This is a genomic window from Methylophaga sp. (assembly GCF_030651745.1).
In genome coordinates, this window is sequence record NZ_JAUSCC010000062.1 from 1 (window position 1) to 57,671 (window position 57,671).

The 57,671-nt window shown below is 46.1% G+C and carries 55 protein-coding genes and 1 pseudogene (1 of these 56 running past the window's edge); 24 read left to right on the forward strand and 32 right to left on the reverse strand.

The annotated features are described in order from the left end of the window. The 6 genes from argB to Q7V21_RS07410 form a co-directional block, all read right to left on the reverse strand. Nucleotides 1–903 (reverse strand): acetylglutamate kinase (gene argB, locus Q7V21_RS07385; RefSeq protein ID WP_304916666.1); only part of this gene is annotated, 903 nt, incomplete at its 3' end. A gap of 93 nt (nt 904–996) precedes the next feature. Then, nucleotides 997–3,306, reverse strand: a complete 2,310-nt coding sequence (locus Q7V21_RS07390; RefSeq protein WP_304916667.1) for a phosphomannomutase/phosphoglucomutase — start codon at nt 3,304–3,306, stop codon at nt 997–999. An 8-nt stretch (nt 3,307–3,314) separates the two neighbouring features. After that, a complete protein-coding gene (gene dut / locus Q7V21_RS07395; protein ID WP_370654049.1) occupies nt 3,315–3,770 on the reverse strand; it encodes a dUTP diphosphatase in 456 nt (151 codons plus the stop codon). Further along, nucleotides 3,751–4,971 carry a bifunctional phosphopantothenoylcysteine decarboxylase/phosphopantothenate--cysteine ligase CoaBC gene (coaBC, locus tag Q7V21_RS07400; RefSeq protein ID WP_304916668.1) on the reverse strand — a complete coding sequence of 407 codons (1,221 nt, stop codon included), beginning with the start codon at nt 4,969–4,971 and terminating at the stop codon, nt 3,751–3,753. Before coaBC ends, dut begins: the two co-directional genes overlap by 20 nt. Further along, on the reverse strand, nt 4,968–6,302 hold the full coding sequence (locus Q7V21_RS07405) for a YhjD/YihY/BrkB family envelope integrity protein (RefSeq protein WP_304916669.1): 1,335 nt from the start codon (nt 6,300–6,302) through the stop codon (nt 4,968–4,970). The genes coaBC and Q7V21_RS07405 overlap by 4 nt, the downstream gene beginning before the upstream one ends. A gap of 35 nt (nt 6,303–6,337) precedes the next feature. Further along, nucleotides 6,338–7,096: a Nif3-like dinuclear metal center hexameric protein gene (locus Q7V21_RS07410; RefSeq protein ID WP_304916670.1), complete on the reverse strand. Its 759-nt coding sequence runs from the start codon at nt 7,094–7,096 to the stop codon at nt 6,338–6,340. 52 nt (nt 7,097–7,148) lie between these two features. On the opposite strand from Q7V21_RS07410, the gene Q7V21_RS07415 reads away from it, so the two are divergent. Further along, nucleotides 7,149–7,832: a DUF4126 domain-containing protein gene (locus Q7V21_RS07415; protein ID WP_304916671.1), complete on the forward strand. Its 684-nt coding sequence runs from the start codon at nt 7,149–7,151 to the stop codon at nt 7,830–7,832. On the opposite strand, the gene Q7V21_RS07420 is transcribed toward Q7V21_RS07415, so the two are convergent. Then, a complete protein-coding gene (locus tag Q7V21_RS07420; RefSeq protein ID WP_304916672.1) occupies nt 7,829–8,662 on the reverse strand; it encodes a protein-glutamate O-methyltransferase CheR in 834 nt (277 codons plus the stop codon). The two genes, Q7V21_RS07415 and Q7V21_RS07420, sit on opposite strands and share 4 nt — an antisense overlap. A 103-nt stretch (nt 8,663–8,765) precedes the next feature. Between Q7V21_RS07420 and Q7V21_RS07425 the strand changes: the two genes are divergently transcribed. The 4 genes and pseudogenes from Q7V21_RS07425 (at nt 8,766) to cynS (ending at nt 13,366) form a co-directional block, all read left to right on the forward strand. After that, entirely contained in the window at nt 8,766–9,632 is an 867-nt protein-coding gene (locus Q7V21_RS07425; protein WP_304916673.1) for an SDR family NAD(P)-dependent oxidoreductase, read from the forward strand. Between the two features lie 258 nt (nt 9,633–9,890). Next, nucleotides 9,891–11,834: pseudogene (locus tag Q7V21_RS07430) on the forward strand (putative bifunctional diguanylate cyclase/phosphodiesterase). Between the two features lie 189 nt (nt 11,835–12,023). After that, nucleotides 12,024–12,851: a formate/nitrite transporter family protein gene (locus tag Q7V21_RS07435; protein ID WP_304916674.1), complete on the forward strand. Its 828-nt coding sequence runs from the start codon at nt 12,024–12,026 to the stop codon at nt 12,849–12,851. A 74-nt stretch (nt 12,852–12,925) separates the two neighbouring features. Next, nucleotides 12,926–13,366 (forward strand): cyanase, encoded by a 441-nt coding sequence (gene cynS, locus Q7V21_RS07440; RefSeq protein ID WP_304916675.1) that lies wholly within the window; start codon nt 12,926–12,928, stop codon nt 13,364–13,366. 43 nt (nt 13,367–13,409) lie between these two features. Here cynS and Q7V21_RS07445 read toward each other — a convergent pair whose 3' ends face one another. The 5 genes from Q7V21_RS07445 to Q7V21_RS07465 form a co-directional block, all read right to left on the reverse strand. After that, on the reverse strand, nt 13,410–14,258 hold the full coding sequence (locus Q7V21_RS07445) for a formate/nitrite transporter family protein (protein WP_304916676.1): 849 nt from the start codon (nt 14,256–14,258) through the stop codon (nt 13,410–13,412). Nucleotides 14,259–14,481: 223 nt separating this feature from the next. Beyond that, nucleotides 14,482–17,067: an ATP-dependent chaperone ClpB gene (gene clpB, locus Q7V21_RS07450; protein WP_304916677.1), complete on the reverse strand. Its 2,586-nt coding sequence runs from the start codon at nt 17,065–17,067 to the stop codon at nt 14,482–14,484. 151 nt (nt 17,068–17,218) lie between these two features. Continuing rightward, nucleotides 17,219–17,899: a lysophospholipid acyltransferase family protein gene (locus Q7V21_RS07455; protein ID WP_304916678.1), complete on the reverse strand. Its 681-nt coding sequence runs from the start codon at nt 17,897–17,899 to the stop codon at nt 17,219–17,221. Next, complete coding sequence (locus Q7V21_RS07460; RefSeq protein ID WP_304916679.1) at nt 17,896–18,522, reverse strand: L-threonylcarbamoyladenylate synthase; 627 nt, start codon at nt 18,520–18,522, stop codon at nt 17,896–17,898. The genes Q7V21_RS07455 and Q7V21_RS07460 overlap by 4 nt, the downstream gene beginning before the upstream one ends. A gap of 65 nt (nt 18,523–18,587) precedes the next feature. After that, complete coding sequence (locus Q7V21_RS07465) at nt 18,588–19,418, reverse strand: PHP domain-containing protein (RefSeq protein WP_304916680.1); 831 nt, start codon at nt 19,416–19,418, stop codon at nt 18,588–18,590. A gap of 53 nt (nt 19,419–19,471) precedes the next feature. Here Q7V21_RS07465 and Q7V21_RS07470 point away from each other — a divergent pair, with 53 nt between their 5' ends. From Q7V21_RS07470 to Q7V21_RS07485, 4 genes are read left to right on the forward strand one after another with little or no spacing between them, the layout of a single operon-like run. Then, complete coding sequence (locus tag Q7V21_RS07470; protein WP_304916681.1) at nt 19,472–20,065, forward strand: septation protein A; 594 nt, start codon at nt 19,472–19,474, stop codon at nt 20,063–20,065. After that, nucleotides 20,065–20,364, forward strand: coding sequence for a YciI family protein (locus Q7V21_RS07475; RefSeq protein ID WP_304916682.1), 300 nt, complete (start codon nt 20,065–20,067; stop codon nt 20,362–20,364). Before Q7V21_RS07470 ends, Q7V21_RS07475 begins: the two co-directional genes overlap by 1 nt. Continuing rightward, entirely contained in the window at nt 20,361–20,630 is a 270-nt protein-coding gene (locus Q7V21_RS07480) for a BolA family transcriptional regulator (protein ID WP_304916683.1), read from the forward strand. Before Q7V21_RS07475 ends, Q7V21_RS07480 begins: the two co-directional genes overlap by 4 nt. Before the next feature lie 8 nt (nt 20,631–20,638). Continuing rightward, entirely contained in the window at nt 20,639–22,825 is a 2,187-nt protein-coding gene (locus Q7V21_RS07485) for a PilZ domain-containing protein (RefSeq protein WP_304916684.1), read from the forward strand. 49 nt (nt 22,826–22,874) lie between these two features. On the opposite strand, the gene pmbA is transcribed toward Q7V21_RS07485, so the two are convergent. From pmbA to Q7V21_RS07520, 7 genes are read right to left on the reverse strand one after another with little or no spacing between them, the layout of a single operon-like run. After that, the gene (pmbA, locus tag Q7V21_RS07490; RefSeq protein WP_304916685.1) at nt 22,875–24,200 is read right to left on the reverse strand and encodes a metalloprotease PmbA; all 1,326 of its coding nucleotides are present in this window, start codon (nt 24,198–24,200) and stop codon (nt 22,875–22,877) included. After that, nucleotides 24,197–24,607 carry a M67 family metallopeptidase gene (locus Q7V21_RS07495; RefSeq protein ID WP_304916686.1) on the reverse strand — a complete coding sequence of 137 codons (411 nt, stop codon included), beginning with the start codon at nt 24,605–24,607 and terminating at the stop codon, nt 24,197–24,199. The genes pmbA and Q7V21_RS07495 overlap by 4 nt, the downstream gene beginning before the upstream one ends. After that, nucleotides 24,608–25,366 carry a molybdopterin-synthase adenylyltransferase MoeB gene (locus Q7V21_RS07500; RefSeq protein WP_304916742.1) on the reverse strand — a complete coding sequence of 253 codons (759 nt, stop codon included), beginning with the start codon at nt 25,364–25,366 and terminating at the stop codon, nt 24,608–24,610. Between the two features lie 35 nt (nt 25,367–25,401). Further along, entirely contained in the window at nt 25,402–26,226 is an 825-nt protein-coding gene (prmC, locus tag Q7V21_RS07505; RefSeq protein WP_304916743.1) for a peptide chain release factor N(5)-glutamine methyltransferase, read from the reverse strand. Between the two features lie 32 nt (nt 26,227–26,258). Continuing rightward, nucleotides 26,259–27,305: a response regulator gene (locus Q7V21_RS07510; RefSeq protein ID WP_304916687.1), complete on the reverse strand. Its 1,047-nt coding sequence runs from the start codon at nt 27,303–27,305 to the stop codon at nt 26,259–26,261. Nucleotides 27,306–27,324: 19 nt separating this feature from the next. After that, entirely contained in the window at nt 27,325–27,636 is a 312-nt protein-coding gene (locus Q7V21_RS07515) for a DUF3301 domain-containing protein (RefSeq protein WP_304916688.1), read from the reverse strand. Next, nucleotides 27,633–28,361: a 16S rRNA (uracil(1498)-N(3))-methyltransferase gene (locus Q7V21_RS07520; protein WP_304916689.1), complete on the reverse strand. Its 729-nt coding sequence runs from the start codon at nt 28,359–28,361 to the stop codon at nt 27,633–27,635. Before Q7V21_RS07520 ends, Q7V21_RS07515 begins: the two co-directional genes overlap by 4 nt. 73 nt (nt 28,362–28,434) lie before the next feature. On the opposite strand from Q7V21_RS07520, the gene Q7V21_RS07525 reads away from it, so the two are divergent. The 6 genes from Q7V21_RS07525 to Q7V21_RS07550 are packed head-to-tail and all read left to right on the forward strand — an operon-like array spanning nt 28,435 to nt 33,779. Further along, a complete protein-coding gene (locus Q7V21_RS07525) occupies nt 28,435–29,256 on the forward strand; it encodes an inositol monophosphatase (protein ID WP_304916690.1) in 822 nt (273 codons plus the stop codon). Further along, the gene (gene pgeF / locus Q7V21_RS07530; RefSeq protein WP_370654050.1) at nt 29,198–29,989 is read left to right on the forward strand and encodes a peptidoglycan editing factor PgeF; all 792 of its coding nucleotides are present in this window, start codon (nt 29,198–29,200) and stop codon (nt 29,987–29,989) included. The genes Q7V21_RS07525 and pgeF overlap by 59 nt, the downstream gene beginning before the upstream one ends. A 38-nt stretch (nt 29,990–30,027) precedes the next feature. Next, nucleotides 30,028–30,834: a ZIP family metal transporter gene (locus Q7V21_RS07535; protein WP_304916691.1), complete on the forward strand. Its 807-nt coding sequence runs from the start codon at nt 30,028–30,030 to the stop codon at nt 30,832–30,834. Between the two features lie 6 nt (nt 30,835–30,840). Beyond that, nucleotides 30,841–31,860 (forward strand): lipopolysaccharide heptosyltransferase II, encoded by a 1,020-nt coding sequence (gene waaF, locus Q7V21_RS07540; protein ID WP_304916692.1) that lies wholly within the window; start codon nt 30,841–30,843, stop codon nt 31,858–31,860. Nucleotides 31,861–31,863: 3 nt separating this feature from the next. Beyond that, nucleotides 31,864–32,625 carry a lipopolysaccharide kinase InaA family protein gene (locus Q7V21_RS07545; protein WP_304916693.1) on the forward strand — a complete coding sequence of 254 codons (762 nt, stop codon included), beginning with the start codon at nt 31,864–31,866 and terminating at the stop codon, nt 32,623–32,625. A 14-nt stretch (nt 32,626–32,639) separates the two neighbouring features. Further along, nucleotides 32,640–33,779: a glycosyltransferase gene (locus Q7V21_RS07550; RefSeq protein ID WP_304916694.1), complete on the forward strand. Its 1,140-nt coding sequence runs from the start codon at nt 32,640–32,642 to the stop codon at nt 33,777–33,779. Here Q7V21_RS07550 and Q7V21_RS07555 read toward each other — a convergent pair. After that, entirely contained in the window at nt 33,776–35,023 is a 1,248-nt protein-coding gene (locus Q7V21_RS07555) for an O-antigen ligase family protein (RefSeq protein ID WP_304916695.1), read from the reverse strand. The two genes, Q7V21_RS07550 and Q7V21_RS07555, sit on opposite strands and share 4 nt — an antisense overlap. Nucleotides 35,024–35,296: 273 nt before the next feature. Between Q7V21_RS07555 and Q7V21_RS07560 the strand changes: the two genes are divergently transcribed. Next, nucleotides 35,297–37,018 carry a carbamoyltransferase gene (locus Q7V21_RS07560; protein WP_304916696.1) on the forward strand — a complete coding sequence of 574 codons (1,722 nt, stop codon included), beginning with the start codon at nt 35,297–35,299 and terminating at the stop codon, nt 37,016–37,018. Nucleotides 37,019–37,072: 54 nt separating this feature from the next. Here the strand turns inward: Q7V21_RS07560 and Q7V21_RS07565 are convergent, their stop codons facing one another. From Q7V21_RS07565 to rfaP, 5 genes are read right to left on the reverse strand one after another with little or no spacing between them, the layout of a single operon-like run. Further along, nucleotides 37,073–38,128 (reverse strand): glycosyltransferase, encoded by a 1,056-nt coding sequence (locus Q7V21_RS07565; protein ID WP_304916697.1) that lies wholly within the window; start codon nt 38,126–38,128, stop codon nt 37,073–37,075. Nucleotides 38,129–38,134: 6 nt separating this feature from the next. Next, complete coding sequence (locus Q7V21_RS07570) at nt 38,135–39,157, reverse strand: glycosyltransferase family 9 protein (RefSeq protein ID WP_304916698.1); 1,023 nt, start codon at nt 39,155–39,157, stop codon at nt 38,135–38,137. Between the two features lie 13 nt (nt 39,158–39,170). Next, nucleotides 39,171–40,307: a glycosyltransferase family 4 protein gene (locus tag Q7V21_RS07575; RefSeq protein ID WP_304916699.1), complete on the reverse strand. Its 1,137-nt coding sequence runs from the start codon at nt 40,305–40,307 to the stop codon at nt 39,171–39,173. A gap of 32 nt (nt 40,308–40,339) precedes the next feature. Beyond that, nucleotides 40,340–41,719 carry a lipopolysaccharide kinase InaA family protein gene (locus Q7V21_RS07580; RefSeq protein WP_304916700.1) on the reverse strand — a complete coding sequence of 460 codons (1,380 nt, stop codon included), beginning with the start codon at nt 41,717–41,719 and terminating at the stop codon, nt 40,340–40,342. Nucleotides 41,720–41,723: 4 nt separating this feature from the next. After that, nucleotides 41,724–42,524, reverse strand: a complete 801-nt coding sequence (gene rfaP, locus Q7V21_RS07585) for a lipopolysaccharide core heptose(I) kinase RfaP (RefSeq protein ID WP_304916701.1) — start codon at nt 42,522–42,524, stop codon at nt 41,724–41,726. A 115-nt stretch (nt 42,525–42,639) separates the two neighbouring features. On the opposite strand from rfaP, the gene Q7V21_RS07590 reads away from it, so the two are divergent. From Q7V21_RS07590 to Q7V21_RS07620, 7 genes are all read left to right on the forward strand, one after another. Further along, nucleotides 42,640–43,203, forward strand: coding sequence for an SIS domain-containing protein (locus Q7V21_RS07590; protein ID WP_304916702.1), 564 nt, complete (start codon nt 42,640–42,642; stop codon nt 43,201–43,203). Then, nucleotides 43,200–44,399 carry an FAD-dependent oxidoreductase gene (locus tag Q7V21_RS07595; protein WP_304916703.1) on the forward strand — a complete coding sequence of 400 codons (1,200 nt, stop codon included), beginning with the start codon at nt 43,200–43,202 and terminating at the stop codon, nt 44,397–44,399. The genes Q7V21_RS07590 and Q7V21_RS07595 overlap by 4 nt, the downstream gene beginning before the upstream one ends. Then, complete coding sequence (locus Q7V21_RS07600; protein WP_304916704.1) at nt 44,396–45,202, forward strand: aldo/keto reductase; 807 nt, start codon at nt 44,396–44,398, stop codon at nt 45,200–45,202. Before Q7V21_RS07595 ends, Q7V21_RS07600 begins: the two co-directional genes overlap by 4 nt. Nucleotides 45,203–45,519: 317 nt before the next feature. Further along, complete coding sequence (locus tag Q7V21_RS07605; protein ID WP_304916705.1) at nt 45,520–46,020, forward strand: hypothetical protein; 501 nt, start codon at nt 45,520–45,522, stop codon at nt 46,018–46,020. Between the two features lie 164 nt (nt 46,021–46,184). Then, nucleotides 46,185–46,991 carry a class III extradiol ring-cleavage dioxygenase gene (locus Q7V21_RS07610; protein ID WP_304916706.1) on the forward strand — a complete coding sequence of 269 codons (807 nt, stop codon included), beginning with the start codon at nt 46,185–46,187 and terminating at the stop codon, nt 46,989–46,991. Nucleotides 46,992–47,103: 112 nt separating this feature from the next. Continuing rightward, nucleotides 47,104–48,207, forward strand: a complete 1,104-nt coding sequence (corA, locus tag Q7V21_RS07615; RefSeq protein WP_304916707.1) for a magnesium/cobalt transporter CorA — start codon at nt 47,104–47,106, stop codon at nt 48,205–48,207. Nucleotides 48,208–48,290: 83 nt separating this feature from the next. After that, nucleotides 48,291–48,800 carry a flavodoxin gene (locus Q7V21_RS07620; protein ID WP_304916708.1) on the forward strand — a complete coding sequence of 170 codons (510 nt, stop codon included), beginning with the start codon at nt 48,291–48,293 and terminating at the stop codon, nt 48,798–48,800. Between the two features lie 120 nt (nt 48,801–48,920). On the opposite strand, the gene hldE is transcribed toward Q7V21_RS07620, so the two are convergent. From hldE to Q7V21_RS07640, 4 genes are read right to left on the reverse strand one after another with little or no spacing between them, the layout of a single operon-like run. Next, on the reverse strand, nt 48,921–50,366 hold the full coding sequence (gene hldE, locus Q7V21_RS07625; protein WP_304916709.1) for a bifunctional D-glycero-beta-D-manno-heptose-7-phosphate kinase/D-glycero-beta-D-manno-heptose 1-phosphate adenylyltransferase HldE: 1,446 nt from the start codon (nt 50,364–50,366) through the stop codon (nt 48,921–48,923). A 30-nt stretch (nt 50,367–50,396) separates the two neighbouring features. Next, nucleotides 50,397–51,434, reverse strand: a complete 1,038-nt coding sequence (gene waaC, locus Q7V21_RS07630; protein ID WP_304916710.1) for a lipopolysaccharide heptosyltransferase I — start codon at nt 51,432–51,434, stop codon at nt 50,397–50,399. Nucleotides 51,435–51,462: 28 nt separating this feature from the next. Further along, a complete protein-coding gene (locus Q7V21_RS07635) occupies nt 51,463–52,419 on the reverse strand; it encodes a homoserine kinase (protein WP_304916711.1) in 957 nt (318 codons plus the stop codon). Nucleotides 52,420–52,446: 27 nt separating this feature from the next. Continuing rightward, complete coding sequence (locus Q7V21_RS07640; protein ID WP_304916712.1) at nt 52,447–52,776, reverse strand: DUF2782 domain-containing protein; 330 nt, start codon at nt 52,774–52,776, stop codon at nt 52,447–52,449. A 93-nt stretch (nt 52,777–52,869) separates the two neighbouring features. Between Q7V21_RS07640 and polA the strand changes: the two genes are divergently transcribed. Beyond that, a complete protein-coding gene (gene polA / locus Q7V21_RS07645) occupies nt 52,870–55,590 on the forward strand; it encodes a DNA polymerase I (RefSeq protein ID WP_304916713.1) in 2,721 nt (906 codons plus the stop codon). Between the two features lie 182 nt (nt 55,591–55,772). On the opposite strand, the gene Q7V21_RS07650 is transcribed toward polA, so the two are convergent. The 3 genes from Q7V21_RS07650 to Q7V21_RS07660 form a co-directional block, all read right to left on the reverse strand. Further along, nucleotides 55,773–56,036, reverse strand: coding sequence for a hypothetical protein (locus Q7V21_RS07650; protein WP_304916714.1), 264 nt, complete (start codon nt 56,034–56,036; stop codon nt 55,773–55,775). Nucleotides 56,037–56,187: 151 nt separating this feature from the next. Beyond that, the gene (xerC, locus tag Q7V21_RS07655) at nt 56,188–57,084 is read right to left on the reverse strand and encodes a tyrosine recombinase XerC (protein WP_370654052.1); all 897 of its coding nucleotides are present in this window, start codon (nt 57,082–57,084) and stop codon (nt 56,188–56,190) included. A gap of 1 nt (nt 57,085) precedes the next feature. After that, nucleotides 57,086–57,671 carry the 3' portion of a DUF484 family protein gene (locus Q7V21_RS07660; protein ID WP_304916716.1) on the reverse strand. It continues 125 nt past the right edge of the window, so the window shows 586 of its 711 coding nt (coding positions 126–711); the start codon falls outside the window, past its right edge; the stop codon is at nt 57,086–57,088.

A 57,671-nucleotide genomic window follows, 5' to 3' on the forward strand; every position in this document is an offset into this window, starting at 1 on the left:
TCGACCGCCTCCACGAATAAGTGTACCTACACCCTCATCCGTAAACATTTCCAGTAAGACCGCATGCTGTACACGACCATCGATGATGTGTGAGCTGGTCACCCCTGCTTGAACTGCATCTAACGCACAGCCAATTTTAGGCAACATTCCACCGTAAATGACACCCGCCGCAATTAAATCATTGACTTGTTTCGCATTCAAGCCTGTGAGCAATTTTCCGTCAGCATCCAGCAGTCCGGGCGTGTTTGTCAATAGGATTAATTTTTCTGCCTGTAACACTTCGGCAATTTTGCCTGCGACCAGATCAGCGTTGATATTATAAGACTGCCCGTCCTGACCTACACCAATGGGGGCAATAACCGGAATGAAATCACTATGTATCAACATATCAATCACGCTGGTATCAATGCTGGTCACCCGACCAACAAACCCCAGATCGATCATTTCCGGCGAATCATCACTGAGATCATCTGGTGAAGCAAACTTCATTTTTTCTGCAAAAATTAAACTGCCGTCTTTACCAGTCAACCCAACCGCGCGTCCACCATGATTGTTAATCAGGTTCACAATGCTTTTATTGACCTGCCCGCCAAGCACCATTTCGACAATATCCATAGTTTCGGTATCAGTCACTCGCATACCATTGATAAACTCAGATTCTTTGCCAATCTTTGCCAACAACTGACCAATTTGCGGTCCACCGCCATGAACAATAACCGGGTTAATGCCTACGGCCTTCAATAACACCACATCGCGGGCAAAGCTGTTTTTCAATGTTTCATCAATCATGGCATTACCACCATACTTGATGACCAACGTTTTACCGGAAAAACGTTGAATATATGGCAATGCTTCAGTGAGTACTTGAGCAATATGTGACGCTTTTTGTGTATTCAAACTCATTAACTAATTCTTCCTTGTCCTGCGTTATATAACGCGGCTTTTTTTGTTTTTGCTTAAGATCAACTTACTTTTGAGAAACCCAACAAGTGCTGACTAAAAATTCAAGCTCAGGTTGGGCTTCACTTGCAACATCTGTTGAATAAACTGTTGTTTGATTTGCTCCAGATCGGCTTCTGTCTCAGCTTCGAAACGCAAGGTTAGACCTGGCACAGTATTAGATGCTCGAACCAAGCCCCATCCTTTGCCAAAATTCACCCTGACACCATCAATGGTGATGACTTCAGCCCCATCGAACTGGGCATTTTGGGTGAATTGTGTCATAAAACGCCGACATTCTGCTGTATCTAAATCAATTAAAATTTCGTGCGTGTTAAAGCTTTGCGGTTGCGCGGCAAAAATTTCGGTTGCACCACGACGTTGGGGATCATCGGCAATCAAGGCCAATAACCTGCAAGCAGCAAATAATGCATCATCAAAACCATACCAATTGTCGGCAAAGAAGATATGTCCGCTCAACTCTCCCCCCAATTTTGCATCATGTTTTAACATTTCAGCACGTAATAACGAATGTCCTGAAGCACACATCAGCGGTTTACCACCAGCTCGTGTAATGACCTGCTCCAGCAATCCCGTACTTTTAACATCGTAGATAATGGTCGAACCTTTATGACGTTTCAAAACGTCGGTGGCAAATAACATCAATAATCGATCCGGCCAGATGATTTCACCTTCCCCATTTACTACGCCCAGCCGATCCCCATCACCATCAAAGGCGAGGCCGATATCCAGATGCTTATCACGAACCAGTTTGGAAATATCCCGCATATTCTGTGGTTGAGCAGGATTTGGGTGATGATTCGGAAAATGTCCATCAACTTCACAGAACAGCTCATGTACATCACACCCCAATGCTGTCAGCAAACGCGGAGCCACTTTGCCTGCGATACCATTACCGCAATCAACACCGACTTTCAGCGGACGGGATAAGGTAACAGCCTGTTTTACTTTCTCAATATAACTTTCAATGATATCGGCCTGACGTAGCTGACCTTCCCCATCGTATAAACGCGATTGCTGTATGCGTTGGTAAATCCCTTGAATCGCATCACCAGAAAGTGTTTTGTTATTGATGACAATTTTGAGGCCGTTGTAGCCTTGAGGATTATGGCTACCAGTGACAACCACGCCACAATTCGTCCGCATATGCTGAGAGGCAAAATAGACCAATGGCGTTGGTACAGCGCCGATATCGGTCACATCACAACCACTGGCCAAAAGTCCTTCAATCAGAGCATCACTGAAACTTTCACTAGAAAGTCTGCCATCACGACCGACGATAATCCTAGTCTGTTCTTGATGCTGCGCCTCAGATCCAATAGCCAGACCCAATACCCGCATAATCGGCTCACTGAGCTGAGTGCCAACAATCCCACGAATATCATAGGCTTTGAAAATGACTGGCTTGATATCGACTGGCCTGACCCTATCGACGGCTTCGGTTTTACTGATCTTTGGTGCAGCGACACGGATCACGGCAGGCATTGGCGTGTTATCAATGTTGACTTCATTTTCCACATATTCGACGGGTCTTGGACGGGCTCCAACTTGGGCTTGTTTTTTTGCTCGTAAGGTACTGAATTTAGTTGCGACTAACCAGCACAAAACCAAAACAATAATGGTTAACATCGCCAATGCTGGCCATGCCGCCGATCTCGCTAGATTTTCTGCTGGAGAAAATGCTAAACGCCAATAAGCTCCTGGTAGTGCCTGAGTGTAAATGCGGCCTGAATGCTGTGTGGTTTTATCGCCCTGTTCTAATAAGGTTAGCCAATTCTGGGCACCTTGCTGCAACAGCAGACTTCCAGAGCCAATCGTTAGATAACGCTCTCTAAGTTTATTTTCCAGTTCCGTCATTTGCAGTGATAAGACCAGATAGCCCGAATCAGCTAGTTTTTTGGTCAATAGAATATGTGCTTGAGGAGTATTGGGCTGCATAACGGCGATATCCGCCATGCCTTGCTTTTCAGCCTGTCGCAGACTGTTGATGGTGCCAAAACTCACCGGAATACAGGCCTCTGATGTCGGAGCAGCAGGTATTTCAGTCAAGACGCATGCTGTTGATGCTGCAGACCAACCATACGCAACTGGGTCTTGTACATCAGCTGCAGTCATTTCATTAAAACGCTGCTGCCAGCTCTGCAACATTTCGGTCAGACCTGACGCAGCAATTGCCAGCTTTTCAGTTTGCTGTTGGTTAAAAACCGTTAAAGCGGATTGCTTTTGATAGTCGTTTATCCAAATGGCGGCAGCCAGACCTGATACGACAATCAAAATCATCAACAAAATGGCTAGAGAACTCAGCCTTCTGCGAAAGATTTTCAGGTTTTGCAGAGTTAGCAGCACGGCTGTGCTCAGCTTCTGCCAGTATGACCAAAACCGCCGCTGCCACGCTCACTGGCAGTAAACTCAGTCACTTGTTCAAAGCCGACCTGAACCACTGGAACAAACAACATTTGTGCAATACGCTCACCCACCACGATTTCAAAAGGGGTATTACCTCGGTTCCAGCACGAGACAAAAATCTGTCCTTGATAATCACTATCAATGAGGCCGACCAGGTTTCCCAATACGATGCCATGCTTATGACCTAAGCCCGAACGTGGCAAAATCATCGCCGCTAAAGCAGGATCATCAATATGTATGGCGATGCCTGTCGGAATCAAAATAGTTTCACCGGGATTCAACGTCAGGTTTTCATCCAGACAGGCTCGCAAATCCATTCCTGCAGAGCCAGCTGTGGCGTAATCAGGAAGCTCAATCGATGTGCCCAGCCTAGGATCGAGAATTTTAAATTGAATTTTTTGCATGATAGCGCTCTGTTATTAATGTTATGAGTTCGCGTGCAATTTCAAGTTTCGGGGCTTCAAGCAATGACTTGTGGCCGCCCTCCCAGAAAATTTCCAGCGCATTGTTCTCCTGACCAAAAGCCAGTCCATCCCCCACCTGATTCGCTGCAATCAAATCCAGACGTTTTTGCTGTAATTTTTGTTGAGCATAATGCTGCAAATCGTCTGTTTCTGCGGCAAAACCTACTACCAAATCTGGCCGCCCACTGGCATTGGCGACCGCGGTAATAATATCGGGATTCAATCGAAGTTGCAGTGATAAATCGTCTTTTGCAGATTTTTTGAGTTTTGCTTGAGCCGGATCGGCAGGGCGATAATCGGCAACCGCCGCACAGCCAATGAAAATGGTTGTTTGTGCTAAATGGCTCATTACAGCGTCATGCATTTGCTGGGCTGTTTCCACCTTCACACAAGTTATGCCAGCTGGAGCTGTCAACGCAACCGGACCAGAAATCAATGTTACATCTGCGCCAGCTTCAACGGCGGCTTGCGCGAGCGCATAACCCATTTTTCCGGAACTGCGATTAGCAATAAAACGAACCGGGTCGATAGGTTCATAAGTCGGACCTGCCGTGATAACGACTTTTTTTCCAGTCAATGGACCCGGCTGAATTTTTGTCAGCAAATGCTTCAGCATCGTTTCGACAGCCATTAAACGCCCCTCACCATGTTCGCCACAGGCCTGATCGCCACTCTCTGGTCCAATAAATTCAACACCACGTTGTTTAAGCAGCTGACAATTCTGCTGGGTAGCAATATGTGACCACATTTTATTGTTCATCGCCGGCGCTACCATTAGTGGCGCCTCAGAAGCGAGACATACAGTAGAAAGCAAATCATCGGCAAGGCCATGAGCAAGTTTTGCCAGACAATCGGCAGTTGCTGGTGCAATCAATATCCAATCCGCCCAACGTGCTAATTTGATATGTCCCATCGCAGCTTCTTCATCAGCGTCAAAGAAATTTAATGACACCGGATTGCCGCTGACAGTTTGCATGGTGAGCGGTGTAATAAATTGCGTCGCCCCTCTACTCATCATTACCCTTACTTCAGCACCGTGTTCCTTTAACCTTCGCACTAAATCAGCCGCTTTATAAGCGGCAATACTGCCAGTGATGCCAAGTAAGATACGTTTACCGTGAAAAGCATTGTCGTCAATCATTTTGCATTTTCACCCAAGGCTAAATCCCGCAAACTCAAATCATCCAAAACATCATTTTGTGCTTCAGTTATCTCGCAGAAAAAGGCTTCAATGCCTGGCTCAGTGTGCTGCTGTAATTTTGAAACATTCACTTCCTCAGCACTACGTAAGCAGGCCAATATTTCACTGACCTGAATTTTGCTCACATCACCCGCCAGTGTATAAGCGATCTTATCGCCAGCTACTTCCACCAAAAAGCCCCCCTTCTCCAACATGCCCAGGAGATCCTCTAAATTTTCACCGCTTAAGGCGGTGAGTTGCTCCAGTTCTGAAAGACTGTACGCAGGCTGTTTATTACAAAAACGGCGAGCAATAATTGTCATCAGCCACAGGCCCTTTTTTTCGCGCAACCGAGGGCTCAATACCAGCGTTTTGCCACCCATCAATACAAATTTAGGGTGTTGCAGATAGAACGCGACCTGCGATCCGGTCAACAAAATATACCAGCCCAGATAAAGCCAGATCATAAAGAAAAACAGAATCGCAAAACTGGAATAGATTGCTGTGTAATTAGAAGATGAAGCAACAAACGTGGCAAACAACGTCCCCAAACCAATCCACAAAGCTCCGGCCACCATCGCCCCACCAAACGCCGGACCAAGTTTCACCTTGGTATTGGGAATAAAGGTATAGAGAAAGGTGAAGGCCAACACAATCATGAAATACGGCAGCAATTTGGTCAGAATCAATAACAAGGTTCCAAATGGCTCGATGGATTGCAGGGTTAGGACTACATCATGCTTCATGACTGTAGCGGCAATACCCAACGCTGAAAATACCAGAACCGGTCCAATCATCACCACACTCAGATAGTCGGTGAAACGGCGGGCCAAAGTTCTGGGGCGCTTCACTCGCCAGACATAGTTAAATGCACTTTCAACTTTTTGTACCAGCGCAATAATCGTATAGAACAGCATACCCAAACCGATTGAGCCAAGCACACCAACTTTAACGTTTTCCACAAAACCGATAATGTTGGCGGTCATCTCTTCACCACGCTCACCCAACGGCATCATAAAGTTTAGCAACACCGGTTCAATCTGGTTGTGTACACCGAACGCTTTCAGTACAGAGAACGCCACGGCAATTAACGGCACCAAGGACAGTAAGGTAGTAAACACCAGACTCATCGCCCGTAAATTTAATTCGCCTGTCGACAATTGTCGGATCATCACAAAAATGACACGCACAATATGATGTGCCAAGCGACGTAATCGGCTGGTTCCTTCCGCCGCTTCCTGCCAGATCTGAACCTGAAAGAAGTGTTTTAACTTATCTATATGTTCACTCATATTCGTTACCATCCTGATGGCCTTCGATTTATCCATTAGACTGGATTATCAATATCGATAAAGGTGTGTTGCAGGCCGAAATGATCAGCAATATGTTCGCCCAAGGCTTTAACTCCATAACGTTCCGTAGCATGATGGCCTGAAGCGATATAGTGAATTCCAAGCTCCCGTGCCAAATGGGTGGTTTGTTCTGACACCTCGCCGCTGATAAATGCGTCCAGACCTAATTCTGCCGCTTGCTGAATATAGCCTTGTGCGGCGCCAGTACACCAGCCCAAGGTAGTGATTGCACGATCATGTCCAGCAATAATAGTGGGCCTACGACCCAGCTTTTCCTCAATATGCGATGAAAACGCATCCAGTGATTGCGGCATTTTTAAGCATCCGCACAACGCAAGCGCCGGCTCGCCAGTACCTGAAATTCGGCCATCAATTTCAATATCCAGCATTTTAGCTAGCTGAACATTATTTCCAAATTCGGCATGGCCATCTAATGGCAGATGATAAGCAATAAGATTGATATCGTGTGTCAACAAGGTTTTCAAGCGTTGATATTTCACTCCAGTCACCGACGGGGACTCTCCTCGCCAAAAATACCCATGATGCACCAATATTGCATCGGCATGATTTGCTACAGCAGCATCCAGCAATGCCTGGCTTGCCGTAACGCCGGTCACCAATGTTTTAATCTGCTGCTTACCTTCCACCTGCAAACCATTGGGACAATAGTCCTGAAATCTTGATGTATCCAACACGTCATCAAGATAGGCGAGCAGCTCTGTTCGGGTTATCATCCATATCACTCCACATAATCTCTGGTCACTATAACAAAACAGGAGTCTTAAAATGGATGCTGTGAGTATTATAGCGCTGAGTATGGGCGCCGCCTGGGCCAGTGGAATCAACTTATATGCTGCTGTTTTTATGCTCGGCTATATGGGCAGCAGCGGTCATCTTGTGCTGCCGGATGAATTACAGGTGCTCAGCGACCCACTGGTTATGACGGCCGCCGCCGTTATGTATTGTGTGGAATTTTTTGCTGATAAAGTGCCAGGTGTAGATACTGGTTGGGATACATTGCATACCTTTATCCGAATACCGGCAGGGGCTATGTTGGCCGCCAGCGCGGTCGGTGATGTCAGTCCAGTAATTGAACTTACTGCGGGTATTCTCGGTGGAGGACTTGCTGCGGCAACTCATGCGACAAAAGCTGGCAGTCGATTATTGATAAATACTTCCCCCGAACCTTTCAGTAACTGGGGAGCATCAATAACCGAAGATTTACTGGTGATTGCGGGGTTATGGACAGCTCTTACTCATCCGTTGTGGTTTCTGACCGCATTACTGATTTTTGTTCTGTTGATGATTTGGCTGTTACCGCGTTTGTGGCGCTTGATAAAAACCGTTTTGCAATACATTGGAAGCTGGTTGGGGTGGTGCAAGAAACCGGAAAGAACCAATGCTGCTTCAACCCCACAACCTTCTGGGCAGATATTAGCTAAGTCTGAAGCAGATAAAACCGACGTTTAACGACGACGATATACCACGCCATGCGGCGTACGTTGCAAATCAAACGCATCGGTATAGCCGCTGATGGTTTCAGAAGCGCCCAAAAACAAATAGCCACCAGGATTTAATGACTGGGCAAGCCGGGTCAGAATGTCGGATTTGCGTTGTGTCGAAAAATAAATCAGTACATTGCGGCAGAAAATCACGTCGAAACGACCCAATGCGGTATAACTTTGTAACAAGTTCTGTTCTCTAAATTGCACCCGTTGTTTGAGCTCATCCACAATATGCCAGCGACCTTCCAATTGTTTGAAAAACTGTTGTCGTCTGGCTGCAGAAATGCCTCTGATCAGCGCATGTTCCTCATAGACACCGCGTCTCGCCATGGCCAGCATACTGTTCGAAATATCGGTGGCAATGATTTGTGTGCTCTTGAGTCGGCTATCCGGTTTTTTACGGATGTACTCACTGAGGATCATACTGATGGTATAAGGCTCTTGACCGGAAGAGCAGGCTGCAGACCAGATTTTACAAGGTGGGTTGATACGGGTTTCCATATCGGTAAGTGTTAATTTTTCAAACACTTCAAACGGCCCACCATCACGAAACCATGAGGTTTCATTAGTGGTCATTGCATCTATTACTGAATCACGTAAATGTCGTGGATGGCCACGCTGAATCGCATTTAACAGATCGGCTACTGAGGCAATGTTTTCGTCACGTAATAATTTGGTTAATCGGCTGACAATTAAGTATTGTTTGCCATCGCCCAAAACGATGCCGCAGGCTTGTTCCAAAAAAAGCCGAAACCGTTCGTAATCGGCCTGACTAATGTCATTTCCTTGTAACATACCTGCGATTTGCCTCAACCCTATTGATTTTGTCTATAACCCTTAGCGGCCATTATGCTTAAATGTTTAGCCCATGTGACTTAAATATACTCTGATTGCTTATATGTCAAAAAACAAGCCCAATATGAAACATCGAAATATTTTGATTACCGGATGCTCCAGCGGTATTGGTCTGGAAGCTGCAAAAATATTACACGCTAGGGGCCATCGGGTAATTGCCACTGTCAGAAACCCAACTGCTCAAAGTATGTTAACTGCAGCAGGTATTAGCAACTTGCTATGCGATTTGAATGATAGCGACTCTATCAATCAGGCTGTTCAAGCTGCTTCAGAGATTTTTAACGGGCCCATCGACGTATTATTTAACAATGCTGCCTACGGCCAACCCGGTGCAGTGGAAGATTTATCCCGTGCAGCACTGCGTGAACAATTTGAGACCAATGTGTTTGGCACTCAAGAACTAACCAATCTGGTTATTAAACAAATGCGACAACACGGTTTTGGCAGAATTATCTATAACAGCTCTGTTTCAGGCTTGATCGCCCTGCCATATCGCGGTGCTTACAATGCTAGTAAATATGCTATTGAAGGTTTGGCTGATACCTTACGACTGGAATTGAAAGGCACAGGAATCACTATTTCATTAATCGAGCCCGGCCCGATAAGCAGCCATTTCCGCCAAAATGCCTTTGCCAAATATCAGCAGCATATCGACAAAAATAACAGCAGCCACCACACTGTTTATGATGCGATGGAAAAACGTTTATTAACGCCGGGACCAGCAGCTCCTTTTACCCTTCCTGCCAAAGCGGTAGTTGATAAATTAGTACATGCGATTGAGTCAGATCATCCCAAAATACGTTACTACGTTACCTTTCCGACCTATTTATTTGCCTATCTCAAACGCGTATTGCCGGCCCGCGGTTTGGATTGGGTATTGAATCGGGTTTCTCGTGGTGAACAACGTTAAGTAGTCTATATTTTTTCAGTCAATTGATATGCCATAATCGCGAGCATTACATTTCCAAGGGATTTGATTTAAATGGGCAGGATGTCAAAACTTCAACCACATTGGAAAACAGCCTGCAGTATCTTTTTTAGTAGTTTTGTAGCCGGTCTAATCCTGTTGTTTTTAATTGGTTATCTGAACTTTCAACATGGCTCTTTTGAAGAGCATCATCTCTTCAGTATTTATCTGCTTCCTTTTGTACTCATTGTGTTCTTTTCCATGTTATTAACCATCTGGGGATTAAGACGTCTGTCCAAACCCTTGTCCCAGATTGAACAGATATCGCTTGCCTTGCCATTGTTGTCAGCCAAAAAATATCAGCAGGCCCGCCTTTTATTATCCGAATCCACTGTTAACAACATTGATCAGGAAGTCGTTGATCTTTCGAATATCACCAATCAACTGATTAACGTACTGGATCAGTTAGACCAGAACGGGCGATTACGTAATCAACAAGTGCAGATTAACAATCGTGAATTGCGAAAAGAACGCGACTTTATTAAAAGCCTGCTGGATACCGCTCAGTTAATCGTTTTGACGATCAATAAACGCTTTGAAATCTCGTTATTTAATGAGTATGGCGAAAAGATCACGGGCTATAGCAAAGATGAAATGCTGGGTACCAATGTCGCCAGAATGTTTCCTGCCAGTCATTGGACCGAAGCGAACATTCACTTCAATGAGTTATTAGCAGGACATCAACGTATTGCCCAGCAGGATTCCGAACTTATTGATAAAAATGGACTTATCCGCCAGATATCCTGGCTGCATTCGCGTTTGGAACACGACAATCAACAGGCCGTGATTTTATCCGTTGGCCTGGATATGACGGATAAAAAGGAAGCGGAAAAACGCATTGTCTGGATGGCTGAGCACGATCCGCTCACAGATTTGTGTAATCGCCGTAAATTTATTGAAGAATTCGAAAAATCGTTACGCATGGCGATCCGCTATCATCATCAAAACAGCTTGCTGTATCTCGATCTGGATCAATTCAAGGATATTAACGATACCAGCGGACATCGTGCCGGTGATGAATTACTTATTCTGGTAGCCCGTGCTCTTAAACGTGTTACTCGATTTACTGATCTGGTTGCCAGGTTAGGAGGTGATGAGTTTGCTATTTTGATGCCAGAAAGTGATGCTGCCGGCTCAATCACCCTGGCAAAAAAGATCATTGATGAACTGAGCACCATTCAGCTTGAATATGGAGCCGTGCAACATAAAGTCTCGACCAGTATTGGTATTGTGCACTTTCCACTGCAGGATGCCAGTATTCATGAGCTGATGGGCTTTGCCGATCTGGCGATGTATCAGGCAAAAGCCCTTGGCAAAGGCAATTACCATACGTTTTCGGTCGATGATCGAACTCGTGAACAACTTGAAGCACGGGTGTTATGGAAACATCGTATTGAACAGGCATTAGAACAAGATCTGTTTGTGTTGTTTTATCAGCCCATTCTGGAATTACATAACAACAAGATAGAACATTACGAAGTATTGATTCGGATGCGGGATCCGCACACCGGTGAAATGCGTTTGCCGGGTAAATTTATCCAGATTGCTGAACAAGTGGGTTTGATCCAGCAAATTGATCATTACGTGATTAAACATGCGCTGAAACAATTAGGCCTGCTACAAAAGCAAGAACGAAATATCAGTTTTGCCATTAATTTATCAGGTCTGGTGATTGATACCTCGCGATTATTGCCGTTACTGGAAAACACCATTGCTGAATATCAAGTGGATCCCAACGGGATTATTTTTGAGATCACTGAAACCGTTGCCGTCTCCAACCTGCAACAAGCCAAGGCTATGATGCAAGCCATTAAAGCCTAGGGTTGTCGCTTTTCGCTAGATGATTTTGGTGTTGGGTTTTCGTCGTTCAACTATATGCGTGAGTTACCTGTAGATATCATTAAAATAGATGGCATCTTCATTAAAAACCTGGATAAAAATGCGGATGATCAACTGTTTGTCAAAGCTTTGGTGGATGTGGCAAAAGGCTTGAACCGTAAAACCACCGCCGAATTTGTAGAAAATGCCGACATTTTGGCCCTGCTAAGAGGCTATGGTGTTGACTTCGCTCAGGGTTATTTTATCGGTCGCCCCCAACCAGAATTGCTTAATGCCTTAGACTGGACCCCGCCTTTTACCATCTGAGTTCTGGTCAAAAGTTCACGCTTCATGCTTGTGCAACAGCATCACCACTTCGATTCAAATTGGTGCAAATTCGCTAAGTCACTGACCCCGGGAAATACCCAAACAACTGATTTAATTAAATAAATTAAGTTAGGCACAAAACATGCAAACCACTTACCTGTTTAATATCAATCTTACTCTGGAGTTTTTATGTCTTATCTCTTGCCCAGCGAATTTACAAAAAAAATGGTCGATGCCGGTGAAGCCAAACTCAAAATGGCTACCCGCGATGTATTAATCCGATCCTATATGGCAGGAGCTATCTTAACCCTGGCTGTTGCCTTTGCTGTGACTACAGCGGTTCAAACCGGTTTACCAATTGTCGGTGCCTTGGTTTTCCCGGTAGGTTTTGTGTTATTGAATTTACTGGGTTTTGATTTGTTAACCGGAGTATTTGCCCTCGTTCCTTTAGCTTTATTGGATAAAAGAAGCGGCTGTACTTTCAAAGGTATGATGAAAAACTGGCTGCTGGTCGGCTTAGGCAACTTATTAGGCGCTTTAACCACCGCTTTACTGGTAGGTATTGCCTGGACATTTGCCTTCACCACTGAGCCAGGCGCTGCAGGCCAGGCAATAGCCAAAGCAGCTGAAGCGCGAACCTTGGGATTTGCAGCTCATGGTGGCGCAGGTTGGTTAACCGTTTTTGTCGCTGGTGTACTTTGTAACTGGATGGTATCAACCGGTGTTGTTGGTGCAATGCTATCTAATTCGGTCGGCGGTAAAGTTATTGCGATGTGGTTACCTATTGCGGTGTTCTTTGGCTTGGTCTTCGAACATGCCGTCGTCAACATGTTCCTGTTTCCAATGGGCATGCTGATGGGTGCCAATATCACTATTGCTGACTGGCTAATATGGAACGAAATCCCGGTTATCCTCGGTAATCTGGTCGGCGGTTTGGTACTGACTGGCGGCATGTTGTACGCCACACATTATAAAACCGGTGCCCCTACGGCTGAATTTTCGGACAAAATGAACTGATCTCCTCGTTGGCCTGGCACCTGTTCTGGGTGTCAGGTTTTTTTATTGAAATACAAAAAAATTTTGGAGTAACAATGAATAAACTTGCTATGACCCAAGCCATTATGGTGGCCAAAGAAACCAAAGAATTGACTTGGGAAAAGATTGGCGAAGTGGTGGGAATGTCGCCTGAATGGACAGCTTCGGCTTGCCTTGGCATGAATAGCATGTCAGCCGAAACCGCGAAAAAACTGTGTCAGGTACTTGATCTGGGTACAGAAGTCGAATTGGCCCTGCAGAAATATCCCAATAAACAATGGGATCAAACGGTACCCACCGATCCGTTGTTATATCGGCTTTACGAAATGATGTCGGTGTATGGGCCGACCATAAAAGAAATCGTCCATGAAAAATGCGGTGACGGCATCGTCAGCGCCATTGATTTTGCGATGCATATTGAGAAAAAACCCGATCCGAAAGGTGACCGGATCGTGATTACGCTGGATGGTAAATTCCTGCCCTATAAATCCTGGTAATCGTGAAGGCGCACTGTTCAGCTCAGTGCGCCTTATAACTTACTTAGCGACTAGGACGCGCGTAGACATACACCAGATAATAGGCCATTGCCACAAAGCCAGCACCACCAACAATATTACCTAAGGTGACTGGAATAAGATTTCCCATCAAACCAGCGAAATCCAAGGTGGCCAACTGTTCCGGATTAAAATGTCCAGCAGCAACAATGGCCTGATCCGTCGCAGCGATCATCGCAATCGGGATCATGTACATATTCGCGACAGAATGTTCAAAGCCCATGGCCACAAAGCCGGAGATAGGAAACAAAACGGCTAATACCTTATCGGTGACACTACGCGATGCATAGACCATCCAGCTGCCCAGACAAACTAAAACATTGCACAGTAAACCGCGCACAAATGCTTCTGTGAGCGAATGATCCACTTTTACCAAGCCCGTTTTAATCGCTGTCACCCCCACACCATAATTTCCATCCGTCAGGTATCCCGACAGATAGACCAGATAAACCGTGACCAGCGCCCCCACCATATTTCCGAAATAGACAATACTCCAGTTACGCATTAATGCTTTGAAACTGACTTGCCCCTTCGCATAAGCCATAACCACCAGCGTATTACCGGTAAATAATTCAGCCCCGGCTATCACAACAAGGATAAAGCCCAAGGCAAATACCAGACCACCCAGCAATCGTGCCATTCCGTAGGCGGCACCTGCATCAGTCATGACAACGGTGTAATACATGGCAGCAAACGAAATAAAAGCCCCGGCCATCAGTGACAGAATCACTAACGGAATAAGTGACATATTGGCCTTATCAACACCGACGGTTTTGACTTTTTCTGCGACTTCCGCTGGCGTGAAGGCATCGACATACTTGCCGAAATCAGACATGTGTTTGCTACCTGTGAGTGAGAGAGAGAAAGTCGGGCATTATATCAGTGGCTTACAGCACTTTGCAGGGATTGCTTTCCCGACAATGGGATGATTGTTACAACGACTAAAAACAAGCTAACGGATTATTGAAAACTCAAACGTTAAATTTGCAATTTGGAGATAAAAAAAAGCCGAATTGGCCCTGTATTTAGTCCAATCCGGCAATCAGTTTGATTTTCGTTTAGTGGCGTAATTCGCTAGTAAACGTCAGCTCTTCATCTTGTACATCAACCTTGATGACCTGCCCTGCCACAAAGCGGCCGGATAACAAGGCTTGCGCCAGCGGATTTTCCAGCTGATGTTGGATAACCCGTTTCAACGGACGCGCACCATAGACCGGGTCAAAACCAGCCTCGGATAACATATCCAGCGCTGCATCAGATAATTCCAGCCCCATTTCTTTTTCAGCCAGACGTTGACGTAAATGTTCCAGCTGAATATCGGCAATGGCACGGATTTGCGATTTTTGTAGCGGATGGAACACCACCACATCATCGACACGATTAATAAATTCTGGACGGAAATGTTGTCCGACAATTTCCATCACCGCATTTTTCATTGCTTCGTAATTCTCTTCACCAGCCATTTCCTGAATCACATTGGATCCCAGGTTGGAAGTCATCACAATAACGGTGTTTCTGAAATCCACTGTGCGGCCCTGACCATCAGTCAAACGTCCATCATCCAGAACCTGCAGCAGAATATTGAACACATCCGGATGCGCTTTTTCTACCTCATCCAGCAGGATCACGGAATAGGGTTTACGGCGTACCGCTTCGGTCAGATAACCACCCTCTTCATAACCAACATAACCTGGAGGTGCACCAACCAGTCTGGCAACAGAATGTTTTTCCATAAACTCGGACATATCGATCCGCACCATGGCTTCTTCAGTATCAAACAGGAAGGTCGCCAAAGATTTACACAGTTCGGTTTTACCGACACCGGTTGGGCCTAAAAACAGGAAAGAACCATTAGGGCGATTCGGATCTGACAAACCGGCACGGCTGCGGCGAATGGCATTGGCCACAGAATTAACCGCTTCGTCCTGGCCAATCACCCGCTCATGCAACGCTTCATCCATTTTCAGTAATTTATCTCGCTCACCTTCCAGCATTTTGGACACCGGAATACCGGTCCATTTGGAAACCACTTCGGCGATTTCTTCTTCACCAACCTTGTTTCTCAGCAGAGTAAATTCCTGCATTTCCGCCTGTGTGGCAATATCCAGCTGCTTTTCCAACGCTGGAATACGGCCATATTGCAGTTCTGACATTTTTTCCAGATTGCCGCTGCGGTTGGCTGCCTCCAACTCCATACGCGCTTTTTCCAGTTCTTCTTTTATGTGCTGACTGCCATGCAATGCGGCTTTTTCAGACTTCCAGACTTCTTCCAGATCGGTATATTCGCGGGCCAGTTTTTTCATCTCGGTTTCCAGCGTATCCAAACGTTTTTTGGAAGCTTCATCAGATTCTTTCTGCAATGCTACTCGTTCGATTTTCAACTGAATTAAACGTCTTTCCAGACGATCCAAAACTTCTGGTTTGGAATCGATTTCCATCCGAATGCGACTGGCCGCTTCATCTATCAGATCAATCGCTTTATCCGGCAGGTTTCGGTCGGTGATATAACGATGCGATAAAGTCGCGGCAGCAACGATCGCCGGATCAGTAATATCCACACCATGATGTACTTCATAACGTTCACTCAAGCCACGCAAGATCGCAATGGTGGATTCCACGCTGGGTTCACCGACCAGTACTTTCTGAAAACGACGTTCCAGCGCTGCATCTTTTTCAACATACTGGCGGTATTCATCCAGCGTGGTTGCGCCGATGCAATGCAATTCGCCCCGCGCCAACGCCGGTTTCAGCATGTTGCCAGCATCCATCGCACCTTCGGCTTTACCAGCTCCGACCATGGTATGAATTTCATCAATAAACAGAATGATCTGTCCTTCCTGTTTGGACAGGTCATTCAGAACCGCTTTCAAGCGTTCCTCAAACTCACCACGGAATTTGGCACCGGCAATCAAAGAGCCCATATCCAATGCTAAAACGCGTTTGTTTTTCATGCCTTCCGGCACTTCACCATTGACAATACGCTGGGCCAGACCTTCAACAATCGCGGTTTTACCCACGCCAGGTTCACCAATCAACACCGGATTATTTTTAGTGCGACGTTGCAAAACCTGAATGGTGCGACGGATCTCATCATCACGACCAATCACCGGATCCAGTTTGCCGCTCTCGGCACGGGCAGTGAGATCAATGGTGTATTTTTCCAGTGCCTGGCGTTGTTCTTCAGCATTTTGATCAGTCACGCGCTCGCCCCCACGAATTTTATCAATCACGTTATTAATATTGGTTTTGTTAGCACCGTGTTTACGCAGCAACTCACCAGTCTGATTTTTTTCTTCTACTGCGGCCAAAACCAGCAGTTCACTGGAAATAAATTGATCCTGTCGTTGCTGTGCCAGTTTATCGGTTTGATTCAACAGCCGACTTAGATCTGAAGAGATACGAATATCCCCGTTACCACCTTCAACTTGTGGGAAACGGTTTAACTGAGCTTCCAGATCAGCCTGATAAGCCGGTACATTTACGCCACTTTGGGCCAATAGGGGTTTAACCGTACCCCCTTGCTGATTCAATAAAGCCAATAATAAATGTGCTGGTTCAATAACCTGATGATCACGACCAACAGCCAGACTCTGCGCTGCTCCCAGTGCTTCCTGGAACTTGCTGGTGAGTTTATCGATTTGCATCGTAATATCCCTGTAAAAAATAAGTTAATTACAAAATGGGGGGTGGCAGATCAGAAATCAAGTGAGTGTCACCAGAAAAAGATGACCATGTTGAAAAAACAGATAAGTTATTGAAAATAATTTAATTCTATACGAAGATCTAAGCACGTCCCTAAGGCTGCTTAACTTTTACCGGCGTCTCAATCGCCAAACTGATGTCCTGCAGGCATTGCAGCATGGAATCTGTGGTGCAGAGTAAGGGTGGCTTCATTGTCAGCTGTACCCGACTCGGCACAAATGGCGCAGTAAATACTTTTCCCTGTGCAGTCACGCCATCAATACGTATTGGAAACACCGGCGCATTTGACCAGCTTGCTAAGCGTCCCACACCACCTTTGATTTTTCTGGGTGGATCGCTATCCAAGTGAATTGTACCGTGCGGAAATAACGCAATCACTTCACCTTGTTGCAGTGCTCTTAGCGCTTGGCGTAAGGCTTGTTCGGGACGCCCTGTACGATCTACTGGAATACACCCGGCTTTTTTAAATAACCAGTGGACTATCGGACGTTCATATTCTTCGCGAGCAATCAAAAATCGTAATGGGCGCTTACTGGCAGAGATTAATAACAGCGGATCAACACCTGACACATGATTGGCCACCACAATCGCCGGCCCCGTTTCAGGTAAAGCGATTTTCTGATCCGGTAAACGATGGATATAGCGACAAATCAGACGCGTCCAGCCGTCCAACCAGTTAACGGATGGCCCGCCCCAATCTGCTTTGGCATTTTGCAGTCCGATAAACCAGACTAGGACTGCAATAAAAAGGAATATAGCTAGATAGACGATCATTCCACCTCAAACGGTGCTGGATCACCCATACCGACACGAACCACTTCTGGCAGATCATTGACGAATTCAATCACTGTTGTCGGCTCATGGCCACAAGCACCACCATCGATGATCAAATCGACGTGTTTACCTAACTGCTCCGCTATCACATCAGCTTCAGTCATTGGCATGTTTTCATCCGGCAGAATCAAGGTTGAACTCATCAACGGTTCATTCAATTCTTCCAATAACGCCAACGCGATATTGTTGACCGGGATCCGTAGGCCAATGGTTTTACGTTTAGGATGTTGTAATCTGCGTGGTACTTCTTTGGTTGCTGGTAATACAAAGGTGTATGGGCCTGGCGTATGCGCTTTGATCAGCCGAAATACGGCATTGTTAAATTTGGCATAAACAGACAGTTCAGATAAATCCCGACACACCAGCGTGAAATTGTGATCGTCATCCAGTTGCCGTAATCGACGAATACGATCCATCGCTGCTTTATCACCCAAATGACATCCCAAGGCATAACCCGAGTCAGTCGGATAAACCACCAAACCGCCTTTCATGATGATCTGACAGGCCTGTTTAATTAAACGCTGCTGCGGGTTTTCGGGATGAATCTGAAAATACTGGCTCATGTAAAACCTTCGTTAGTTCTCGAAATACGCTTCAGATATACCATAGTCGAATCAATATGCCTGTTTCACTGCCATAAAGACCATACCGGTTTGCACGATGCAGGCAGTGGCAGGAATCGACCCAGTTCGCTCCAGGTTTGCTCAGGCCCATGAAAATCCGAACCGCAGGAAGCGAGCAGATCATATTGTTTAGCAAGTGCTGCGACGTTTCTCAATTGATCTGGATGTTGATGTCCTGAGCTGACTTCAATGGCTTGTCCGCCAGCGGTTTTAAAATCTTCAATCAGTCTACGCAGCTTGGTGCCGGTCATTTTATAACGTAATGGATGGGCAATTACCGCCTGACCACCAGCTTCAGTTATCCATTGCACAGCGGATGATAAATCAGTCCAGTTTCCCGGCACATAACCAGGCTTGCCTCTTACCAGAAAACGTTTGAATACATCTTTGGTATCGGCCGCATGGCCTTGTTCGACCAGATACTGTGCAAAATGCATACGTCCCAACATCGTTTTAGAAGCATATTGTGCAGCGCCTTCCAAAGCACCTGGAATACCGGATTTTTCCAAGCGTTGCGCAATTTGCTCGGCCCGTTGCTGACGATAATCACGAATATCGGCTAAGCCACTTTGCAGTTTAGGATTCTCTATATCGATGTTCAGCCCTACGATATGAACGGTACTGCTGTACCAGGTAACTGAAATTTCTACCCCGGGAATAAGTGTTATCGGTTGTCCCTCAGCGGCTATAAGGGCAGCGTTTATGCCCTCTGTACCGTCATGATCGGTCAATGCCAACACATCGACACCTTGCTGAACAGCTCGTTCGACAAGGGCTTGAGGTGACAACGCGCCATCAGAGGCGGTGGAATGGCAATGCAGGTCATAGTGAGTCATGGTGTTGATTTTACGTTAGAATGTGCCATCTCTGTAATAACTGAATAATAAAGATGAAACTATTTACTGATTTCCTGCCCATTATCTTATTTTTTATTGCCTATAAGTTTGGCGGCGGCATCTATCATTGGAATGGTCAGGAATATGATGTAGCCGGCATCTATGTCGCCACAGCAGTAATGATGGTGGCAACGTTGATTCAGGTTCTTTGGAGCCAGTTGCGCCATGGCAAAGTTGAACGGCAACATCTGATAACGTTAATTCTGGTTACTGTGCTCGGCGGAGCAACTATCTGGTTACAAAACCCTGAATTTGTAATGTGGAAACCGACTGCGGTGAACTGGTTGTTTGCCCTCGCCTTTATCGGTGCCCGGGTCTTTACTGATAAAACCTTGCTGGAACGTTTAATGGCAGCACATCTGCAATTGCCAACAGCGGTCTGGTCACGTCTCAATACGGTATGGATTCTGTTTTTTGTGTTTTCAGGTTTTCTGAACATTTACATCGCTTATAACTATTCAGAAGAAACCTGGGTCAACTTCAAATTATTTGGTTCATTGATTATTACCGTGGTATTTATTGCCGGACAGGCTCTGTATTTGTCCCGCCATATTAAAGACAGCAGTAATTCGAAGGACGCCCCCTGATGCTCTATGCCATTATCAGCGAAGATAAGCCCGATAGCCTGCAACGACGCCTGACTGCCAGACCGGCCCATCTTGCACGTTTGCAGGAATTGCAAAATCAGGGTCGTTTAGTGTTGGCGGGTCCACATCCGGCAATTGATAGCGAAGATCCTGGCGCAGCCGGTTTCACTGGCAGTTTAGTTGTTGCAGAATTTGATGACTGGCACAGCGCACAACTCTGGGCCGATGCTGATCCTTATATTGAGGCGGATGTCTACGCCAACGTCACTGTTAAACCTTTTCGTAAAGTGTTGCCATGAGTTCAACAACCCAACAAAAACTGGAACAGGCTTTACAGCAGTTGCAGCCAACCCAATTAGAAATTTCCGATGACAGTCATTTACATGCAGGCCATGCCGGCAATACCGGTGGAGGTCATTTCAGTGTATTTATAGTCAGTGAAGCTTTTACCGGACTTTCTCCGATTAAACGGCATCGTCTTGTCTATCAGGCTGCAGCAGAGCTATTGCCCTCAGCCATTCATGCGCTGAGTATTCAAGCCAAAACACCTGAAGAGCTGAATTAACCAGGTCGATGGCAACGGAAAGCAGCAAAAATCAAAATCAACTCTTTCTAGCTCAGCTGGAACGTCAACGATTACAAAAAACCTGTCAACGGATTATTGATTTACGTGGCAAGGTGTCTGGCGAATGTCAGCCTTATGAATTTGGCGGTCTGACGCATTATCTCGATGATCGCAATTATCTGATCCTGAAGCAGCTGGTTGAGCGGATGGGTGGCCTCTATACGGTTGGCGTTTATGAGGCGTTGTTACAAACAGTTCGCCAGTTTCAGCAGCAATCACAACAACCGCAACTCTCCACTTCAGACGACAGTAGCTTGTTACTTATCAGATTGGATCAACCGGTCAGACGTCAGGCACAACGGGTTTTGCTCACATTACCCGTCACCATCCAAAATGCTGATTTGAATTACCATGCAATGACGCTGGATGTTAGTGCCGATGCCATCCGCGTCAGCATGAAACAGGTATCGACACTGGAAAAAAACGATACCGTGAATGTCAGCTTTCAGCACTTTCCAAATGCACATAACACTGAACCGACACAAATTGCGTTTGATATTACGCGGCTGGATCACGATGAACAGCGCACCTTTATTGTGATGCGGTTTAATGATTCGGTGAGCGATGACATCCGTCAGGCCTGGCAAAACTGGCTAAGCAATCAGACCCAGCGAAGCCCGGCAGAATTAAATAACGAAATTCTCAACCTGACACAACATTGCCTGTTACGGCTTTACAGCCGGCAAATTCCCAGCCTGCTGTGCTGGATTGGCGAACAGCAGCAAAAAACCACTGTGACCGCTGTGCATAGCAGCACTGTCTGCGACCAGATTTTTACCAGTGCTCCTAACCTGCTCAAAAACATCAAGATCCTGTTATCACGCATTGAACAAATGCATTTATCCAGCGGTATTCTGGCCCTGCATAATGATCGTTTACTGGTGATCTCGGCTGATGAATTAAGCCGTTTGAAACAGTATTGGCCTTGGCCTGCCAAAACAAAGTTGTGGCAGTTCAAGCTCACGGCATTGCAGGTTGATGAGACACAATACCATCCACATTTAGATAGTATTGCCCAGGTTGATCCACGTCTTGCTGATGACTTCTCACGTAAGCTTTCACGGCTCAAAAACCTGTTGGCAATAACCGATATTACCGCCTGTTTACAGCAGTTAAGCGACAATGAGACCACGTTTGATGCTGATACAGGGATTGAGAGATCTGCGGCAAACTACGAATTACCGCCTCTCAGTTCAATAAAAACCTTTATAAGACGCCAGCAAAGTCGCTACACCGTAGTCACCCCGGTTGCCTTGTTTATTAATGGCCAGGAGTATGTCACGCAAACCAACGAGGTATCAGTTAACGGACTCTCTTTATCGGTCGATGCCGATTTACTGGTCTCGGTTGGCAGCCGAGCAACGCTACATTTCACTCGCTGGCAAAATCAGCGACCGTTGCTGAATTTACGCAGTGTGCCTTACGAGGTGAAACGAGTGCAGAAGTTTGCCGAGCAAACTGAGCTTGGTTTGCAACGAATGGTCAGTCAATGTCCGTTAGCTCTGAATCAGTTTTTTGAACAAGCCATTTCAACCAATCAACATTCACTGGCACGCCGGGAAGATGATTTGCTGCAGATGCAATATAGTCGGGTTTATCTGGATCTGCTGAGCCATACGCCGCTCAATACTGCTTTGTTTTTCGGTCTGGACAATCAGCAAAAACGTGTGCTGCAAGCGGTGGCTGGTCACTCCCAGACAATTGATCAAACGGATAATAAATTATGGCAGGCAATTTCTAATGCTACTTCACGTATTACCTTGCCATTAAAAACGCTCAATACCGACAATCTGGTTACACAGCCGATGGGTTTATATTGTTATCGGTCCCAGCAACAGCCCTGGCAGATTATCTGTGAACATGAGTTGCAATCTAAAGAAGCAAAAAGCCTGTTATTACACAGGCTTTTCAATGCAGATCATCATTTTGTTTTTCATTGCCAGTTGGTCAACAGCAAAACTGATTGGCTGCACGACGAACAGGATTTAACCCAACAGATTAATGCATTACGCAGTCACAGCGCCCACCGGATAAAAAATCTGCGGCAGATGCTGTCCTCTATATTTTCGATGGGTTACTTAACCGATATCACCAATATCGTACGTGATAGCCTGATGCCTGTTGATCGTTCCTAGCAGCATCTAAAAGCAGGGATAGCGATTTAGCATACCCCTGACTCTAAAGTTACGCTGCCACCATCATTTTATCGATCCATACAGAACCGCTGCGGATGCTGCTGCGTAAATCCACATCATTTGCCACGGCTTGAATGCCTTTGAACATATCCTGCAACTGACCGGCGATGGTGAACTCATCAATGGCATATTGGATTTCACCATTTTCCACCCAGAAACCGGCGGCACCCTGCGAGTAATCACCGTTGACAATATTGACGCCCATGCCCATGGTTTCAGTGACAATCACGCCGCGATCCATTGCTTTAAGCATGTCTTTAAACGATAAATCATTACTATCCACCGTAAGGTTATGCACCCCGCCAGCATTAGCCGTAGTGGTCATATTAAGACGTCGGGCGGAATAACTATCCAGTACATAGCCCTGCAAAATACCGTCACGAATAATGTCACGATTTTGCGTGGCGACACCTTCCGCATCAAAGGCGGAACTGCCCAGCGCTTTTAATAAATGAGGCTGTTCGTGGATATGCATAAACGCTGGAAAAATCTGCTCACCCAGTTTATCGAGCAGAAAACTGGATTTGCGATATAAGGCACTGCCACGAATTCCGCCGACCAACTGGCCGAATAAGGAAGAGGCAATTTCAGCGGCAAAAATCACCGGATAATGTCCGGTTTCAATTTCACGGGCATTTAAACGTTTCAAGGTTTGTTCAGCAGCTTTGCGGCCAATCGACACTGCAGCAGCTAAATCCCGACTATCCCGAGCCACGTCATACCAATAATCACGTTGCATGCCGTTTTCATCTCGAGCAATCAAGGTGCAAGACAAACTGTGTCTACTGGACTGCGTCTGACCGATAAAACCATGACTGTTGGCATAAATCCGTTGCCCTTCATGGGTGGAAACACTGGCGCCCTCAGAATTACTGATCAATGGATCAAAATCCCGCCCGGCCTGTTCACATTCCATCGCCAGCGTAAACGCCTGTTCTGGTGATAACTCCCAGGGATAATACAACTGCAGATCAGGAAATGACGTCGCCATTAAAGCGGCATCGGCTAAGCCTGCATATTTATCTTCCTGAGTATGTTTGGCAATGCTGCAAGCCATAGCCACGGTTTCGTAGATAGCTTCAGGCCGCAAATCCGAGGTACTGGCAGACGCTTTGCTCTGGCCCAGATAGACAGTGACTCCCAGGCCGGTATCTTTATTGTGCTCCAGCGTTTCAATTTCAGCCTGGCGAACATTTACCGATAAGCCAACGCTTTGACTAATGCCCACTTCAGCAGCGGTCGCGCCCAGCTTTTTAGCCGCATCCAGCGCCTGTTGCGCTGCATTTTGTAATACTGATGCGTCAAGATTCTTCATATGATCAAATTTACCTCTTCGATGTTTTTTCCATGCATTTGGAAACCACGCATTTCCAGCACGCCACGAGTGTTTAAAGAAATGATCAGATACAAGGCCTGCGGATAATCCGCCACATCTTCATCGATTACTGAAGGTAAAGCCGGTGCATCTGGATGGGAGTGATATATAGCGAATAATTCCTGATTGCGTTCTTTCATTTCTTTCAACGCCGCCAGCTGTTCACTGGCGTTGAGAGCAAATAACACGCTGGCATCCGTTTTGACGCTTTCTATCGGATAACACATGCAGCGTTGACCATGTCGTCCAATCAATCCGGAAACCTGCTGATGAGGCGAAAGTTGTGCCTGATGTAATAGATCATTCACTAAAGTACGTGGTAAACGTATGGTCGTTGTAACTGTCATTTAGTTATTCTCTTTATCGTGACATACCGGGCAAGCCGGATCTTGTTTTAATTTTATTTCCCTTATCTGCATTGACAGGGCATCGACGATGAGCAACCGGCCATTGAGTGACGTGCCCGTATTGGCTAGCAATTTGAGCGTTTCAATTGCCTGTATCGAGCCCATCATGCCTAGTAATGGTGAGAGCACCCCACTCTCAGCACAACTCTGTTGAATATCACCGCCATTGTCGTCGTATAAACAACGATAACATGGTGCATCAGCATGTCGAGCATCATATACCGAAATTTGTCCTTCCCAACGGATAGCAGCCGCTGAAACCAGAGGCGTTTTGGTTTTTTTACTGACCCGGTTAAGCAGAAACCGGCTACTGAAATTATCGGTGCAATCAACAATGACATCTGCCAAAACGGCCTGCTCCGTCAACTCCAACTCACCCAAACGATGATCGATTGTCTCAACCTGAATGGTGTCATTCAAACTGTTTAACGCCGCTGCGGCAGAACTGGTTTTCGTACGTCCAACCGATGTTTGTCGATGCACAATCTGCCGCTGCAGATTGGTCAGCTCAACAATATCGTCATCAACCAGCACCAGATGGCCAACCCCTGCAGCGGCCAGATATAAAGCCACCGGTGAACCCAAGCCACCAAGACCTATTACCAACACACGACTTTCCAGCACCCGTTGTTGACCGGTGATATCAAAATTCGGCAGTAGAATATGGCGGCTGTAACGCAGCAATTGATCATCATTCATATGCATTATGTTACCTGAATTCGACTCTTGCCGAGCTAGCCACGCTGGCCAATTACCACACGATCCTGTTGCCCGTAATCCTGAAAGGCCTGAATACCGGTAAAACCGTTTTGTTGAAATATTGCCTGAACATCTGAGGACTGATCATAACCGTGTTCAACCATCAACCAGCCTTGAGGTTTTAATACTTTTGCAGATTGGCGAACCAGTTGCCGGATATCCTGCAGACCATCCTCTCCAGAGGCTAGTGCAGTCAAAGGCTCAAAACGAAGATCACCGCTGGTTAAATGCGGATCATCCATTCGAATGTAGGGTGGATTAGAGACGATCACATCAAAAGATTCAGCCTGAAAGGCATCCAGCCACTGTGCACGAACCAAATGTACTTCCAACTGGTTCTTTTCGGCATTGTGTTTTGCCATGGTCAACGCCTCAGCCGAATAATCTGTTGCCAGCATCCAGATATCTTCGCGTTCAGCTTTAATCGCCAAAGCAATCGCCCCACTACCGGTTCCGAGATCGGCAACACACATTCCCGGTTGGATTTTTTCCAATGCCAGTGACACCAGTAACTCGGTATCCGGACGCGGGATCAAGGTATGTTGATTTACTTCAAGATCCAACGACCAAAAGCCGCGAATACCCGTTAAATAAGCAACAGGTATTCCTTGCTGACGTTGTTCAATCAGTGAGGCAAATTGTTGCTGTTGCTGCGTAGTCAGTGTTTTTTCAGGAGAAGTGATTAAAGCGAGCGGCTGACAATCCAGTACATGACATAACAACTCATCACTATCAGCGCGCAGAGATGGGCTGGCAACAAGCTGAAGTCTGGCCCATTGCAATGCCTCCAAAATAGTCATAGTCACGCTACGCGGTCTTCAGCAATGACAGATCAAAATAAATTGATTTGTAACAGGGCAAATATTCCTGCTGCCAGAGCCACCATTAATAACGCGCCAGTCATACGTTGACGTTTAACCAGTTGAGACTGCATTAATTGCAGTTGTGCCAGTTCTTCGTGAAGTGTTTCCATCATCGGCGTTGCAGCATCAGGAAGTGCGGCAAGTTGCTCGGCGATAAAAGTTTCAATTCGCGGCTGCAATGCTGACATCAACTGTTGCTGTATAAGCTGTTGCTGATCAGATAACCATCGCTCGGTCTGTGAGGATACTTGCTGTTGCCAATGATTGGACTGATTCAGGTTTTGCATCGCCGTTTCAGCGGCATCGGCAGCTTTTTCGGATAACACCGTCTGCATTTGTGCCGCTTGCGTTGCCAGTTGTTGCTCAACCTTGTTTTGAATACCTGAGGTGAGCTGCTCTGTTAATTGCGTGGAAAGTTGTTCTGCCAAGCCATTAAGTCTTTCATCCATCAAATGTCGGCTAATATTTTCGGCAATGCGCTGACTTATCTTTTCTGCTGAGTGCTGTGATTGTTGTAACCACCCTGGTAATAATTGTTGTTCTACCTCAGCGATTAATTCACCAAGGCTTGGGGCTGCGGGCATTTCGCTGAACGATGATTTTTCTTCTGCCGGTTGGATGAACTCTTCCGTTAATTCAACCGGAGCCATCAGATCATTGAGGATGCTTTGTAACTGATGAGCTTCAGGTGGTTTGGACAATAAAGCTAATACACCGCTGTCATGCGCTGACAACTTGTCAGCTTCACTGTCATTACTGGTACACAGTACAACTGGAATAGCCTGCCAGCGCGAATCGTATTTAATATGACGAGTGGCCGTTAGACCATCCATTCCCGGCATCATTAAGTCCATAAAGATGATGAGTGGAAGTTGATCGCTGTTTTCCAACCACGCTAATGCATCATCGGCACTGCCCTGCTCCACCACCTCAAATCCAGATGTCTGCAATAATTTGCATAACATCATGCGGGCAACACGTGAATCATCAATAACCAGTGCAAGTTTGTTTGTCATACCCTCTTCCTTTGATGACTTAACTGAAACGATGCGGATCCAACTGGATCGACTTCACCCGTTTTCCCAACATGACAACCTCACCACGATAACGCTGTTGCATATCGCTGGCAAACTCAAAAAAATAGGTGCGTTCAAATTGCATTCTGCCGTTGGCACCGCGTTTCAAACGGATTTTTTGCCAGGCAACAGTATCATTGAGAAAACTGACACCCATTGACTGACAATATTGACTGGCCACACGGCTGGCATGTTCCGCCACGCCACGACTGTCCCACCAGATCCAGCCTATCAATGCCAGAATCAATAATACGATGGTACTGTCATTCATCCGATATCTCCCCAACCGGCTTGCACCATAGCTAATGCCGCAGCAGAAGCAGTTTCAGTTCTTAATATCCTGGGCCCCAGACTGATGCCAGTAAATCCAGCATCAATTGCCTGCTGAACTTCTGTCTCACTTAATCCGCCTTCCGGGCCAATCAATAATGCAATCTGGCTGGCCTTATTTACGCTGGAAAATCCTTGAACAGCTTCTGGATCCAGCACCAATCTGCAACCGTCATTAACCTCTGCCAAAGCCTCATCCAATGTGGTGATGGGCAATAATTCAGGTATAAAACTCCGGCCACTTTGTTCACAGGCGCTTATCACCACCCCTTGCCAGTGATTTAATCGTTTATCCGCGCGATCACCGGAAAGCTGAACATTACAGCGCGCGGTAACCACCGGCATTATACGTTTGACACCAAGCTCGACGGCTTTTTGTATGGCGTAATCCATCCGCTCTCCACGGGAAATACCCTGCATTAACAGAATATCCAATGGTGATTCATTATCTGTGTTTATTTGTTGCAGCAAGTTGACGGTTGCCTGGCGTTTATCGACCTGTTCCAGCTGGGCCTGGTATTCCAGACCTTTGCCATCAAACAAACTCAACACCGCACCCGGTTTCATACGAAGTACCTGCACGGCATGTCGAAACACCTCATCGGGCAATATGATTGGGGATGAACTGGGCGCCAAAGTCGCGCAATAAAACCTGGGAACACGCATAAAATAGCTTCAACTGACAAAACGAATCAGCAGTTTACAGACTGCATCGCAGAGTTTGAATAATATTCCTTAAATGGCTGATATACTTTTTTTCATGGATACCGACCTCGCCAAACTGCAACAATGCCTGACTGACACTGTTCAGTTGCATTTAATGCCATTATTCAAAACTGTCAGTCGTCAATATAAGCACGATGGCAGTATCGTCACTGTCGCTGACAAATTGATGCAACAAACCATTACCGAGGCGTTAAAGCGGGATTTTCCCGAAATAAAACTGCTCGGCGAAGAGATGACCGCCGCCGAACAAGCGGAATTACTCGCCAGCAACGACTCGTTATGGTGTCTGGACCCGATTGACGGCACCAGTAATTTTGCCTCTGGCATGCCGTTCTTTTCCATCTCTCTGGCGTTAATTGAAAATGGTGAAGTCACCGTTGGGCTGGTTTACGATCCGGTGATGAAAGAGTGCTTTGCAGCCAAAAAAGGCGCGGGAGCGTGGTTGAATGGGCAGCGTCTTAAAGCCGAACTCTCTGGTCTTGCGCTGAATCAGACTCTGGCTATTATTGATTTCAAACGTTTGCCCAAATCTCTGGCCCAAAGACTGGTTGACGAAAAACCTTATGGTTCACAACGCAGTTTGGGCTCGATCGCATTAGAACTCTGCTGGCTTGCTGCCGGACGAGCGCAACTGTATTTACACGGTCGTCAGCAAATCTGGGATTACGCCGCAGCACAGCTTATTGTCGATGAAGCCGGTGCTTTTGCCTGTACATTGGATAACGAAGCGGTGTTCTGCCGTAGTTTAACCCCAAGATCTACCTGCGCAGCCAGTGATGAAAACCTGTTTGCCGCCTGGCGTGATTATTTGCATGTTCCGCGCTGCGATGGCTGAAGCATTTATCTCGGTAAACTGGCCGGCCCCCCATCATACTAAAGCGTTAACCACGACACGTAATGGTGGCCAAAGCCTGGCACCATATGACTCGCTTAATTTAGGCGATCATGTCGGTGATAATCCTGATCATGTGGCAGCTAACCGGCAAAGTTTAATTGAAACCGCTTTGTTGCCAAATCAACCGTTATGGCTAAAGCAAACCCATAGCACTGATGTTATCGATTCCAGCCAGTGGCAGAAGGATATCGAAGCTGATGCCATCGTCAGCGCTTCAACCAATAAAGTCTGTGCCGTTATGACGGCAGATTGTTTACCGCTGTTAATAACTGATACATCAGGGTCTCAGGTTGCTGCAGTGCATGCCGGCTGGCGTGGTCTGCAAGCTGGAATTATTGAAAACACCTTAGCCAAATTTGCCAAGCCTCGGTCTGACATTCTCGTCTGGTTGGGACCAGCTATCGGACCGCACGCTTTTGAAGTCGGCCCCGAGGTTAAAGCCGCATTCCTCGCTGTTGATCCAGCAGCTGAAGCCGCTTTTATCGCAACGCATGCAGATCGATATTTGGCTGATATATACCTGCTTGCCAGACAACGCCTAGCCGCGCAGGGCGTTACAGCAATCTATGGCGGTGATTATTGTACCTATAGTGAAAAAGAGCGGTTTTTCTCGTTTCGCCGTGATGGTGTAACCGGTCGAATGGCATCGCTAATATGGATTGAGGCTGAATAAGGTATGATTTGCGCATTCTTTTTCTCTGTCAGGTGCATATGGACTTATTAATCTGGATTATTATTTTCAGTATTCTTGGTGGTCTTCTCAGTGTAATTATTGCCTCAAGTTTTTTGCTGTTACCCACACATACACGTCAACATGCTGTTCCGCATCTGGTCAGTTTTGCCATTGGTGCGTTGCTTGGTGCCTCTTTATTAGGTTTATTGCCGCATGCTATTGAACATGAATATGCTGTTGATCCACATATCATCGGTCTGACGCTTTTAATTGGTTTATTAAGCTTTTTCTTGTTGGAAAAAATGGTGTTATGGCGCCACTGTCATAGCCACCATGGCCATGAAGATATCCCGGAACTGGGCGAAGATCATCATAATCACCACCATGAAGAACCAAAGAAGGCCGCTGGCTCATTAATTCTTATTGGCGATGCCATTCATAACTTTGTTGATGGCGTATTGATTGCCGCTGCATTTTTAACTGATGTGCATTTGGGTATTGTCACCGCACTGGCGATTGCGGCTCATGAAATCCCACAGGAATTGGGCGATTTTGTGATCCTGCTACACAGTGGCTATTCTCGCCGCAAGGCACTGTATTTCAATATGCTTTCCAGTATGGCGACCGTGGTCGGCGCTGTTTTAGCTTATTTCCTGTTAGCCGATATGCAGCATATTCTGCCGTATATTCTGGTGGTTGCTGCTTCCAGCTTTATCTATATCGCTGTGGCCGATTTGATTCCGGGCCTGCAAAGTAAAGTAAAACCGTCGGAGACATTACAGCAAACCTCGTTAATCGCGGCTGGCGTGATATTTATTTATCTGGCGCACAGCACGCTGCATTAATCATTTATGCCTGCTAAACACGACATCCTGATCATCGGCCCCTCTTGGGTCGGTGATATGGTGATGGCGCAGTCGTTATTTGCCGCGCTGAAACAGCGTTATCCCTACGCCAATATTGATGTGCTGGCACCCGAATGGACTCGCCCATTGCTGGCTCGCATGCCCGAAATCCGTGAAGCGATTAGCATGCCGGTAACTCATGGTGTGTTCGGCTGGAAACAGCGGCGCCAGATTGGTCTGAGTTTACGGCACAAAAACTATGATCAATCCATTGTGCTGCCTAATTCCTGGAAATCAGCGCTAATCCCTTGGTTTGCCAATATTCCACAACGTACAGGCTGGTTAGGCGAGATGCGTTATGGCTTGCTGAATGATCCCCGTAAATTGAATAAACAAAATTTACCGCTGATGGTGCAACGTTTTGTTGCGTTGGCCCATCCTGCTTCCAAATCACATATCGCTCCTGACTATCTGCCACCTAGAATGATTGCAGAAGCAATTTCCAGCGAGTTGAATCCACCAAAATCGGCAGAGCAAAAACGCTTGGTTTTATGTCCAGGCGCTGAATTTGGTCCGGCCAAACAATGGCCAACGACTCATTATGCTGCATTAGGAGAACTGCTTACCCAGCAGGGCTGGCAGGTATTGATCATGGGTTCAAAAGCAGATGCGGCGGTAGGTGAGCAGATCGTTGCGGGCATTACCGATAAACATAATGTCATTAATCTTTGTGGCAAAACCCAATTAGGTGAAGCCATTGATTTGATTGCCACAGCGGATCAGGTGGTCAGTAATGATTCCGGATTAATGCATATTGCCGCTGCACTCAACAAGCCTTTAGTGGCGATTTACGGCCCCACCTCACCAGCTTTCACCCCACCACTTTCAGACAATGCTCGTTTAGTGCAAATTGCTATCGAATGCAGTCCTTGTTTTCAACGGACTTGTCCATTGGGTCATCACAAATGTATGCAAGATATTTTGCCTGAACAGATTGTTATGCAACTGCAGTCAGCAACGAGTTGAAATATGGCTATTTTCAATAAAAAAACCAGTGCTTTTATCAATCGGGTTTATTGGTCGAGTCGTAAAGCCCTGTCATTTGAACGCATTTGGTCTTTACCTAAGAATTGGTTTGATACACCGAATGAAGCTCGCGGTGGCTGGAGCGGCGTGACACGCACTGAGTTTGATACCCGCAAGGGCACAACCAAAGTTTTTGTGAAACGTCAGCAAAATTACTATAGCCGTACTTGGCGGCATCCGTTCAAAGGCATTCCGACGTTTCAAAAGGAGCTGGAAAATATTCAGCAACTGAAAAAACTGAAAATCCCCACATTAAACCCGCTGTATTTTGGCAAACAAGATGATCGTGCAGTTCTGATCACCAAAGCATTGGATAACTACACCTCTCTGGATAAGTTAGATCCCACACAATTAACCCAACAAAAACGTCGTCAACTTATCCGCAAGCTTGCCAAATTGACCCGTAAGTTGCACCGCTCACATTACGTGCATAATTGTTTTTATCCCAAGCATGTGTTTGTTAAATTAAACAAAAAAGGCAAATGGAAAATTCGCCTGATTGATCTGGAAAAACTGCGTTGGCGTTTCAGTTCAAAATTGGCGATGAAGCGAGATTTATCCAGCTTTAATCGTCATGCTGATGACCGTTGGACTTTAAAGGATCGCTTGTATTTTTTTAAAGCCTATCTGCAAGTCGAGACGCTTAGTGCCAAAGATAAAAAGCTCTGGCGAAAATTGACACCTCGCAAACGTTCCACTCAATAATTGGTTTTTGAACAATGACTGATATCAATAACAATGCCCAGGCCTCTTACATACTGCATATCTGTCACAGTTACTACGACCCTTTTCTGGATTGTGCTCGCCAATACGCTGTACTTTTTAAAGACACACCTTATAAAGTGATTACCGTATTTTTATCAGGGGAACCCGATCCGCTTGTAGCTGAAAAAGCCTGTTCTGATGAAGTGATCTTCCTTAATTACCAAAGCAAACAATTAAGCGGGCTGAAACTTGGCATCATCAATAAGATCCGTCAGCTTGATAGACAATATAATTTTGCTGCCTGTATTGCTCACCGCGCTAAACCTACTTATATCGCAGCTATGGCAACAAAATTACCGATTTTGAGTATTCGCCATTCTTTTGGGGATTTTGATCGTTTTGGCCGCCGATTATTGGTCAACCTGTTTAAATCACGCTTAACGTTATTAGCAGTGTCCAACGCAGTGCGTGATGAAATCAGAAATCGTCTGCCGAATTGGCCGCAAGATAAAATCCAAACACTCTACAACCGTATCGATGTCGAATTGGTGCAAAGCGAACTGTTACCTAAAGACCAGGCCAGAGAAAAACTTGCCCTCCCACAGCACAGCTGGATTATAGGCAGTGTGGGTCGTATTCATCCTGACAAAGATCCACAAACCTTAATTCGTGGATTTGCTAAAGCGCTTCCATCTCTTCCTCAGAACGCCCTGCTTTGTTTTGTTGGAAAAGGCAGGCTTGAGGACGAACTGAAAGCATTGGTGCGAGATTTAAAACTTCAGAATCATGTTGTGTTTGTTGGGCCCATCCCGGAAGCCAGACGCTATTTTAAGGCTTTTGATGTGTTTGCTTTAAGTTCAGATCGTGAACCGTTCGGCATGGTGTTTCTTGAGGCGATGGCAGCTGATTTGCCGATAATCTGCACCGATTGCGGCGGCGGTGCTGAAATCATTGAGGGTATTGGCCAATTGTTTAAGTTCAGGGATATTGAAGGTTTAAGTAAAGCGTTAATCAATACAGCTAACGATAAAGATGCCGTTACAAACCAAGAATCTTGCCAGAAAAGACTGAATACACTCTTTTCGGATAAAGCTGTTAAAGCACAGTTTTGGGAAAACGCTAAAATCACCCAGTTGTTAAAACATCAACGCTAACGCGCATCCTCTACAGAATCAAACTCTGAGGAATCATTTCTCACTGACATTTTATTATTGCGGATTTCATACATTGCAATAACCAGTAACGGCATCCAGAATAACAACCACTGTGTATTCATTCTCGTAAGAATTCCATGACCAAATGTCAGGCCGATAATACAGGTATAAATAAATAACCAGGCTGACGTTTTAACATAAAAATTCTTGCGCAATTTCCAGGCAGTTCTGAGCACAGTAACGATGATGGCCAAGTGTAAAATCAGGCCAATTAAGCCCAGTTCAACCAAAGAACCTATATAAGTGCTGTGGTAATGGCGCCAATCATGGACGAATTCACCAGGGGCGTGGATAGGAACATTTGAACCACCACCATGACCAAAAATAAGATGTTCTTTCGCTCTCTCAATAAAGCCCAACCAAAGATCTAAGCGATAACTTTGACCTCTTTCCAAAGTCAACTCAGTTATTGCTGGCAAGAAATAGGTAAGCAAAAGTACCCCAAGCACACTGACTATAGTGGCAAGGATAAATTTCGTTTTAATGGCTATTTTTGAAAAGAAAAAAACAATTAATGACATTAAAACCACAGCACCAATCGGGGCTCTGGATTGGGTCAGAAAAACCGCAATCACTAATAAGAAATAAGACAAAATCAAAGCATATTTAATCGAATATTTAAGTTGGCGGTACTTATCAAAAAGAATGGAAAGCGTGATTAATGCAGCTCCGCCATACATAGCTGCGGCCCATAAAGGGTTCCATAATCTTCCCAAGCCCGCAAATCGGGCAGATATGGGTTCGTTATTTATGCCGTAAAAAAAATAAAAGTTTATAAACAAACTGAAAACTGCAGCGACGATTAAATAATGTATTAAATTAATTAACCGCTCTGTTTTACCATCAATAGAGTATAGAAAAACCAGAGAAAAAAAGATCAAATAGAGAAACGTTTTTACTTCTTTGAACTTATCTGAAAATGTGTCCAGATTGGACCAATAAATACTTATAAGAAAGAGGAAGGCATAGGCGAATGAGACTTGGATTATCCTTGAACTAAGCAAGGACTTATAATTAAATTTCAGTGTAAATATTAACCAGAAAGCACTAATAACAATAGTGATTATAAAGATTTGATAGTGTTGCTTACTGAAAGGCATCAAGAAAAAACCCAATATCCAGATGCTCATTGCGATTAGGATAATTTTATCGCCGTTATATTTGTTTCTAATGTTATTAAACATCTACTACTTCATTATCTTTCAAATTAATATCCAGCGAACAAACTGAATTCGAATAGCGCATATTTTCATTACACACTTTTCAGAAAATATATCCAAAATTCAGATATGTAAATTTAGCTATATTTTTGAACTTATTATTAGCAAATTGTCACATTAATCATGCATCGCCAAAAATAATTTATTTACGGTAAAACAAAACATTCAGGAAAAGCATCCCTGCTTGCGACCTTCACTTGTTATAATGGCCGATTTAAATTTCACCAAAGTCAACTCATGATTATTTTAGGTCTTTCCGGTGCTGTGAATCATGATGCATCCGCAGCATTATACATAGATGGCAAACTTGTGGCTGCTGCCGAAGAAGAACGCTTCCTTCGTGACAAGCATGCCAAGGGCAAGATGGCTTATGAAGCCACCCGATTCTGTCTTGAACAGGCTGGCATTCGTCCTGACGAAATCGATATTGTCGCATTCCCTTACGCGCAAATTGGTCTGCAATCACCTGCTCGCTGGCATTATGCCAAATGTCACTGGTATGCACCTGACAGGGCATTGACTGCTTTATTTTCCGGTAATCGTCGTTACTGGCGTAATCACAAAAACGTGATGAAACTGCTGGATGATTTAGGCATTGATCCAAAACGCGTCAAGTTTGTCCCGGTTGAACATCATCTGGCCCATGCAAGCAGTGCTTATCATCTGAGTGGTTTTCAGGAAAAAACCGCGATTATCGGCATTGATGGTAAAGGCGAATATGCCACAACGTTTTTTGGTTATGGCGAAAACGGCAAAATACACAAAATCAAAGAGTTTTATGACCCAGATTCACTCGGCGGCGTTTATGGCGCAATGACCGAATACCTGGGTTTTGAAATGCTTGATGGCGAATTTAAAGTCATGGGTATGGCACCGTATGGCGATCCGAACCGTTTTGACTTTTCACGTTTGATTCATTGTGAAAATGGTGAATTCAAGGTCAATACCAAGCTGGTCAATACCGTTGGATTCCGTCGTTATAAAAAAGATGGCAAAGGCTATTTCTTCAGCCCTGAACTGATTGAATGGCTTGGTCCAATGCGTGAAGGCGATGAAAAAGACGAGCCCTATATTGATTACGCCGCCAGCATTCAGGCTTTGCTGGAAAAATGTGCCTTACATCTGATTGATTATTACCTTGGCGATATCATTCGTGAAACCGGTAAAGTGGCTTATGCCGGTGGTGTGGCTCTAAATGTCAAACTCAACCAGCGCATCATTGCCATGCCCGGTGTGAAAGAATTGTTTGTACAACCTGCTTCCAGTGATGCCGGTACGGCCATTGGTGCTGCCAGTTATGCTTCACAATTGGCTGGTGTGCCGGTTGAAAAGATGGAGCATGTTTATCTCGGCCCGTCATATACCACCCAACAATGCATCGACGCCTGTGAACGCTACACTCAACCGGTTAGCTGGCAATACCTCGATGATGTGTGTGCTGATACTGCCAAAATTCTTGCCGATGGTAATCCGGTCGCCTGGTTTCAGGGTCGGATGGAGTTCGGTCCACGTGCATTAGGCAATCGCAGTATTCTGGGCTCACCGAATCATTCCGGCGTTGCCGATCGAATTAATGCCCAAATCAAATACCGTGAACGCTGGCGTCCATTCTGCCCAAGCATGCTGGATAGAGTAGCTCCGGAAATTCTGCAGACTGAGCATCCAAGCCCGTATATGACATTCACTTTTGATGTAGCAGAAAGCTGGAAATCACGGATTCCGGAAGTGGTGCATGAAGATGGCACTGCACGCGCGCAGATTGTGACCAGAGCCACCAATGCACGCTATTACGAGCTGATTGAAGAAATGGAAAAACTCACCGGTAATGCAGTAGTACTCAATACTTCACTGAACCGTCGTGGCGAACCGATGGTTTGCAGCCCCACCGATGCGTTGAATATGTTCTACGGATCCGATCTGCAGTATCTGGTGATGGAAGATATTCTGATCACCAAATAAATTGGTTTTTATGATGTTCTGAAACCGTCTGTGAATCGTCTGAAAATGGGGTTATTAAGTTAACAACCCCATTTTCGTTAACAGATCCGCAGATCGGGTTTGCCAGCTATAGTCTTTGAGAAATCGCTGATGACCACGCTGTGCAATACGCTGACGCTTCTCATCATGTTTAAGGTAATAATCGACTTTGTGCTTAAGCTCATCAATACCTTTAAAAGTTTCGATTTCCTCACCTACCTCAAACAGTTCCGCAATTTCATCACAATGATCGGTTAATACAAAACATCCCAAAGACATCGCCTCAAAGATACGATGATTAATGCCAGTTTCTGCTCCGTAAAATGGAATCCTGGTGATGTTTAATACAATTTTGGAAGCTATCAGTTTCGCTTGTAACTGCTCTCCCCAAATGGGTTTATCGATAACTTTTTGCTGAAGCGCTTCAGACATTAACGGCCACTGCCGTTGCCAGCGATTACCGTAAATAGTGACTTTATCGGCAATGTTCTCCAACAGAAATATTCGTCGTAAATCAGCACTGCCAACAAAAATCACATCAATTTCAGCATCTTCTGATGGTTGGTTGGTTTTAGTTGTGTCGCCGAAGGGGCAGAAAAAGGCATTTAATTTTTTTCGCTTGAAAAAATCCGTCACGACCCGTGAGAATGAAAATATGGCGTTATAGACGGTAAGTTCATTTTCGATAAAAAAGATAAATTCCCGGCGACTTGAATAAAGATTGCAGCTATCGGTATCGTACAAAAACAGTTCAATATCGAGCTTATCTGCTAATTGCTTCAATCTTTGCGGTTCAAAAAATTTATATAAAAAGCCAATCACCAGTATTTTGTTCGGTTTGAGTTGGTTGAGCTGTTGCTCCAAGTGGGCAAAATCGCATTTCGGTAGACAATAAAAACCGTCTTTATCCTTTTTTTTATTGAGCATTTTGGCAATGGCAGAACGCGGTTTTTGTAATGTGATTTTTGGCAGTTTAGCCATATCAAAATACTCGGTAGCAATGCCATGATCTTGAATACTGGCCGTTAGATTTCGGCCTAAATCAATGCCTCCAATACCATCCAGCACTAATAATTTATTACTTGGATTCATGGTCACTTAGCTTTTTTCAACCCGCATGAGAAGTTTTTCTAATTCATTTTTAACGCGCTTAACCCCAACAAATGGCCGCCAAATGGGTCCATTAAATCCGGGCAGCACAATTATTGGACAAACAACCTTAACTGCAGACCAATCAGGTCGCCAGTGAAAATAGGGATTACGTTTTCGATAAATAGTAATGACCGGTATACCTAAAAATGATGCCAAATGGCCGTTACCTGAGTCATTGGCAATCACTGCTCCCGATTCATAAATATACTCGGCTAACTTATCAATCGTTTCAAAGGTCAGAGTAGGAAAACGATTATTCACCATGGTTTGCCAAACTTCGTGATTATCCGGTGCCACCACAATGACCGGCTCATATCCCGATTGCTCAAGTAATTTACCCAACTTTAAAAAACGCTCTGGCGTCCAGTCTTTTTTCTCTGGCCAGGCCGAATCGGGGCTGAGGATAATACGACGGCGGTTTTTTCGGTATACAAGACCTTGCGGTGGTGAAAGCTGTACGTTGGCGGAAAGGTTTTGTAATCCCATTTTCTCACGCATAAAATCCAGCGTGATTTCAACAACAGATTCTTTTTCAAATTCTCGATATCGAATCGAACCAGCAGCATGACTGAGATGGCCGAGTTGTTGAAAAACCTCCGGACTCAAACTTTGTTCTAATCTGGACTGATGGTCAAAAGACCACTCATCAGGAACCTTCTGACAGATAAGAAGATAACGCTGACGAATATCCTCCAACGTGATCGGTACGGTTGCATTTCGTATGGCTCTGGAGGGACTCATCAAAACAAGATGATATTCATTGAGAGTGGAATACAAATCTTCCAGTTGCGGGTAAGGTTGAATGGCAAGTTCAGGCAGCCAATTTTTTAATTGATATGGCACATTGCCAAATAACATTACCGTGTAGCCGTTTCGTCTCAAATTATCAGCCATCATTATATAAATCAGGCTGTCTCCCAATGATTCAAATGAAACAATCGCTAACTGGGCGGTGGATGAATTATTCATTACTTTTTCTTAATTATTCAGCAGTTTTCTGCTTAACCAACTTTACGATCAAATCCGCAGCCCGCTGCGGCATGCTATAAAGATCATGCGTTGCAGCATAATCCAGAGCATTGTGTGACAGTTGTTGAAGACGTTGTTTATCGAGCATTTTTGCCAGTTGTTGGGTGAAAGCTGCTGTATCTTCCGGCTGATCGATACACACTCCGCCATTTGAATCTTGTACATAATTGGCATAACCACAGGCAGCGCTGACCATACTTGGCAGCCCGGCTACCATGGCTTCTAATATCACAGTACCAGTATTTTCTGAGCGTGCCGGGTGTAAAAATACATCGGCCGCCAGCAGCCATTTGGCTACATCATCACGTCCGCCCATAAAATGGGTGCGTTGTTTAACATTGAGTTTGTGGGCCAGCTGTTCAAAAGGCTTGGCATTATCTTCACCAACCACATATAGATGTGTTTTCTCACGTATGGTTTGAGGTAAACCTGCCATAGCCTCTATGGCAAAATCTGCACCTTTTCGTTTAAAGCCGGAGCCGATCATCAACAGTAAAAAATCGTCATCATTCAGTGATAACTGCTGGCGAAATTGCTGACGTTGCTGTTGCCAGTCATCGGGACGCACTCTATCGGGATCAATACCCGGTGGCAGGTCGACCAATCTGTCTGGCGGTGTTTGGTAATACTGTTCAAACAGTTTGCGTTGCACCGATGAGATCATCATCGATACGGTATGGCTTTGTTGCCCGAATACCGCCCGTTCCCAGGCTTCATAAAATCTAACGCGGCCAGAAAACTGTTTGAAGATATAGCTGGGTTCCTGTCTGACTCGTGCCAGATAACAGGGATCGGCAGCGTAATACAGATCCAGCCCCGGCATTTTGTTAAAGCCAATCACCAGATCATAATTACCGGCTGCAATTAAAGGCTGCGCTTTGTTGTAAAAATCCCGGACTTTGCCATGATTGGTCAGAGCTGAAACAGGAATCTGGATTTGGTTAAAGCCGGGTATTGGCTCGCCATGCCATTCAATGTAATACACATCGATGTCATCACCGGCATCGCGACGAATTTCCAGAATCCGTCGAAAATCCCGTGCCAGGCCACCGTAGGCAAAATATTTATACAGGCATACCGCCAGCTTCATAACCAAAATCCAATTAACACAACGTTGTGACCTTATACCTTGATTGCTTTGCTCAACAGATGTCGCGTTTCACCTACCGGCCAATTACGTAAAAATCGCTGCTGTTCTTTTTTATGTAACCGGCCAAAACCGGTTTTGGTGATTTGTTGCATGGCATCCAAATCAATCAGCCAGATTTTCTGCTGCTGATCGACCAGCACATTCGTCGCTTTTAAGTCGCCATGATAAATATGATGTCGATGTAATTGTTCAAATAATTCGCTGATTTGCTGCAGCATGTCAGCTTGCTGAATCTCAGCATCAGCTAAATCTGCCAATGAGCGCCCGGCAATCTGCTCACTGATAAAATACGCTTTTTGCCGCAGTCCAAGGAATCGCTGTTCCACAAAGCCCAATGGTCGCGGAGTGGCAATGTCCAGATATTCCAGCAGATTGGCATTGTACCAGGACACATTGGCTCGGCTTTTTCGCAGACAGCGCCTTAAAAAATGCCAGGGCGTTTTCATGTTGTAACGCTTGATAACCACCGGCTGTCCTGCCAGCTCACTTTGTACCACCGTGGCAGAATTGCCTTTTTTCAAGGCGATTCCATCCTGCATGGCCTGATTCAATGCGGCAAGCGGACGGTCTGATAATGCTGCAGATAAATTGCCACGCCAAGCGGCTTCCATCATCAGGCCTTTTTGATATCGCGTCATGGTGCAGGCACGAAACTGTTTTTTCAGATAATGCGTTTGCCGATAAAGTCGGGCTTTACTGACCTTTCCCAGCAACTGTTGTTCAACAATCGGATCCAACACCATGCCTCGGGCAGCGAAATACCCTGGCAATGCATTCAACAGCCATTCCTGCTGTTCCAATGGAAACTGCGCGATCAACCGCGACAGATTATTCAGGCAAGTCACCATCTTCAGCGGTTTCTTTTGCATTACCACTGAGGCTAAATCCAATAAATATAAAGTGTTATTGGAGAGCACAAAGTTATCCAGATGTGGATCCTGTTGATAACACTGCTGTTGATGGCAACGGCCAAATAAATCGAATAAGGCCGTCAGTGGAAACTCCTCCTCTGACAAAGCATTCAATGTGACCGCTTTCGGAAGAAAGACATAGACAATAAAACTGACGCCCTGCTGATCTTCAGCATTTTGCAGTATCGGCGCCACATTAATATCGGCTTGCATACAATGCTGGTGCGCCGCCAATTCTCGTTTATATTCCTGCTGGCCTTTGCCTTTAGCCGCAAATAACTTTAAAACAAACTCGCCACTGTCATTGCTGGCATGCAGCACAATTCGCCGCCCTGCCAGAAAACGTAACACCGACTGAATCTGGTATGTCGCCCCACCCAGTTCAAGCTCAACCGGAAATGCTGAAGGCAGTTCTGTTAATAAGGTCTGTGCAGTGACCATAGTGTTATTCCGCCAGCAACTTCTGCGCGCGATGTTCGACTTCACGCCACAAATCTGCTTGCTCTTTCAGCACCATGCGCAAAGGCAATCCCGAATAAATCTGCATAAAGCGTAACTTGTCCCGTTTGGTTAATGGCACTCTGGAAGCCGAAAAATACAGACTGCCCAAATCTTTTATCTGCCAGCGTTTCGGCGTATTACGTCGAACAGTCGCACGATGCAAATCAATCAGATACACCGGCGTTTTATCGTCAAAGGTATTGTTTTCGGCAAAGCGTTCATCCAGCAGGAAATGACACAGATAAAAATCGCGATGGTTCATGCCGTTTTTATGCATGGTGCCCGCCATGTTTGCCAGCTTGCGAATCAAAGCCTGCTTGGTGGCAAAGCTTGGTGGTCGCTGTTGCCACTGCTCGCCAACAAATTCCAGGCTCATGGTATTGATTAGATCATCGGTGATTACAAATGAACGTAATGTAGCCGGATTAACGCCCTTCTCGCCATACCCAGCCAAGGTCATCGTGTCGATGCCGTGTTTTTCCAGAAATTGAATTGCCTGCCATTCGTTACGCGCGCTGATGATCGGCAAACGCAATTGCAGCAGATTTTTGATGATTTCCGACCAGCCCACACCTTGATGATATTTCAGAAAATACGAGCGACCATTAAGCTCAAAGCGCAAGGTGCGGCGGCCTTCTTTATCACGAAAGATATCGCCATCAATGTTTGCCAGCACATCGAATACCGGCTTATCGGCCCAGGCCTGTGCTAAATCTTGTCGCAAATAACAGGAATTCTTTTTCATTAAGGCTATCTAAAGGCTTTGCCAAGCAGTGAGTTGTGCGAACGCGCACAGCGTTTTGTTACACTGTTTGCAGGAAACCACAAATACTACCACCAGAGCCGATATGAGGTAAGCCGTGTCATTTAAATCCACTTTGCAGCGTCACCAGAAGATGATTGAAAGCTTGTTTGAAATGGAGCCTCAGTTGAATGATTTACTGGCCCTTATCAGCGACTGCGTGCTGAAAGACAATAAAGTATTGTTCTTCGGTAACGGCGGCAGCGCTTCGGATGCCCAGCATCTGGCCGCGGAATTTGTCATTCGATATAAAGAAGATCGCCGGCCACTGGCCGCGATTGCGCTGACCACCGATACCTCAATTCTGACTGCCCACAGCAATGATTACAGTTTTGAAACCGTGTTTGATCGTCAAATTCAGGCTCTGGCCAGACCCGGCGATGTAGCGATTGGCTTATCCACCTCGGGTAACAGTGCCAATGTGATTAACGGCATTAATACGGCAAAAAAAGCTGGTTGCGCGACGATTGCCTTTACCGGCCAAAGTGGCGGACAACTTAAAGCCATTGCCGATCACTGCGTGTGTGTTGCCGCGACCGAAACCGCCCGGGTTCAGGAAGGCCATATTCTGATTGGTCACTGGTTATGTGAAGCGCTGGACGAGAAACTCAGCAAAGCATGAGTCAGAAAGTCATCACCTCAGACGTCGTCATTATCGGCGCGGGCATTGCCGGTTTATGGCTGCATAATCGCCTGAGCCAGCTGGGTTATCACTGTCTACTACTGGAAAATCAGAAAATAGGTCATGCCCAGACGCTGAGTGCTCAGGGCATTATTCATGGCGGCAGTAAATATGCGTTAAATGGCATTTTATCCAATGCCGCACAGACCCTCAGCACTATGCCCGCCCGCTGGAAAGCCTGTCTGCAAGGCGATGGCGAAATCGATTTATCCAGCGTCAATGTGTTTACCGAACATCAACTGCTCTGGTCCACGCAAAGCCTGTCCTCCAAAATGGTGTCATTTTTTGCCAGCAAGGCACTGCAAAGCCGGATGCAGAATATTCCTAAATCCGAGCGCAGTGGTCTGTTTGCCGATGACGGTTTTAAAGGCGCGCTATACCAATTGGATGAACCGGTGCTGGATGTCGCCAGTTTGCTCAAAGAGCTGATCAAACCGTATTCGGCGAATATCTTAAAAATACCTGCCAGCACACCCGAATGGATTAAACAGGATGGCAATATCACCGCCATGCGCTTTGGTGATGAGCTGGAAATTCAGGCACAGCAATTTGTTTTAACCTCAGGTGAAGGCACCGGTGATTTATTGCAAAGCCTGCAGCTGAGCAAACCAAAAATGCAAAAACGGCCTTTGCAAATGCTGCTGTGCAAAGCCAAAGATCCAGCCAATCCCTTACCGCAGATTTACGCCCATAGCCTTGGTAGTGGTAGCAAACCGATTGCCACCATCAGCAGTCATCCCGATAAAAGCGGCAATATTGTCTGGTATCTCGGCGGTAATATCGCTGAAGAAGGTGTCGGCAAAGATCCAGACGTTTTGATCGAAGAAGCGATAGCTTTACTCAAACAAATCCTGCCGTGGTTTACTTTGCCAGAACTGGACTGGACTACCCATAACGTCAATCGCGCCGAACCCAAACAAAGCGGTTTCGCACGTCCCGATAGCGCCTATGTCAGCAGTCATAACAATCTGCATATTGCCTGGCCGACCAAATTGGCGCTCTCACCAGACCTGGCTGATAAAGTTATCGAAGCACTGGCAAAAGAAAATGTGCAAAAAACAGCCCATCCAGATCAGCATATTCTGCCATTGGCCCAACTGGCCGAACCACTTTGGGATCGGGCATTTAATCAATGAACAAGCTGCCAAAGAAAACGATTCCCGGCACCCAACTGAATGTTTCTGTGTTGGGACTTGGCACCGTCAAACTGGGTCGCGATAAAGGCGTTAAATACCCCGAATCATTTACCATTCCCGATGACCAAGCCGCACTCGCTTTACTGCAACAAGCGTGGGATTTAGGCATCAATCTGATTGATACCGCTCCCGCCTACGGCAACAGCGAACAACGTCTCGGTGAATTACTACCACAACTGCCGCATAACTGGATTATCTGCTCCAAAGCCGGTGAATTGTTTAACAGCGACAACGGCGAATCGTCTTTTGATTTCTCAGCCGATGGCCTCAAACGCAGCATTGAAAACAGTTTGAAACTCCTCAACCGCGATCAGATTGAGATAGTGCTGATTCACTCTGATGGCAACGATGTGCCTGTCATTGAACACTACAAAGCATTGGAAACCTTAAACCAACTCAAGCAACAAGGCTTGATTTTGGCCACCGGTATGTCCACCAAAACCGTTGAAGGCGGCCTGCTGACATTAGATCAAGCTGATATTGCCATGGTCACGCATAACCTAGCCTATCAAGGCGAACAAGCAGTGTTGGATGCTGCAGCTGAAAAAAATAAATCGGTGTTTATCAAAAAAGCCTTTGCCAGTGGGCATTTGCCTGCCAATACGACAAAAGACAGCGTCACTGCCAGCTTTGAAATGATCTTTGCTAATCCGGCGGTGGCCAGTGTGGTGATTGGTACGATTAATCCGGTGCATCTTGTGGATAATGTAGCTAAGGCTATTGCAGCGTTTGAAAGTAATTAACCACAGAGACACGGAGGGCACAGAGGCTTTATAAGTATTTATCCGCAGATGGACGCAGATTTTTAGAGAAGGTTGGGGTGAATGCAACGAACCCCAACAAATGCAGAAAAACAATAAAAGGGAAGCTTCTTCTTTTATTCCTCATGCAAAATTTTCTACCGCCTCAAACCAATATTAATTTTTCTTGGTCGATTAAACAGAATTCGTAATACAACAGACTTCAAATCATTATTAGATTGAAAACCAATCAACTTATGCTTCATTATTTTAATATTTATGGATTTATCTAAGTCATTATCATTACAAGGGAATGCAGAATGTTAAAAAAGTTATTTCAAGGATTTATATTTGGAGCTGGCTTTACTATTGGCATTATTACTGTCATCGGAGTTGTTGGCGTTGTTTCCTCCAAGTTCACTTTTACACCAATCGATTCAACCGATGCTGAAGAAGCAAGTTACCAAGATCAAACAAAATGGAGAAAATTGACGCTCTCCGAAAAAATCCCTGAAATATCCGGCATGGCTCTAGTTAGATTTAAAGATGGTGAAGATAGCCATAAGGAAGCTTATGTGGAAAAGATACTAACCAAGGAGAACGCTATAAAAATACCTTTGGAAGTCGGAGATAGAGTCGAGAAGGAAGACTACTACCCAAGCGTAGGCTCTAGTAGCAGAAACGGCGTTTTGTTACTTTTCACTGGCAACCCTCCAAGAAAAATAGAAGGTGCTTATATGTACGAGGATAGACTGATTGGGCATGGAGATATGCCATTAGAAATTTTTCTGAAAAAATTCAAAGAAGAATCAATCCATTAAAATACCTCCAGGGATCAGCAAGGTATGTTGGTTTGAGCTTGTGAAACCCAACAACCTGCCAAAAATATCCTAATAATCTGCGACCCTGCGTAATCTGCGGATAGATTTCTTTAAAACCCCTGTTCCCTCCAAGTCTGTGGTTTATTTATTAGTGAGGAATCCCAATGAACAATCAACGTCGAGCCTTATATTTATCTCATGGTGGTGGCCCTATGCCGCTGCTGGGCGATGAAGGTCATGAGGAGATGGTTGGTTGTTTGAAAAATATCGCGGCAACCATTGAAAGTCCATCGGCGATTATTGTGGTTAGTGCTCACTGGGAGCAAGCTTCCCCAACTATTACTTCGGGTGAAAATCCGTCGCTTATTTATGATTACAACGGGTTTCCCAAAGAATCCTATGAGATTCAATATCCCTGTCCGGGGAATCCACCGTTAGCAAAGTCCATGGCTGAAGCGTTGAATGAGGCTGGCCTTGAAACAAAACTGGATAGCAATCGGGGTTTTGATCATGGGCTTTTTGTGCCGTTAACCATCATGTATCCGGAAGCGGATATCCCCTGCGTGCAGTTGTCTTTAGTCAACAACCTGGATGCTGCGATGCATATCAAGATGGGACAGGCTCTACAAAAAATCAGTGACCCATCATTGCTGCTTATAGGTTCCGGGTTTTCATTTCACAATATGCGGGCTTTTTTCACGCCGGAGACGGCTGAAACGAAAAACATGAATGCGTCATTTGAGGCCTGGTTACTTGAAACCTGTGGTGATCTAACGCTGACAGAAGATGCCAGAAAACAAAGGTTGATCGATTGGCAGTCTGCCCCTTTTGCACGTTATTGCCACCCGAGAGAGGAACACCTGCTGCCGCTTCACGTCTGTTATGGATTTGCCGAGTCGGCGTGTCCACAATCTTATGAATTACAGGTGCTCAATAAAAAAGCGAGCATGTATCTGTGGACGGATCATTAGCAACAACATCTGTTATTTCTCTGTGCCTTATGTTTAGCTGGTTTATCGAGACGGGTTAATCTTATTTAAATTTGGGGGCGGGAAAAACATGACCAGGAGACTTAAGGATACGATGAGTAGTAGCCCAAAAGGTTCAGTGAATTATTTCGGCAAACATTACAACGAGCCAGGCACTCCGCCGGGAATACTGGAAGCGGGTCAAGCGGCGGTGGCATCAACGGTAAAAGCTGATCTATTGATCTATAAGGCTGATGATTACCGTTTTGAGTCGGATGTGTCTCTCACCGAGGCGCTTGCAGCTCCTGTGGAAGGTGAAAAACGCTGGTTATCGATGCATGGCCGACCTTCACCAGAAATACTTGAGGTACTGGAAAAAGATTTTCAGTTGCATCGTCTGGCACTTGAGGATGTGATTCATGCAGGTCAGCGGGGCAAGCTGGAGGATTATGACAGCCATCTTTTCCTGGTTTTGCAACGTCCACACTGGGTGGGACGCAAACTGGCGATTAGGCAAGTCAGTCTGTTTCTGGGCAAGGATTTCGTTATCAGCATTGACGATGCTGGCGAAGATACCTTTGCTCCGGTGCGTAAACGTCTAGAGACCAGTCCGGGTGGACGTATCCGATCTTCATCGGTGGATTACCTCTTTTATGCATTAGTCGATTTAGTCGTGGATCAGGCTTTTCCTGTGCTGGATGGTTATGCTCAGGAACTTGAGGAACTGGAACTGCAGGTGGTTTCCAACCCCAAGCAAGCCGATTTATTGGATCGATTGCATGAGTCACGCCGTGAGCTTGTTTTCCTGCGTCGCTCGTTATGGACACAACGCGATGCGATTGCTTCGTTAATGCGTGAAGACCAGAAACTTATCGGCAAAAACACCCGCTATTATCTGCGTGACTGTGCCGACCACGCCGCACATATATTGGATATGGTGGAGAGCTACCGCGATATGAGTGTGGCGGTGATGGAGCTACTGATTTCGACTCAGAATCGCCAGCTTAACGAAGCCATGCGCATGCTAACCATGATTGCGACCATCTTCATTCCTCTGTCATTCGTCGTCGGCATTTACGGGATGAATTTTGATCCTGAAGTCAGCCCCTGGAATATGCCAGAGCTGGGTTGGCAATATGGCTACCCGATGATACTGCTGCTGTTGCTCACCATTGGTATTGGAATGCTGACCTTATTCAAACGCAAAGGCTGGTTTTAGCAAAATAGTTTGCAAGTTTAGGTTGACCTGTTAAATAGTAATAATTATCATTTGCATCTTTGTGTTATTCCAAGAGGTGCATCATGGTTGCAATTGTCTACGGGTCAACAACTGGTAATACCGAAGACGCTGCCAAGAAAATTCAGCAATTTTTTGGCGCTGATAAAGCAGAATTATTTGATGTGAAAGATGCCGGATTAGCGGCCATAGAATATTTCGACAAACTTATTTTTGCCTTGCCCACCTGGGACTATGGTGAAGTTCAGGCCGACTGGCAAGATGTCTGGGATGAGATTGATACCGCCGACTTCACTAATAAAACCGTCGCTTTTGTGGGAATGGGCGATCAGTTTGCCTACGCAGAGTGGTTTTTGGATGCAATGGGTATGCTGCACGATAAAGTGGTCGCTAAAGGCGCCAATGTGGTGGGTTACTGGCCCGCAGAAGGTTATGACTTTGAAGCATCAAAAGCGCTTACCGAAGACAAAACTTCGTTTGTAGGCCTGGCACTGGATGAAGACTGCCAGCCAGAACTCACAGCCCAACGCGTTGAACAGTGGTGCGAACAGATTAAACCGGCATTTTTATCGTAGTAGGTTGGGTTGAGCTTGCGAAACCCAACATTTTCAGCCTGTATTTCCGAGATTTGTTGGGTTTCATTGTATTCAACCCAACCTACCAAAAGCCCCTAATTGCCAACGGATAAATTTCTTTTATCTATCCTGATGGATCTTATTGACAATGGCCGTGGTGGAGCAGTTTTCAGTTAAGCCCATGACTCTGACTTCACCGCCGTAGCCTTCAACGATTTCCCAGCCCACTACGCCTTTTTTATCGTAGTCGCCGCCTTTAACGAGGATATCCGGCTGAATCTCTCTGAGCAGGGCTTCTGGAGTATCGCCTTCAAAGACAGTGACCCAATCCACATCGGCCAAACCTGCCAACACGATCTGACGGCGATCCGCTGTGTTAATCGGACGGCCTTTGCCTTTGAGTTTGGTGACGGATTCATCGGAGTTGATGGCAACAATCAATCTGTCGCCCTGAGCGCGCGCCTGATGCAGATAGCTGACATGACCAGCATGCAGAATATCGAAGCAGCCATTGGTAAAGACGATTTTCTCACCACGTTTTTTGGCTTGATCAACGGCGATTTTCAGTTGTTCAACGGTGACGGCACCGGCAAACGAATGGTCACTTTGATGAGTACCTTGATGACGTTGGTATTCGGCAAACAGTTCCGGTTCACTGACTGTGGATGTGCCCAATTTACTGACCACGATACTGGCCGCCACATTGGCTAAGGTCACAGCTTGTTGTAATGATTGGCCGGCTGCCAGTGCCGCCGCCAGAGTAGCAATAACGGTGTCCCCTGCTCCGGTGACATCGGCGACTTCTTTGGCAATGGCGGGTAAATGAAACTCGGTATTGTCGTTGGTAATCAGCGACATACCTTGTTCACTACGGGTGATTAATACGGCCTTGATGTCATAGTCGGCAATCAGATTTTTGGCTTTGGCGATTAAATCCGCTTCGGACTGAATTTCACCGGCCACCGCTTCAAACTCGGTGAGGTTTGGCGTGATTAAATCCGCGCCACGGTATTTACTGAAATCATTACCTTTAGGATCAACCAATACGGTCATCTGGTTAGATTTGGCCAGCGCAATCCAATGCTGTGGATCGTGCAGCGTGCCTTTGTCGTAATCTGAGAGGATCATCACCCCGCCACTCGCCAGCAATGGCGCGACTTTATCGCTCATGCCTTCACCGCTTTCCACAGTGAAACGGCTTTCAAAATCCATACGTAACAATTGCTGATGGGCGCTGATAATGCGTGATTTGATGATGGTCGGATGTTGAGTGGTTTGATGAAATGCACAGTGAATGCTGACAGAGCTTAATCGCTGTATTAATACCTGAGCCGCTTCATCCTGACCGGTAATGCCTGACAAACTGCATTTGGCACCCAGCGAAGCAATATTCATTGCAACATTGGCGGCACCACCCGGAATATCTTCCAGTCGTTCAATATTAACCACCGGCACCGGCGCTTCGGGTGAGATGCGTTTGGTTTTACCGAAATAAAAGCGATCCAGCATCAAATCGCCAATGACAACAACATTGGCCTGCCGAAAATCCGGGAATGCATTTTTCATAACGTTTGATTTATTGATTAGGGAAAGCGGTTATTGTGCGGCTAAAAGCGGTTGCAGTCCATGCCAAACCATTTCCGGTGTCAGCTCGGTCATACACACGGGTTCACCATTGCGTGAAGCTGGCAGCGGGCATTTACGTTTATAACAGGGCGCGCAGTTAAACTCGCTGACCAGATGCTTTTGATGTTTGCCATAGGTGCCAATCAGCACCGTATCAGTCGCACCATATAAGGTTAATGTTGGTGTTCCGGCGACTGCGGCAAGATGTGCCAGTCCGGTATCACTGCAAACGGCACCTGCCGCGCGATGCATGATGGCGGCAATTTCATTCAACCCTAAACGCGGCAAGGCAAAAGCCATATCATCGACTGAGGCGATCTGCTGGGCGCGTAGATATTCTTCGTTATTGCCGCAAGGCAACAGCACCGCATAGCCTTCGGCTCGCGCCTGAAATACCAATTGCTGCCAGAAGTTGATGGGCCAGAGCTTGGTCAGCCAACTGGCATTATGCACAAACATCAAATAGCGTTCTGGTAAGGCAAAATCGAGTTCTGGTAATGGATATTTACTGAAATTCGCGGCGTATTTGGCAGGTGTTTTGGGCAGCGGATAACCCAAAGCCTGGGACAAGATTTGTCGCATGCGATCTACGGCATGCTGCTGCGGATTAACGCTGATCGGATATTGATAGGCCAGATGGGCCGGGCGTTCACGACAGGATTCCTTATCCAGGCCATACACCGGTCCGCGGCGTAATTTACTGACCAGCGCACTTTTCAGATTATTCTGCATATCCACGACAGCATCATAATCATCCAGATTCAGTTCACGATAAAACTGCCGTAATTCACCACCTGTCAGCGTTTGCCATGCGGATTTTTTCCAGCGACGATGTGAGGTGGTGATGACTTTACGGACATTGGGATGCCACTTGGGCACTTCGGCAAACGCTTCATCGACTACCCAGTCAAATTCAATACCCGGAAAGGCTTTGGCCGCATCGGTTAATGCCGGTAGCGCATGCATTAAATCGCCCATGGAAGTGAGCTTGATGATTAACACTTTCATAAACGGAAAAACGCCTGATGGAATAACATCAAGCGTTTAGCAAAGTATTTAAAGACAGTGGGTTGTGGCGATGCTGTTGCAGAATTTTCAGAAACGCATCGGGATTTTTAATCTGTGTCATTTCGCCTTCACGCGGGAACAGCTGATCCTGCAACCGTGATAACCAGAAGCGTAAAGCTGCTGCACGGCAAACCAGATTCCAGTTGGACTGTTCGGCCTCGTTTAATTGACGGCGTTGCAGATAGGCATTCATCAAACGCTGATAGCGTTCGTTATCAATCAGGCCATTTTCGTTAACGCACCAGTCATTAACAGCAACGGCCAGGTCGTAAATCAGAAACTCATCGCAGGCAAAGTAAAAATCAATAATGCCTTGCAGTTGGTCGTCCACAAACAAGGCGTTATCACGGAATAAATCCGAATGAGTAACGCCCCATGGTAATTCCAGATCACTGTAATGTTGTTGAAAATCCAGCTCGGCCTTGAGCATGTCTGCCTGCTCTGCAGACATATGCGGCAACAGGGTTTCAGCCATCGATTGACGCCAGTCTGCACCGCGTTGTGTTGCCCGGCGATGTTTAAATTTCTCTCCCACCAGATGCATTTGCGCCAGCATATCGCCAATCGCTTCGCATTGTCCCAGTGTCGCAATGTCATCCACTGTATGTCCTGCCAAACGCATAACTAACGCTGCCGGACGGCCACATAAGGATTTCAGGTAATTACCCTGCTTGTCTTCAGCAGGATGGGCGGAAGGAATGCCATGCTTGAAGAAAAACGTCATGACTTCAAGAAAATAATCCAATTCGGCAAATTCATGCTGCTCAAACAGGGTAAGCACAAATTCGCCCTGATCGGTGGTCACAAAATAATTGGTGTTTTCGATTCCGGCAGATATGCCCTGGTAATCAATCAGATTACCAACCGCATACTCGCCGATGAACGCAATTAATTCATCGCGCCCGACTTCGGTATAAACAGACATGAAAATCTCAGTTAGCGGGAGTGTTTGTTACCATTGAAACAGGATCCAGTTCGGCACTTCCGGATTGGCAAGGTTATGCTTTTTGGTTTCCAGTGAACCATCACCATCGGTATCCATCAGGTAATACGCTGGGCCGATATCAGGAGTAATTTTGATCATGTAAAGCTGACCGTTGACGCGGTATTCTTCGATGGTGCGATCTTCTTGCTGAATGATGGTAATTTCAGGCTCGATGCTTTCGCCATCCTGCAACGGTGGTGGAATTACTGGAGGTGCAGTCAAGTCTGGACCGGCAGCCCAAGCACTTGCTGTGATCATCACGCTGATTGCGCATACAATGGCGAACGGTTTAAACATGACTTTAGCTCCACTAAATTTCCGATAAAGATAGCATTTCCGCTACGATGATAAAAGCAATCTGTTTGCCACTTTTTTCAGGCCTTGTGAACTATGACTCAAACTGCACCACTTATACTCGTTGATGGCTCTTCTTATTTGTATCGCGCTTATCATGCGATGCCGCCATTGACCAACAGCGACGGTGAATCCACCGGCACCATTTATGGTGTTATCAATATGCTGCGTAAATTGATCCGCGATTATCAACCGGAACATATGGCCGTGGTGTTTGATGCCAAAGGCAAGACTTTCCGAAATGATCTGTATGCCGAATACAAAGCAACACGCCCGCCAATGCCGGATGATTTGCGCGAACAAATCGCGCCTATTCACGAAATCGTTAAAGCCATGGGCTTGCCATTGTTGTGTATTGATAATGTTGAAGCCGACGATGTGATTGGCACACTGGCAAAACAGGCCACCGCAGCCGGTATTGAAACCGTTATTTCCACCGGCGACAAAGATATGGCACAACTGGTCAGCGAGCACGTGACGCTGGTCAACACCATGAACAATACTAAAACCGATATCGCCGCAGTGCAGGAAAAATTTGGCCTGACACCGCAGCAAATTGTCGATTATCTGGCGCTGATGGGTGACAAGGTGGATAACATCCCTGGTGTTGACAGTGTTGGCCCGAAAACCGCGACCAAACTGCTACAACAATACGGCACATTGCAGGGCGTTATCGAACATGCCGATGAAGTCAAAGGCAAGCTGGGCGAGAAGTTACGTGCGGCAGTCGATGATTTACCACTGTCTTATCTGCTAGCCACTATCAAAATGGATGTCGAGCTGGATTTCACGCCTGAAACATTGGATATGCAACCAGCTGACAACACAAAACTGGCAGAGCTGTATCGTCGTTATGAGTTCAAAAGCTGGCTTCAGGAATTAAACTCTGCACCAGTAACTGCAACTGCGTCGCCAACAAAAACCGATGAGCCCGCGACAACAACAGAAACTCATTACGAAACCATTCTGACCCAACAGCAGCTCGATAACTGGTTGGATAGACTCAAAAAAGCCGATTTATTTGCTTTTGATACCGAAACCACCAGCCTCAATTATCTACAGGCACGAATTGTCGGGATGTCATTTGCGATTAAGGCTGGCGAAGCAGCCTATCTGCCATTGGCACATGATTATCCGGGAGCGCCCGAACAGCTGGATTTTGATGCCACACTGGCTTTGATTAAACCTTTGCTGGAAGATCCAAAAGCACTGAAAGTTGGCCAGAATCTGAAATATGATCGGCATATTCTGCTCAACCATGGCATTGATTTGCAGGGCATTGCCCATGACACCATGTTGCAATCCTATGTGCTCGACAGCACCGCCACCCGCCATGATATGGATTCTCTGGCAGAAAAATATCTGAACCGCAGCACCATTCATTTTGAAGACATCGCCGGTAAAGGCAAAAAACAACTGACGTTTAATGAAATCGGTCTGGAAGAAGCCGCGCCGTATGCCTGTGAAGATGCCGATATCACCTTGCAACTGCATCACATCCTGTGGCCCAAAGTGCAGGCGATTCCGTCCTTGGAAAAAGTGTATCGTGAACTGGAAATGCCGTTGCTGCCGGTGCTGAACACACTGGAACGTAATGGCGTGCATATCGATATTTTTATGCTGCAGCAACAAAGCGATCAGCTGGCGCTAGATATTGATCGGCTGGAAAAAGAGGCCCATGTTTCGGCTGGCATGAAATTCAATTTAGGCTCACCAAAGCAATTACAGGAAATTCTCTACGATCAACAGCAATTGCCAGTTCGTAAGAAAACTCCGAAAGGTCAGCCATCTACCGCTGAAAATGTGTTGCAGGAACTGGCTGATGACGGTTATGAACTGCCGCAAATCATTATGAATTACCGCAGTTTAAGTAAGCTGAAGTCCACTTACACCGACAAACTGCCACAACAGGTCAATCAACAGACTGGCCGTGTACACACTTCTTATCATCAGGCCGTCACCGCCACCGGACGATTATCGTCTTCCGATCCGAATTTACAGAATATTCCGATCCGTACCGAAACTGGCCGTAAAATCCGTGAAGCATTTGTGGCTGGCAAAGGTGCCAAGATTCTCGCAGCCGATTACTCGCAAATCGAACTGCGCATCATGGCGCATTTATCCGGCGATAAAAGCCTATTGACCGCCTTTGCTGAAGGCGAAGATATTCACCGCCATACTGCCGCCGAGATCTTTGGTGTTGCTGCCGAAAATGTCACCGGCGATCAACGCCGCAGTGCCAAAGCCATCAACTTTGGTCTGATCTACGGCATGTCAGCCCATGGTTTATCCAAGCAACTCGGCATCGAACGTCATCAGGCCGCCAAATATATGGACACCTATTTCGAACGCTATCCCGGTGTCAGAAATTACATGGATAACACCCGTGAGCAGGCCAAAAAAGATGGTTACGTCGAAACCATTTTCGGCCGCCGTTTATATCTGCCGGAAATTAACTCCAGCAATGGCCTGCGCCGCCAATACGCCGAACGCACCGCGATTAACGCTCCGATGCAAGGCAGCGCGGCAGATATTATCAAACGCGCAATGATCTCCATTCATGACTGGCTGCTCAAAGCCGACACTGGCATCCGCATGATCATGCAAGTACACGATGAATTGGTGTTTGAAGTACCCGATGATCAACTTGAGCTGGCCAAGAAAGAAATTGAACAGTTCATGATCAAAGCTGCTGAACTCAAGGTGCCGTTAGAGGTAGGGATTGGGGTTGGGGATAATTGGGAACAGGCGCATTAATTGATTAATTAACCACATAGACACTGAAGGCGCGGAGCTTTAAAAGCGATTTATCCGCAGATTACGCAGATGGACGCAGATTTTTAGATAGAAATTAAGAAGGGATTTAGAAAAGGGCACAGATCCCAAAGGCTTCCCTTGAATCCCCTTTTGTGTTGCCGGAAAAAATGGTTATCGCAGGATTAGAAATCGGAATGTTTGAGCGAAGCGAGTTTTTTCGATTTCCCTGCGATGGCCATTTTTTTCGGGGAGCCGTAGGCCAACACAAGGGGTGCCTTTTCTTTTGGTTCGTTTTCTTTGGGCAAGCAAAGAAAATGAACTCGCCCTAAGGCGAAATTATGCTCTTCCCTAAAGTAAGCAGATCTTTCGCTCTCGCGAGTCAGGGGCTTGCGTGCCCAAGCCCCTAACAACCCAAGGGCACCCCTTGTGCTGGCCTGCGGCTCCACTGCGTTGCTCGATTTATCTGGGGATTGGTCAAAACTCGCTGCGCTCAGACACTGACCAATCCTTATCCAGATAAACCTGCGCTACTCGTCAGCACAAAAGGGGATTTAGGAAGCAACCTCTGAGTTCTGTGCTCTATAGCTAATACAGTTCTCAAGAACGCTTTTTAGCCCGAGGATGCGCGGCATCATAAACCTTCGCAAGGTGCTGAAAATCCAGATGGGTATAGACCTGCGTGGTGCTGATATCTGAATGTCCCAATAACTCCTGCACGGCCCTCAAATCACTGCTGGATTCCAGCATATGCGAAGCAAATGCATGTCGCAGTCGATGTGGGTGAACATGCTCAGAGATACCGTGTTTTTTCCCCCAGAAAGCTAAACGTTGCTGAATGGAGCGTACCCCAAGCCGTTTGCCCTGTTGGGTAGTGAATAATGCGGGTTGTTGATACAGGCCGTTCTGGTCGCGTTTATCAAGCCAGGTTTTAAGCGAATCAATGGCTTTACCACCAATCGGCAAAATCCGCCCTTTATTGCCTTTACCGGCTATCACATGCACCAGTTGCTGGCCGAAATCGACATCACGTAAATCGAGCGCTGCCAGCTCTGCCAGTCGCAAACCGGAAGAATAGAATAATTCCATAATCGCCCGATCCCGACAGGCGACAAAAGTATCGGCCGGGGTGCTGTCGAGTAGTGAATTCATCTGGTCTACATCGAGGGTTTTCGGTAAGCGTTTTTCGGCTTTGGGGGCTTGTACGGATTGTGCTGGATTATGATCGACCAATCCTTCTTTGAGCAGATAGCGATAAAAACTGCGAACAGCTGACAGTAAACGATGAATACTGCGGGCACCTAAACCTTGGCGATGTAGCCGAGCAATAAACAGTCGGATATCTGCGGGTTTGAGTTGTTGCCAGTCATTAAATGATTGCTGCTTACAATATTCAACTAACTGCTGACAATCGCGCTGATAATTAAGCACAGTATGCGGTGAAACCCGGCGCTGTTGCTCCAGATACTGCAGAAAATCCTGCAGCGGTGTTTGCAGCTCAGCTGTCATTATGTCCGTGGCAGAAACGGCGCATTAACCGCATAAATACTTCGCCGAGAAAGCTCAGATATTCGGTGCCCATATCGGCATGAAAACGATTGGCATCACTGCTGGCAATGGCCAGTAAACCGGCGCAAGGCGTGTGCCCTAACGGTAAACAGGCTACCGAATGCACTGCTTCGGCCTTTTCACCGAACAGTAATTGTTTCTGCGCTTTGGTGAGTCGACCACAAACCGGCTGCTGTTTTGTCAGAATATGATCAAAGGCTTTCAGCTTGCTGTCATCGGCATGCAGCTCGGCAATATTGGCTTCAACCGGGGGTAACTTCGGTTTTTGATCGCCACTGTAAAACAGTCTTAATGCCACTTCGTCGGCAGAGAATTCTTCTTGTAACTGTTGAATCAATGTGGCCAGCAGGCTTTGCAGATCCTGACAATCCATCAACCGCAGACAGAGTTGGTGTACGCGCTGTTGCAGCGCGGCATTGCTATGTGCGTTATCAATCAAGGCATGCAATTGATCATGCAAATGCTGATTTTTTTGACGCAATTGCTCTCGCTGTCTTTGAGCCAGCGAAATCGTG

Bases quoted from the DNA above. Each gene is read 5' to 3' on its own strand.
- Q7V21_RS07520 (WP_304916689.1), bottom strand. From the start codon at position 28,361: ATGCGTGTTCCCAGGTTTTATTGCGCGACTTTGGCGCCCAGTTCATCC.
- pmbA (WP_304916685.1), bottom strand. From the start codon at position 24,200: ATGAAGAATCTTGACGCATCAGTATTACAAAATGCAGCGCAACAGGCG.
- waaF (WP_304916692.1), top strand. From the start codon at position 30,841: ATGCCTGCTAAACACGACATCCTGATCATCGGCCCCTCTTGGGTCGGT.
- Q7V21_RS07605 (WP_304916705.1), top strand. From the start codon at position 45,520: ATGTTAAAAAAGTTATTTCAAGGATTTATATTTGGAGCTGGCTTTACT.
- coaBC (WP_304916668.1), bottom strand. From the start codon at position 4,971: ATGATTGACGACAATGCTTTTCACGGTAAACGTATCTTACTTGGCATC.
- Q7V21_RS07525 (WP_304916690.1), top strand. From the start codon at position 28,435: ATGGCTGATATACTTTTTTTCATGGATACCGACCTCGCCAAACTGCAA.
- pgeF (WP_370654050.1), top strand. From the start codon at position 29,198: ATGAAAACCTGTTTGCCGCCTGGCGTGATTATTTGCATGTTCCGCGCT.
- hldE (WP_304916709.1), bottom strand. From the start codon at position 50,366: ATGAAAAATGCATTCCCGGATTTTCGGCAGGCCAATGTTGTTGTCATT.
- Q7V21_RS07575 (WP_304916699.1), bottom strand. From the start codon at position 40,307: ATGAAGCTGGCGGTATGCCTGTATAAATATTTTGCCTACGGTGGCCTG.
- Q7V21_RS07460 (WP_304916679.1), bottom strand. From the start codon at position 18,522: ATGAGCCAGTATTTTCAGATTCATCCCGAAAACCCGCAGCAGCGTTTA.
- Q7V21_RS07535 (WP_304916691.1), top strand. From the start codon at position 30,028: ATGGACTTATTAATCTGGATTATTATTTTCAGTATTCTTGGTGGTCTT.
- Q7V21_RS07465 (WP_304916680.1), bottom strand. From the start codon at position 19,418: ATGACTCACTATGACCTGCATTGCCATTCCACCGCCTCTGATGGCGCG.
- Q7V21_RS07470 (WP_304916681.1), top strand. From the start codon at position 19,472: ATGAAACTATTTACTGATTTCCTGCCCATTATCTTATTTTTTATTGCC.
- Q7V21_RS07420 (WP_304916672.1), bottom strand. From the start codon at position 8,662: ATGTTACAAGGAAATGACATTAGTCAGGCCGATTACGAACGGTTTCGG.
- Q7V21_RS07545 (WP_304916693.1), top strand. From the start codon at position 31,864: ATGGCTATTTTCAATAAAAAAACCAGTGCTTTTATCAATCGGGTTTAT.
- clpB (WP_304916677.1), bottom strand. From the start codon at position 17,067: ATGCAAATCGATAAACTCACCAGCAAGTTCCAGGAAGCACTGGGAGCA.
- Q7V21_RS07640 (WP_304916712.1), bottom strand. From the start codon at position 52,776: ATGTTTAAACCGTTCGCCATTGTATGCGCAATCAGCGTGATGATCACA.
- Q7V21_RS07550 (WP_304916694.1), top strand. From the start codon at position 32,640: ATGACTGATATCAATAACAATGCCCAGGCCTCTTACATACTGCATATC.
- Q7V21_RS07580 (WP_304916700.1), bottom strand. From the start codon at position 41,719: ATGGTCACTGCACAGACCTTATTAACAGAACTGCCTTCAGCATTTCCG.
- cynS (WP_304916675.1), top strand. From the start codon at position 12,926: ATGAATAAACTTGCTATGACCCAAGCCATTATGGTGGCCAAAGAAACC.
- Q7V21_RS07555 (WP_304916695.1), bottom strand. From the start codon at position 35,023: ATGTTTAATAACATTAGAAACAAATATAACGGCGATAAAATTATCCTA.
- Q7V21_RS07560 (WP_304916696.1), top strand. From the start codon at position 35,297: ATGATTATTTTAGGTCTTTCCGGTGCTGTGAATCATGATGCATCCGCA.
- Q7V21_RS07410 (WP_304916670.1), bottom strand. From the start codon at position 7,096: ATGATAACCCGAACAGAGCTGCTCGCCTATCTTGATGACGTGTTGGAT.
- Q7V21_RS07565 (WP_304916697.1), bottom strand. From the start codon at position 38,128: ATGAATCCAAGTAATAAATTATTAGTGCTGGATGGTATTGGAGGCATT.
- Q7V21_RS07620 (WP_304916708.1), top strand. From the start codon at position 48,291: ATGGTTGCAATTGTCTACGGGTCAACAACTGGTAATACCGAAGACGCT.
- Q7V21_RS07610 (WP_304916706.1), top strand. From the start codon at position 46,185: ATGAACAATCAACGTCGAGCCTTATATTTATCTCATGGTGGTGGCCCT.
- Q7V21_RS07510 (WP_304916687.1), bottom strand. From the start codon at position 27,305: ATGACAAACAAACTTGCACTGGTTATTGATGATTCACGTGTTGCCCGC.
- Q7V21_RS07445 (WP_304916676.1), bottom strand. From the start codon at position 14,258: ATGTCTGATTTCGGCAAGTATGTCGATGCCTTCACGCCAGCGGAAGTC.
- Q7V21_RS07485 (WP_304916684.1), top strand. From the start codon at position 20,639: ATGGCAACGGAAAGCAGCAAAAATCAAAATCAACTCTTTCTAGCTCAG.
- Q7V21_RS07425 (WP_304916673.1), top strand. From the start codon at position 8,766: ATGTCAAAAAACAAGCCCAATATGAAACATCGAAATATTTTGATTACC.
- prmC (WP_304916743.1), bottom strand. From the start codon at position 26,226: ATGACTATTTTGGAGGCATTGCAATGGGCCAGACTTCAGCTTGTTGCC.
- Q7V21_RS07405 (WP_304916669.1), bottom strand. From the start codon at position 6,302: ATGAGTGAACATATAGATAAGTTAAAACACTTCTTTCAGGTTCAGATC.
- Q7V21_RS07635 (WP_304916711.1), bottom strand. From the start codon at position 52,419: ATGTCTGTTTATACCGAAGTCGGGCGCGATGAATTAATTGCGTTCATC.
- Q7V21_RS07495 (WP_304916686.1), bottom strand. From the start codon at position 24,607: ATGACAGTTACAACGACCATACGTTTACCACGTACTTTAGTGAATGAT.
- Q7V21_RS07600 (WP_304916704.1), top strand. From the start codon at position 44,396: ATGAACAAGCTGCCAAAGAAAACGATTCCCGGCACCCAACTGAATGTT.
- dut (WP_370654049.1), bottom strand. From the start codon at position 3,770: ATGCAAAAAATTCAATTTAAAATTCTCGATCCTAGGCTGGGCACATCG.
- Q7V21_RS07475 (WP_304916682.1), top strand. From the start codon at position 20,065: ATGCTCTATGCCATTATCAGCGAAGATAAGCCCGATAGCCTGCAACGA.
- Q7V21_RS07570 (WP_304916698.1), bottom strand. From the start codon at position 39,157: ATGAATAATTCATCCACCGCCCAGTTAGCGATTGTTTCATTTGAATCA.
- Q7V21_RS07500 (WP_304916742.1), bottom strand. From the start codon at position 25,366: ATGAATGATGATCAATTGCTGCGTTACAGCCGCCATATTCTACTGCCG.
- polA (WP_304916713.1), top strand. From the start codon at position 52,870: ATGACTCAAACTGCACCACTTATACTCGTTGATGGCTCTTCTTATTTG.
- Q7V21_RS07480 (WP_304916683.1), top strand. From the start codon at position 20,361: ATGAGTTCAACAACCCAACAAAAACTGGAACAGGCTTTACAGCAGTTG.
- Q7V21_RS07435 (WP_304916674.1), top strand. From the start codon at position 12,024: ATGTCTTATCTCTTGCCCAGCGAATTTACAAAAAAAATGGTCGATGCC.
- corA (WP_304916707.1), top strand. From the start codon at position 47,104: ATGAGTAGTAGCCCAAAAGGTTCAGTGAATTATTTCGGCAAACATTAC.
- Q7V21_RS07595 (WP_304916703.1), top strand. From the start codon at position 43,200: ATGAGTCAGAAAGTCATCACCTCAGACGTCGTCATTATCGGCGCGGGC.
- Q7V21_RS07415 (WP_304916671.1), top strand. From the start codon at position 7,149: ATGGATGCTGTGAGTATTATAGCGCTGAGTATGGGCGCCGCCTGGGCC.
- Q7V21_RS07515 (WP_304916688.1), bottom strand. From the start codon at position 27,636: ATGAATGACAGTACCATCGTATTATTGATTCTGGCATTGATAGGCTGG.
- rfaP (WP_304916701.1), bottom strand. From the start codon at position 42,524: ATGAAAAAGAATTCCTGTTATTTGCGACAAGATTTAGCACAGGCCTGG.
- Q7V21_RS07455 (WP_304916678.1), bottom strand. From the start codon at position 17,899: ATGATCGTCTATCTAGCTATATTCCTTTTTATTGCAGTCCTAGTCTGG.
- waaC (WP_304916710.1), bottom strand. From the start codon at position 51,434: ATGAAAGTGTTAATCATCAAGCTCACTTCCATGGGCGATTTAATGCAT.